Origin of the sequence: Streptomyces sp. NPDC015220 (genome assembly GCF_043079345.1) — a bacterium.
In the GTDB taxonomy this organism is placed as follows: domain Bacteria; phylum Actinomycetota; class Actinomycetes; order Streptomycetales; family Streptomycetaceae; genus Streptomyces.
In genome coordinates, this window is record NZ_JBIBUK010000016.1 from 1 (window position 1) to 57,671 (window position 57,671).

Annotated in this window: 45 protein-coding genes (1 of these 45 running past the window's edge); 23 read left to right on the plus strand and 22 right to left on the minus strand. The window is 73.2% G+C overall.

The window, feature by feature from the left end; all coding sequences use genetic code 11:
• Nucleotides 1-486 precede the first annotated feature (486 nt).
• A complete protein-coding gene (locus tag ACF061_RS26735; RefSeq protein WP_392269517.1) occupies nt 487-870 on the plus strand; it encodes a hypothetical protein in 384 nt (127 codons plus the stop codon).
• A 98-nt stretch (nt 871-968) separates the two neighbouring features.
• Here the strand turns inward: ACF061_RS26735 and ACF061_RS26740 are convergent, their stop codons facing one another.
• The 3 genes from ACF061_RS26740 to ACF061_RS26750 form a co-directional block, all read right to left on the minus strand.
• The gene (locus tag ACF061_RS26740; RefSeq protein WP_392269518.1) at nt 969-1,112 is read right to left on the minus strand and encodes a hypothetical protein; all 144 of its coding nucleotides are present in this window, start codon (nt 1,110-1,112) and stop codon (nt 969-971) included.
• A gap of 532 nt (nt 1,113-1,644) precedes the next feature.
• Nucleotides 1,645-2,064 carry a hypothetical protein gene (locus tag ACF061_RS26745; RefSeq protein WP_392269519.1) on the minus strand — a complete coding sequence of 140 codons (420 nt, stop codon included), beginning with the start codon at nt 2,062-2,064 and terminating at the stop codon, nt 1,645-1,647.
• Nucleotides 2,065-2,366: 302 nt separating this feature from the next.
• Nucleotides 2,367-2,714 (minus strand): VOC family protein, encoded by a 348-nt coding sequence (locus ACF061_RS26750; RefSeq protein ID WP_392269520.1) that lies wholly within the window; start codon nt 2,712-2,714, stop codon nt 2,367-2,369.
• Between the two features lie 447 nt (nt 2,715-3,161).
• Here ACF061_RS26750 and ACF061_RS26755 point away from each other — a divergent pair, with 447 nt between their 5' ends.
• Both ACF061_RS26755 and ACF061_RS26760 read left to right on the plus strand, forming a co-directional pair.
• Nucleotides 3,162-5,879, plus strand: coding sequence for an AAA family ATPase (locus tag ACF061_RS26755; RefSeq protein WP_392269521.1), 2,718 nt, complete (start codon nt 3,162-3,164; stop codon nt 5,877-5,879).
• A 277-nt stretch (nt 5,880-6,156) separates the two neighbouring features.
• A complete protein-coding gene (locus ACF061_RS26760; protein WP_392269522.1) occupies nt 6,157-6,726 on the plus strand; it encodes a GNAT family N-acetyltransferase in 570 nt (189 codons plus the stop codon).
• Between the two features lie 850 nt (nt 6,727-7,576).
• Here ACF061_RS26760 and ACF061_RS26765 read toward each other — a convergent pair.
• A complete protein-coding gene (locus tag ACF061_RS26765) occupies nt 7,577-7,951 on the minus strand; it encodes a hypothetical protein (protein ID WP_392269523.1) in 375 nt (124 codons plus the stop codon).
• 101 nt (nt 7,952-8,052) lie between these two features.
• Between ACF061_RS26765 and sigJ the strand changes: the two genes are divergently transcribed.
• A complete protein-coding gene (sigJ, locus tag ACF061_RS26770; protein ID WP_392269524.1) occupies nt 8,053-8,964 on the plus strand; it encodes an RNA polymerase sigma factor SigJ in 912 nt (303 codons plus the stop codon).
• A gap of 377 nt (nt 8,965-9,341) precedes the next feature.
• Here sigJ and ACF061_RS26775 read toward each other — a convergent pair whose 3' ends face one another.
• The 3 genes from ACF061_RS26775 to ACF061_RS26785 form a co-directional block, all read right to left on the minus strand.
• On the minus strand, nt 9,342-10,520 hold the full coding sequence (locus ACF061_RS26775) for a glycoside hydrolase family 6 protein (RefSeq protein WP_392269525.1): 1,179 nt from the start codon (nt 10,518-10,520) through the stop codon (nt 9,342-9,344).
• Between the two features lie 360 nt (nt 10,521-10,880).
• Nucleotides 10,881-12,548 carry a protein kinase gene (locus ACF061_RS26780; protein ID WP_392269526.1) on the minus strand — a complete coding sequence of 556 codons (1,668 nt, stop codon included), beginning with the start codon at nt 12,546-12,548 and terminating at the stop codon, nt 10,881-10,883.
• 45 nt (nt 12,549-12,593) lie between these two features.
• Nucleotides 12,594-13,289, minus strand: coding sequence for a TetR/AcrR family transcriptional regulator (locus tag ACF061_RS26785; protein WP_392269527.1), 696 nt, complete (start codon nt 13,287-13,289; stop codon nt 12,594-12,596).
• 111 nt (nt 13,290-13,400) lie between these two features.
• On the opposite strand from ACF061_RS26785, the gene ACF061_RS26790 reads away from it, so the two are divergent.
• From ACF061_RS26790 to ACF061_RS26810, 5 genes are all read left to right on the plus strand, one after another.
• On the plus strand, nt 13,401-14,351 hold the full coding sequence (locus ACF061_RS26790; protein WP_392269528.1) for an alpha/beta fold hydrolase: 951 nt from the start codon (nt 13,401-13,403) through the stop codon (nt 14,349-14,351).
• A gap of 230 nt (nt 14,352-14,581) precedes the next feature.
• Entirely contained in the window at nt 14,582-14,806 is a 225-nt protein-coding gene (locus ACF061_RS26795) for a twin-arginine translocase TatA/TatE family subunit (protein ID WP_392269529.1), read from the plus strand.
• A gap of 229 nt (nt 14,807-15,035) precedes the next feature.
• A complete protein-coding gene (locus ACF061_RS26800) occupies nt 15,036-15,977 on the plus strand; it encodes an ABC transporter ATP-binding protein (protein WP_392269530.1) in 942 nt (313 codons plus the stop codon).
• Nucleotides 15,974-17,332, plus strand: coding sequence for an ABC transporter permease (locus tag ACF061_RS26805; RefSeq protein ID WP_392269531.1), 1,359 nt, complete (start codon nt 15,974-15,976; stop codon nt 17,330-17,332). Before ACF061_RS26800 ends, ACF061_RS26805 begins: the two co-directional genes overlap by 4 nt.
• A gap of 4 nt (nt 17,333-17,336) precedes the next feature.
• Nucleotides 17,337-20,093 (plus strand): alkaline phosphatase family protein, encoded by a 2,757-nt coding sequence (locus tag ACF061_RS26810; RefSeq protein ID WP_392269532.1) that lies wholly within the window; start codon nt 17,337-17,339, stop codon nt 20,091-20,093.
• 176 nt (nt 20,094-20,269) lie between these two features.
• On the opposite strand, the gene ACF061_RS26815 is transcribed toward ACF061_RS26810, so the two are convergent.
• The 4 genes from ACF061_RS26815 to ACF061_RS26830 form a co-directional block, all read right to left on the minus strand.
• On the minus strand, nt 20,270-20,713 hold the full coding sequence (locus tag ACF061_RS26815) for a hypothetical protein (protein WP_392269533.1): 444 nt from the start codon (nt 20,711-20,713) through the stop codon (nt 20,270-20,272).
• A gap of 150 nt (nt 20,714-20,863) precedes the next feature.
• Entirely contained in the window at nt 20,864-22,324 is a 1,461-nt protein-coding gene (locus ACF061_RS26820; RefSeq protein ID WP_392269534.1) for a PHB depolymerase family esterase, read from the minus strand.
• Between the two features lie 659 nt (nt 22,325-22,983).
• On the minus strand, nt 22,984-23,436 hold the full coding sequence (locus ACF061_RS26825) for a cell envelope biogenesis protein OmpA (RefSeq protein WP_392269535.1): 453 nt from the start codon (nt 23,434-23,436) through the stop codon (nt 22,984-22,986).
• A 324-nt stretch (nt 23,437-23,760) separates the two neighbouring features.
• A complete protein-coding gene (locus ACF061_RS26830; protein ID WP_392269536.1) occupies nt 23,761-24,186 on the minus strand; it encodes a pyridoxamine 5'-phosphate oxidase family protein in 426 nt (141 codons plus the stop codon).
• A gap of 421 nt (nt 24,187-24,607) precedes the next feature.
• Here ACF061_RS26830 and ACF061_RS26835 point away from each other — a divergent pair, with 421 nt between their 5' ends.
• On the plus strand, nt 24,608-27,709 hold the full coding sequence (locus tag ACF061_RS26835; RefSeq protein WP_392269537.1) for an NPCBM/NEW2 domain-containing protein: 3,102 nt from the start codon (nt 24,608-24,610) through the stop codon (nt 27,707-27,709).
• Between the two features lie 252 nt (nt 27,710-27,961).
• Entirely contained in the window at nt 27,962-29,746 is a 1,785-nt protein-coding gene (locus tag ACF061_RS26840; RefSeq protein WP_392269674.1) for a glycoside hydrolase family 35 protein, read from the plus strand.
• Between the two features lie 336 nt (nt 29,747-30,082).
• On the opposite strand, the gene ACF061_RS26845 is transcribed toward ACF061_RS26840, so the two are convergent.
• Entirely contained in the window at nt 30,083-30,466 is a 384-nt protein-coding gene (locus ACF061_RS26845) for a thiol-disulfide oxidoreductase DCC family protein (RefSeq protein ID WP_392269538.1), read from the minus strand.
• 107 nt (nt 30,467-30,573) lie between these two features.
• Between ACF061_RS26845 and ACF061_RS26850 the strand changes: the two genes are divergently transcribed.
• A complete protein-coding gene (locus tag ACF061_RS26850; RefSeq protein WP_392269539.1) occupies nt 30,574-31,092 on the plus strand; it encodes a DUF1203 domain-containing protein in 519 nt (172 codons plus the stop codon).
• Nucleotides 31,093-31,166: 74 nt separating this feature from the next.
• A complete protein-coding gene (locus ACF061_RS26855) occupies nt 31,167-34,178 on the plus strand; it encodes a SpoIIE family protein phosphatase (RefSeq protein ID WP_392269540.1) in 3,012 nt (1,003 codons plus the stop codon).
• Nucleotides 34,179-34,281: 103 nt separating this feature from the next.
• On the opposite strand, the gene ACF061_RS26860 is transcribed toward ACF061_RS26855, so the two are convergent.
• Nucleotides 34,282-35,154, minus strand: coding sequence for an SGNH/GDSL hydrolase family protein (locus ACF061_RS26860; RefSeq protein ID WP_392269541.1), 873 nt, complete (start codon nt 35,152-35,154; stop codon nt 34,282-34,284).
• 642 nt (nt 35,155-35,796) lie between these two features.
• Between ACF061_RS26860 and ACF061_RS26865 the strand changes: the two genes are divergently transcribed.
• From ACF061_RS26865 to ACF061_RS26905, 9 genes are all read left to right on the plus strand, one after another.
• Complete coding sequence (locus tag ACF061_RS26865) at nt 35,797-36,321, plus strand: hypothetical protein (RefSeq protein WP_392269542.1); 525 nt, start codon at nt 35,797-35,799, stop codon at nt 36,319-36,321.
• A gap of 383 nt (nt 36,322-36,704) precedes the next feature.
• Nucleotides 36,705-38,837: a hypothetical protein gene (locus ACF061_RS26870; RefSeq protein ID WP_392269543.1), complete on the plus strand. Its 2,133-nt coding sequence runs from the start codon at nt 36,705-36,707 to the stop codon at nt 38,835-38,837.
• Nucleotides 38,838-38,928: 91 nt separating this feature from the next.
• Nucleotides 38,929-40,515 carry a GT4 family glycosyltransferase PelF gene (gene pelF, locus ACF061_RS26875; RefSeq protein WP_392269544.1) on the plus strand — a complete coding sequence of 529 codons (1,587 nt, stop codon included), beginning with the start codon at nt 38,929-38,931 and terminating at the stop codon, nt 40,513-40,515.
• Entirely contained in the window at nt 40,512-41,918 is a 1,407-nt protein-coding gene (locus ACF061_RS26880; RefSeq protein WP_392269545.1) for a hypothetical protein, read from the plus strand. Before pelF ends, ACF061_RS26880 begins: the two co-directional genes overlap by 4 nt.
• Before the next feature lie 166 nt (nt 41,919-42,084).
• Nucleotides 42,085-43,086 (plus strand): GDP-mannose 4,6-dehydratase, encoded by a 1,002-nt coding sequence (locus ACF061_RS26885; protein ID WP_392269546.1) that lies wholly within the window; start codon nt 42,085-42,087, stop codon nt 43,084-43,086.
• Between the two features lie 31 nt (nt 43,087-43,117).
• Nucleotides 43,118-43,831: an NDP-sugar synthase gene (locus ACF061_RS26890; protein WP_392269547.1), complete on the plus strand. Its 714-nt coding sequence runs from the start codon at nt 43,118-43,120 to the stop codon at nt 43,829-43,831.
• 8 nt (nt 43,832-43,839) lie between these two features.
• A complete protein-coding gene (locus ACF061_RS26895; RefSeq protein ID WP_392269548.1) occupies nt 43,840-44,763 on the plus strand; it encodes an NAD-dependent epimerase/dehydratase family protein in 924 nt (307 codons plus the stop codon).
• Nucleotides 44,760-45,422 carry a spherulation-specific family 4 protein gene (locus ACF061_RS26900; RefSeq protein WP_392269549.1) on the plus strand — a complete coding sequence of 221 codons (663 nt, stop codon included), beginning with the start codon at nt 44,760-44,762 and terminating at the stop codon, nt 45,420-45,422. Before ACF061_RS26895 ends, ACF061_RS26900 begins: the two co-directional genes overlap by 4 nt.
• A complete protein-coding gene (locus tag ACF061_RS26905) occupies nt 45,419-46,375 on the plus strand; it encodes an endo alpha-1,4 polygalactosaminidase (RefSeq protein WP_392269550.1) in 957 nt (318 codons plus the stop codon). The genes ACF061_RS26900 and ACF061_RS26905 overlap by 4 nt, the downstream gene beginning before the upstream one ends.
• Nucleotides 46,376-46,624: 249 nt before the next feature.
• Here the strand turns inward: ACF061_RS26905 and ACF061_RS26910 are convergent, their stop codons facing one another.
• From ACF061_RS26910 to ACF061_RS26950, 9 genes are all read right to left on the minus strand, one after another.
• Nucleotides 46,625-47,821 (minus strand): cytochrome P450, encoded by a 1,197-nt coding sequence (locus tag ACF061_RS26910; RefSeq protein ID WP_392269551.1) that lies wholly within the window; start codon nt 47,819-47,821, stop codon nt 46,625-46,627.
• Nucleotides 47,822-47,993: 172 nt separating this feature from the next.
• Nucleotides 47,994-48,923, minus strand: a complete 930-nt coding sequence (locus ACF061_RS26915; RefSeq protein ID WP_392269552.1) for a Rieske 2Fe-2S domain-containing protein — start codon at nt 48,921-48,923, stop codon at nt 47,994-47,996.
• A 146-nt stretch (nt 48,924-49,069) separates the two neighbouring features.
• Entirely contained in the window at nt 49,070-49,273 is a 204-nt protein-coding gene (locus tag ACF061_RS26920; protein WP_392269553.1) for a hypothetical protein, read from the minus strand.
• Between the two features lie 48 nt (nt 49,274-49,321).
• Entirely contained in the window at nt 49,322-50,551 is a 1,230-nt protein-coding gene (locus tag ACF061_RS26925) for a spore photoproduct lyase family protein (RefSeq protein ID WP_392269554.1), read from the minus strand.
• Nucleotides 50,552-50,615: 64 nt separating this feature from the next.
• Complete coding sequence (locus ACF061_RS26930; RefSeq protein ID WP_392269555.1) at nt 50,616-50,849, minus strand: DUF2945 domain-containing protein; 234 nt, start codon at nt 50,847-50,849, stop codon at nt 50,616-50,618.
• A gap of 144 nt (nt 50,850-50,993) precedes the next feature.
• On the minus strand, nt 50,994-52,415 hold the full coding sequence (locus tag ACF061_RS26935; protein WP_392269556.1) for an NAD(P)/FAD-dependent oxidoreductase: 1,422 nt from the start codon (nt 52,413-52,415) through the stop codon (nt 50,994-50,996).
• Nucleotides 52,408-53,595: an MAB_1171c family putative transporter gene (locus tag ACF061_RS26940; RefSeq protein WP_392269557.1), complete on the minus strand. Its 1,188-nt coding sequence runs from the start codon at nt 53,593-53,595 to the stop codon at nt 52,408-52,410. The genes ACF061_RS26935 and ACF061_RS26940 overlap by 8 nt, the downstream gene beginning before the upstream one ends.
• Nucleotides 53,592-54,203, minus strand: coding sequence for a toxin (locus ACF061_RS26945; RefSeq protein WP_392269558.1), 612 nt, complete (start codon nt 54,201-54,203; stop codon nt 53,592-53,594). The genes ACF061_RS26940 and ACF061_RS26945 overlap by 4 nt, the downstream gene beginning before the upstream one ends.
• A 352-nt stretch (nt 54,204-54,555) precedes the next feature.
• A complete protein-coding gene (locus tag ACF061_RS26950; protein ID WP_392269559.1) occupies nt 54,556-57,105 on the minus strand; it encodes a discoidin domain-containing protein in 2,550 nt (849 codons plus the stop codon).
• 282 nt (nt 57,106-57,387) lie between these two features.
• Between ACF061_RS26950 and ACF061_RS26955 the strand changes: the two genes are divergently transcribed.
• On the plus strand, nt 57,388-57,671 hold the 5' end (the start) of the coding sequence (locus ACF061_RS26955) for a hypothetical protein (RefSeq protein ID WP_392269560.1). 289 nt of this gene lie beyond the right edge of the window; only the first 284 of its 573 coding nucleotides appear in the window; it begins with the start codon at nt 57,388-57,390; the stop codon falls past the right edge of the window.

The window sequence follows — 57,671 nt, forward strand, 5'->3', positions numbered from 1 at the left end:
CGCTACCACCCCACCACCCACTTCAACACCCACCCCCACCACGACCACCCCCGAACCGACCGAGAACTCAGCCAAACCCGCTGACCACAACACCAACCGAACAGCACCGCCCGACACACCCGGCACACCACCGCCACCACCAGACCCGGCACCAATGCCACACCCGCCCCACCACGGGGCTTACCGTCGGCAGTGGACAACACACACCGACACGGACAAAAGCCACAGCCGCAGACCAGACAGGCACGGACGCCAACGACAGTCACGGAAACACACGACAGGCACGGACAACGCGCACCGAGACGGACGACGGGCCGTCAACAGCGGCAAGCCACCGTTTCACAGCGCCTCAGCCGGTTGGGAGTGGTCGACATGAAGCTCTGCGAAGGGCCAGGATGCGGGCGGGTCCTCGCCTCGAAGGGCAGCCCGGGCACACGACCCCGACAGTTCTGCTCCGAAGCGTGCCGCACCCGCCACCAACGGCTCATGGCACGCACCGCGGCCCCCCAGACCCGTCCCGAACGCACCACCGAACACCGCCACGAACTGCGCTCGGCCGCCTCCACACTCGCCAACGCCGCCCGCCGCCTGGCCGCCGAACTGGACGCCGAAGCCACCCGCCGGCAGCCCGCAGGACCCCGCACCCCCGCACCACCCACCGGACAGCCCCCGACCGGCCACACCCGCGCCGCCCTGGACATCCTGCACGCGGCCCGCCACCTGGTCATGGCCGCCGTCACCGCCGACCGCACCGCCAGGGACAACCGGACGGCCATCCCGAAAACACTCACCCCCCGACTCGACGCGGCGTCACGCCGATACCGAGGCGCCACGAAGTCCCGTAGCAGCGTGACCGCCTCCACCGACTAGGTTGTTCGCACCTCTCACGGCGCGCGCTCCGTCGTCGCGACGCGCGACGGCAGCGTCCTTCGGGCCCGAGACATCACGCCGAAGAACAAGGTCGCCCTTCACTCGGACGCCGTCTGCTCCGGTGGGTCGGAATCCGCGGTGGGCGGCTCCGACGGAGGGAACAGCAGATCCTCCAGGGCGTCCAGCGCGAAAGACATCAGCATCAGGACGACCGGTACGAACAGGGCTATCAGGGCTACCACGACCTCTGCACCTCCCCACGCAGCAGTGATCATGAATCACCGACGCGCGCTTCGGCTCGGCATCAGTCCGGAAACCAGCATGCGGCCGAATGGGGGATGCCGCACGCCCAGCCGCCTCCCGCCGCGTACGCCGATCGGGTGATGCCCGGTATGCGGATGCCCGTGCGCCCCCATCCGGTGATGAGGAAGGTGCCCCCGTTTCGGGCCCGGCATCACGACGGTGCGTCCATCGTGCACCAGGCAGGACGCGAGCGCGGCCCGGGCAGCCGTGGCGGCCGGACGGCACTGTCCTGACGCGCGCCCTCAGCCGGCCGCCGGCCGACGGCCCACGGAGGTCCGTAGGCGGTGGCCGGCGGCCGGGACGGGACCCTCGCCGATTGCGCCGATGGTCCCTTCCCCGTGCAGGCACGCTGGAGACAGACCAGGGCCCGGACCCTGTGCGGGCACTGGGGACGACTCTGTGCGTGCACCGGGGCGGACGAAGCTCCCGGGCACCCGCCGCCTGCCTCCGTCGCCACCACCGCGGCGTGTCTCAGCGCACCGTCACGACGAAGACCGGCGAGGCCGTGGTGCCGCTGACGATGCGCAGCTCGTTCCGGCCCTTCAGCCCGAGCTTGACGCCGAGCGAGTAGGAGCCGTTCCTCGAGGTGCTCATGGAGGCGGGCAGGGTGACCCACTTGCCACGCTGCTTCTGCTGAAGGGTCACCTTGCTGCCCGGCTCGAGACCGGTGGTCCGGCCGGTGACCCGGAACAACTGCCAGGCGCTGACCGAGGACGTGGACGCCTTGGCGGTGATGCCTGCCTTGACGGGCGCGCCGTCGTGCGCGACGACGGCAGGGGGTGCGGTGGGCGCGGCCGGGGTTGCCGCCATCGCGGTGCCCGCGAGGGCGAGGGAGGCCGCGCCGAGGACACCGACGACGGCTGTGCGCAGCGAGCGCCGTTTCGAGACCATCACAGATTTGCCCCTTCCTGAGGTGGGAACATCCTTTCGCGCCAAAGGGCGCTTACGCACCGATTGGCGCCGTCACTGGAAACGACGGCACAACCGGGACGGACGTTCATCGGGGCTTCGTCGCCGTCTTGTAACAGCCGAACGGAGGCGGGTCGGATGGCGCCGGTGACGCCTGGGACAGCTCGGCGACAAGGTGACCGCGGCCGGCGTCCTCATGTCACCCTCACTTCGGCGCCGGCGACCCGGCCGGCCCTCAGGGCGAGCGGCTGTGAACGGCACCCGCACCGGACGGAAGGCAGACGTCAGCGGTGCCCCAGGACGTTGACCACTCGGCCGTTGGGATCGCGCACGAAGAACCGCCGCACTCCCCACTCCTCGTCCTGCAGCGGATGGACGATCTCCGCACCGCCGGCCTCCATGACCGCGTACGCCGCGTCCACGTCGCTCACCTCGATGCTCAGGTCGGGGGTCACCGGCGCGGTCCTGTCGCCGGTCATGAAGCTGACCTGCGCCGCCGGATCGGACGCGGACGCGAGCGTCATGATCCAGCCATGGTTCATGACCTCCTCCAACCCCAGCAGACCGTAGAAGTCCCGGCTCTCCGGAACGGCCTCGGACTGGATGTTGGGCACAACACGGCGAACGGCCATTGACGACTCCACACGAGAGCGGACAGGTCGGCGGGACTCACAGGAGTGCTGCGAGGTCCGGGCCCCGAGCGTACGCGCACCGGATCGTGGTGCTCCCAGGTCCTCGTTCCGCACGAGCCCGCGTGCGGCTGGGGCGGCCCCGTCGGCAGGGTGGTGGGGCGGCGGTGAACTCCCAGAGCGTGCCGGGCCCCCGCGGGACACACGGGGCCTGCTGCCATCGGGAGCCACGCCCACACATCGACGGCGCGTACCCGTCCGGAAGCGCGGTGGGAGGCGATGGCAGCGCCGGCCACGTGACCCCGAATTCCTCGCAGTCAGTCGATCACAGTTCTCGCCACGGACTGTACAATGTGACCGGTCAGCTTATTTCAGCCGACGACCGCGACACAGCGGGGCAGGTGACTGCCGACTGCGGGTCCGGATGTCCTGAGAAGTGGGTACGTGCACGTGATCGGACGAGAACCGCAGTTCGAACAGTTGATCACTCTCATCGATTCGGCGCGACAGGGACACGGGTCTTCGGCGCTCGTGTACGGCGAAGCGGGTATCGGAAAGAGCAGGCTCGTCTCCGCGGTAGTCGAGGCCGCGTCCGCATCGGGCTTCGAGGTCCTGTCCTGTCACGGCGTCCGCGGCGCGGGCGCGGCCGGTTTCGAGGGCTTGCACGAACTGTTGCTCCCTCTGCTCGACCGCGTCGACGCGCTACCGCCGCGCCAGCGCACGGCCCTCGACGTGGCGTTCGGGGCGGAGGGAGAGCCGGCCGACCGTCTCATCACCGGGCTCGCCGCCTTCGGACTGCTGGAGGAAGCCGCGGCGCGAGGTCCCCTCGTGGTGCTGATCGAGGATCTGCACTGGCTGGACCGGTCAACGGCCGACATCGTCACCTTCCTCGCGGCCCGCATGAGCGTCATGCCGGCGCTGCTCCTGGCCACCAGCCGGGCTGATCGCGTCTACCCCGACCGCAGGCCGCACTTCAAGCACCAGGTGCTGTTGACCCCGCTCAGCCAGGAAGACTCGATGAACCTGGTCGCCCTGCACGCGCCCGCGCTGACGCTGCCGCAACGGCGCCGACTGGTCGAGCGCGCGCTGGGCAACCCGCTCGCTCTGACCGAGTGGTCGACCGGCCCGTCGTGGGTCGAAGGACCGTCTCCTGCCGAGCGCGGCCGTGTCCCGATGGGCAAACGGCTGGAGGACTCCTTCCTGGCCGAGGTCGCCCTGCTGCCCCGAGCGACGCAGCGCGCCCTCCTCGTCGCCGCCGCCGGAGAGGATGCGAGCAGCTACGAAGTGCTCGCGGCGGCCCGCAATCTGGGCCTCGACCAACGCGACTTCGCGCCGGCCGAGAGCTTCGGGCTGATCACACTCATGGGTGGCGCTTACAAGTTCCGCCACCCGTTGGTGGGTTCGGCGGTCTACGACGACGCCGACTCCGATGCCCGGTCCCGCGTGCACACCGAGCTCGCGGCGGTCGTCGTCGATGCCGCGCGTGCCGTCCAGCACCGGGCCGCAGCAGTTGCCGGATGGAACGAGGAGGTCGCCGCCGAGCTCGAGGAAGTCGCCGTGGCGACCGGCCGGCGGGGTGCACGGACCGAAGCGGCCGCCGCCTGGCGACGCGCGGCCGCGCTGACCCCGACCGCGGCGGAGCGGGCGCGGCGCACGGTCATGGCAGCCGAAGCCGCGCGGCAGGCGGGCGCGACGGACGACGCCGCCGCCCTGCTCGCCGAGGCGAAGCCGATCGTCGACGGTGAAGCGTCGGTGGTGCAGTTCGCTCGCACCGAATGGATGATCGCCGGCACCAGCACGACGCTTCCGGGTCGAAGCGGCGACGAACTCGTCACGCTGGCGCGGACACTCAGCGATCCGGCCGACCGCGTCGAGGTCCTCACGTGGGCGGCGGTGCGCAGCTTCCTCGGCCAGGACTCCTCCGCCGAGATCAGGGCAGCCGTGGCCGACGAGCTCCGGCGGCCCGACACCGCCGTCACCGAACCACAACAGGTGCTTCGAAGCATCGGTCTGGCCCTGATCAGTCCGGCGGATCGGATAACGTCCGTCGAGGAGGCGTTGTCGTTCTTCCAGCGGCAGGTACGCGAGACGGACTCGACGCTGCTGAACTGCCTCGCGTTCGCCGTCGAGGACACCCATGACCTCGCCGACGCCGAACGCGTCTGGAGCGCCGAGGCCGACATGTTCCAGCGATCGGCACGGACGAGCGACGAGACGGTGGCCATCTCCGGACGCGGCACGGTACGGGTGACCGCCAACGCGATCGCGGCCGGCCTCGCCGACTCGGAGCACGCGCTGCGGCTCAGTTTCGATCTCGGCCTGTCGGTGGTGGGGGCACTGGCCGCGGCGAACATCGCACGCGCACGCGCATGGCGCGGCGAACCCGAGCTCGCGACCGCCGCCCTCAAGACCTGTGCCGAACTGTCCGGACTGATTCCCGCTGCCAGGGTGGCGGCCATCGCGTCCTGGGCGTCCGCCCAGATGGCGGCGAACGAGCACCGCCCGGAGGAGGCGGTCGCCCACTTGCTGAAGAGCGTCGAGCATCCGCCCATCGGCGTCTGGGCGGGCGGCGACCTTGCCGACGCGGCCGTGCGAACCGGCCGGCCGGAGGTGGTGGAGGGCTGGCTCGACATGGCGACGGCCGCCCTCGCGTCCAGCGACTCCGACCACCTCGCGATGCTCGTCGAACGGTCGCGGGCGCTGTTGGCGACAGGTGACGACGCACGTGCCCACTTCGAACGGGCGATACGACGCGGTGAGCGGAGCACCGCCTTCCTCGACCTGGCCAAGACCCGGTTGTTCTTCGGCGAGTGGCTGCGGCGAGAACGCCGCATCGTGGAGGCACGCGACCACCTCTCCGCGGCACTGCACGTGTTCGAGTCACACCACACGACGCCGTTCGCGCAACGAACGGCACAGGAGCTGCGCGCTGCGGGCAGTGCGCAGCGGACGCAGTCGCCCCAGTCCTTCGACGCCGGGTCCGTGCTCACAGCTCAGGAACTGCACGTCGCCCGGCTGGCCGCCGAGGGGTACACCAACAAGCAGATAGCCGACCAGCTGTATCTCTCGCACCGCACCGTCGGAGGGCATCTGCACCACGCCTACACGAAGTTGGAGATCAACCGGCGATCGCAGCTCGCCACCGCCCTCGCGTCCGCGCTCGACTGACCGGGAGCACGGCCCACAGCGCGCCGCCGAGTCGGCCACTTCGACCGGGGCGCCATGCCCGTCGGAGCCGGCACCGTGGGCCTGCTCGCCCAGTGGCTCGTCGCACGCCACGCCTTGGGTCTTCGCCGCGTCCGTCGCCCTCGCCGCAGTCTCCTTCCCGCGGGTCCTGACGCGTCCCGCTCTCGCGGAGGCGTACGGCAAGCGCGACGCGCCGCGCCTCCGCTCCGGCGGGGCCGGGACGCATCGACTCCGGTCAGGCCGGTCGTAGGTTCGTGCCATGACGACCGTTGATGACATGGGATACGAGTTCCGCACCGCGCGGCCCGAGGACACCGAGGCCATCGGGGCGCTCGACGGATCCTTCACCACTGGCACCGTCCTCCACGTGGCCGTGACCGAGAGGGGGTTCACCCTTCAGGAGATCCCCGTGGACCCGCCCATCCGCAAGGTCTTCCCGGCGGAGGACAGCGATGACGCCGATGTCTCCGCTGCCGAGGACGACGCGAACAGCCGTACCTTCGTCGCCGTCGCGACCGACGGTGGTCTGGCGGGCTTCGTCGCGGTCTCCTACGCTCCGTGGAACCGGCGGCTGGCCATCGAGGACATCGAAGTCGCTCCGGTCCACCGGGGGAAGGGCATCGGCCGCACCCTGATCGGCCACGCCGTCGGATTCGCCCGCGAACGCGGGGCAGTGCACGTCTGGCTCGAGGTCACCAACGTCAACGCCCCGGCGATCCACGCCTACCGGCGGATGGGATTCACCTTCTGCGGACTGGACACGACGCTCTACGACGGCACGCCCTCGTCGGGCGAACAGGCCCTCTACATGAGCATGCCCTGCCCCTGAGCGCCGGGCCCGGCCCCCGGCACTCGGGCGAGGACAGCGCGCCGGAGGCCAGCGCCGAAGTCCGGGCCGACGTGCGGCGAGAACGTGTGTGCTTCAACCACCGCATCCTGGCTGTGAGATGGGCGCGCAGATCCTCACCCGTCCCACCGCGTGTGCACAGGCTCACCCAGCGGCGGGTCCCTCACACGGAAAGAGAAGTCGTCTCCCGTTCAATCTGTCAGCACCGGCTCGTTCGCGGTGTCCGCCTCATCGGCCACCCGCCCTCCACAGCACAGGCGCACCGCGCTTGACCTGCGGCGAAGGTGTCGCCTGGGCTCTCGCCCCGGTGATCGAGATGCAGCCCGCGAGAGGCGATGTCCAGAATCGAACGTGAGAGGCAAAGCCGACCACAGAGAGGTGACGATCATGCGAAGCACGATCACACGCACTCTGGCCGCTACCGTCGCTGCGGGCGTCTTCGCCGGTGGGGCAGCTGTGGCCTCCATGGGCACCGCTGTTGCGGCACCTACGCACTCCACAGTCGCAGCAAGTCATCACGCGGCGCCCAAGCCCGACTCCACGAAGACGCCGAAGCACAAGAAGTGCCCGAAGGGTGAGCACTACACCAAGGTCAACGGCAAGTGGGCCTGCCACAAGAAGTAGCAGCAACGCGGGCACCGCGGAGGCGTTGACCGGCCCACTGCACCCCGGTCGAGCGTCTCTGCGGCGCCCGCCACGACCCGCTCGTCACGAACGAGAGGACTCGTCTCTTCCGTTGGGCGGACACGCACGCGAGGCCCCCGCCGTGGCGGGGGTCTCCTCGTGCGGAAGGGGCCGGCCGGGGTCGTCCCGGCGGTCCGCGTGCCGGACCTCAGCGTCGGGCCAGTGCCAGCACGCTCAGACCGAACATCAGGACGCCCAGGGGGAGATGGACCGACGGGACGTGCGCGATGCCGAGCACGACCTGGACCGAGGCGAGCACGAGGAAACCCGACGCGTGCCAGACCGGCCGGGACGAGCCGCCGCCCGGCTTCCACGCCAGTACCGCCGCGAGCACGTACAGCATCGACGCCCCGTACATCACACGGGCCCCGACGCCGTGCAGGGTCTCTCCGTAGGACGAGGTCAGCAACAGTCCGGCGGAGACCGCCTGGAGGAAGATGGTCAGGGTCTGCAGGGCGATCGCGACCCGCAGGAACGCGGAGCCGCGCGGCACGCTCGCCGTGGTCGTCACCTGAGTGGCCATGTCACAGTCCCCTTTTCCGCCCTCGGGCAGTGGATCGATAAGGTCTCACCAGCCCGACGACGCGGGCCTGCGAAAGGTAAGGCGAGGGGGCGGCCGGAATCATGGGGACTGTCGGGACCGGCACGGAGGAAATAGCCGGCGAGCGACGCCAACTGATCAACATCGCCTACCGGTTGCTCGGTTCGGTGACCGAGGCCGAGGACGCCGTGCAGGACGCCTACACACGCTGGTACGGGTTGCCACCGAGCCGGCAGGAGGAGATCCTCTCCCCCGGCGCCTGGCTGACGACGGTGACCAGCCGCATCTGTCTGGACCTGCTGGGCTCGGCCCGGGCGCGCCGCGAACGCTATGTCGGCGCGTGGCTGCCCGAGCCGCTGCCGGACCGCACCGAGTGGTGCCGCGCGGGCGGCGCCGCTCCCACCGGACCCGCCGACCCCGCCGACCAGATCGTCCAGGACGAGTCGGTGGCCACGGCCTTCCTCGTCGTCCTGGAGTCGATGACGCCCGCCGAGCGGGTGGCGTTCGTCCTGCACGACGTCTTCCGGTACCCGTTCGCCGAGATCGCCGGCGTCCTCGGCCGGACGCCTGCGGCCTGCAAGCAGCTCGCGGCCTCCGCCCGGCGACGGGTGCGCGGCGCGCACGCCCCGGTGACGGCGACCGGCCGGGCCGACGTGGTGAGGCACGTGAAGGAGGCGTGGGAGACCAAGGACATCGCGGCCCTCGTCGCTCTCCTCGACCCGGCCGCCGTGATGACCGCCGACGGCGGCGGCATGGTCGGCGCCGTCCTGCGGCCGGTCGAGGGCGGCGCGCGCATCGCCCAGTACATGGTCGCCATCGCCGACAAGGCTCCGGGTCTCGAACTGCTGGCGCGCTCGGTCAACGGTGTGCCGGGATTGGTGGCCCGGCGCGCCGGAGTCGTCATGACCGTGGCCTCCTTCGACGTCCACGACGGACGCGTCACCCGGGTCTGGGCGGTCCGCAATCCCGAGAAGCTGCGCCCGTGGGCACGGTAGGACCGGGAACTGTCGCGAGACTGGGACTCGGCCTCGGGTGAAGGCCCGTCGATACGGACGGCACTGAGTTCGCGTCAGCGAGGTGGCCGAGTGCGTCGTCGCGTAGGGCCTGGCGACGGGCCGGCCGCCGGTGTGGGCCCGGCGGCAGCCGATCGACGGCGTGCGGCTGCGGACCCGAACCGGGGCGTCCTGGCACGAAGCGGCAAAGACGCCCCGGGCCCCGGGGCCGGGTGTGCGGCCGGCAGCGCCCGGGCTCCCACTCCGGACATCGGCCGACGGGCCGCTCGACCGCCTCACGCCGACCGGGGCGGCGGTGCGCGCGCCCGCACCGCCCGCGCACTCCACCGTCCCGGTGCCCGGAGGCCGTCGCCCCGCGGTCAGCGCCAAGCGGTACCGGCGTTGGCGACGAGTTCCAGCGCCTGCTGCGGGAACCAGTGGCCGGCGGCGGGGTCGGGAGCGCCGCGTTCGGGGTCGTCGGGGCCTGCGGTGCCGCGCAGACAGAGGCCGTCGGACTCACCGGGGATCTTGATCCAGAGCTTGGCGTCCATGAGCGGGTCGCCGGTCCTCGCGGTGGGTCGGGCACCGAGGCCGCGGCCCGGCGGGTTGCACCAGTCCTGGGCGTCGCCGTACTTGCCGGCCGGCGGGGTCCAAGGGCCCTGGCCGTTGCGGCTGGTGTCGATCACGAAGTGCTTCATCTCCGCCGGGTCGGCGGTGACGTGGGTGTCGAGCCATGCCTGGGCGTCGGCACGGGGCCAGTACTGGTTGGGGCAGTCGGCCGGGTCGCCGCCCGCCTGCGCGTAGGCGAGGCAGGAGGAGATCAGGTCGCCGTACCAGGCGTCGGCTTCGTCGGTCTGATAGTTGGAGACGTTGGTGAAGAAGCCCGCCGCGTCGGCCACGCCCGCCTTCAGCAGCCGTGGGACGATCGCTCCGACCGGTTGCCAGGCCGGGTGACCGGTGTCCAGGTAGACGCGGGTGCCGGCCAGGGACGACAGCGTCCGGACGGCGGAGGAGATCTCGTCGTACCGGGCCGCGGTCTTCGTGCCGGCGGCGTCGTCCTGGCCGCAGTCGGAGGGGAGCAGGGCCAGCGAGTCGGGCTCCAGGATCACGACCGCCCGCCGGTTGCCGATCCCCGCGGCGACGCCGTCGATCCAGGAGGAGTACTCGGCGCTCGTCGTGGCACCGCCCGCCGAGTAGTTGGCGCAGTCGCGTCCCGGGACGTCGTACAGCGTGAGCACGGGCACGGTGTGCTTCGCGGCGGCGGCGCGGGTGACCCCGGCGACCGCCGAGCGGACCTCGTCCGGCTCCTCGTCTCCGTACCAGACCGCCTGTGGCGTGGTGATCATACGCAGGACGCCGGCCGCCTCCCTCAGCCGGCCGGCGCGGGTGAGGTCGGCGACTTGGCGTACCGCGTCCGGGTTGGGCGCCGGGGTGTAGAAACGGGTGGCGGGCCCGGTCACGGCGGCTCCGCCGGCTGCGGAGGCGTTCGGCGCGAGGGCCGCCGCCGCGGCGGTGACCAGGGCGAGAACGGCGTTGCGGACGACGGCTCTTCGTTTCATGGGGTGGACCCCTCCACGTCGGCGAACGAATGCGGGAGCGCTCCCATAATCAGAGGGCGTAAGTCATGCCCTCGTCAAGACCATGTGCGGGACGCCGATCCGGCGCGCGGGTCGACGGCGCGCGACACCCGTCCCCGCCGGTGCGTCCTCCACCGCGAGCCGGGACAGGCAGGCGGCGTCGAGCCGGGCACGGCGGCCGGTGGCCGCGCCCGTCGCCGACGCATTCTGCCCGGACGCCCCGATCGCGCCGCGGTCGGTGTGCGCCGCGGTGCGCGGGAACGCGGAGCCGCGTCGGCCGGCGCGCGCCGGAGCGGGCGTCCGTCGGACGGACCGCACCGGGTACCACCCCTTGCGCACCGTCTAGGCCGCGCCCCGCCAGAGCGTCAGGTCTCCCTGGAGGAAGGCGATGTCCGGCATCGCGGTGGACTTCGTCTGGATCACGAACAGCCCCGTGTTCCCGGAGGAGTCCTTGACGCAGATCTCGGTGCCGTTCGCCGCCCCGGCCAGCGGCAGGCTGTGGCTCGTGTGGTGCTTGAGCAGGAGACGGCACATGTCGAGGGTGCCGTCGCCGGGCTTGCCGTACACCTGGAGGAACACGGCGGTGTCGCTCTCCAGTTCGCAACCGACCATCTTGCAGCCGAAGCGGATGTCACCCTCGCGGTTGTCGAGTTCGGCACCCGGGTTCCTGAGGTTCACCGAGTTGTCCGTCCGCAACGACACCCCGGGGTACGGCTCGGCCCGCGGCTGCGGGGACGAGGCCGAGGAGGACCGTGCGGCCCCGGACGGACCGTCACCGGCTCCGCGAGCCGCGGAGTCCGGGAAGCCCGGCGAGGAAGCCGGGGACCCCGGCGCCGTGGCCGACGAGGTCGCCGAGGTTCGTACGGTCGGTCCGGTGGCGGACGCCGTGGAACCGGTCCCGTCACGGTGACCGGGCCGGTCCCCGGCGTCCATGACCGACCAGGCCAGGGCCGTCACCAGCAGCGCGCCTCCCACCACCCCGGCGACCGGGACCAGCGCCCTGCGCCGTCCACGGACCGTGCGCTCCGCCGGCGTCGGCAGCGGCGACCGGGCCCGCGGTCGCGGCGCCCCGGCCGGCGGCTGCGGGAGCACGGGGGTGGGGTCGGGCACCGGAGCCGGAACCATGGGTTCCGGCCCGGCGATGTCCCGCCACACCGACGGTCCCCCGCCCGCGTCGGCGTCTCCGCCCAGCCGTCGTCGGCACCACTCGACGATCTCCGCCGGGGTGGGCCGCTCCGCCGGATCGGCGGCCAGGCACCGGGCGAGCAGCGGCCGGAGCTGCGGGGGCAGCGGGGACAGGTCGGGTTCGGAGTGCACGATCCGGTAGAGCACGCCGACGGCCGAACCGTCCCCGTAGAGCGGTCGGCCGAGCGCCGCGAACGCCGCCGTCTGGCCGAGCGCGAAGACATCGGTCGCCGCCGTGACCTCGCCCCCGGACGCCTGCTCGGGAGCCATGAAGGAGGGCGTGCCGATGGCGGCTCCGGTGGCGGTGTGCGCGGTGCCGTCGGCGGCCAGCGAGATGCCGAAGTCGATGACGCGCGGCCCGTCGGCGGCCAGCAGCACGTTCGACGGCTTCAGGTCCCGGTGGACGATGCCCTCGCTGTGGATGGCCCGCAGCGCCTCCGCCACCCCCGCCGTCAGCCACAACAGCGCCGGCACCGGCAGCGGTCCGCCCCGGGCGACGGCGTCCGTGAGGGAGGGGCCGGGCACGTACAGCGTGGCCAGCCAGGGCGGTGCGCCGTCGGCGTCGGCGTCTATCAGCTCGGCGGTGTACGCGCCCCGGACCCGCCGGGCCGCCTTGATCTCCCGCCCGAACCGGCGCCGGAAGCCGGGATCGTCGGCCAGCTCCGGTCGCACCACCTTGATCGCCACCGGCCGGCCGCCCCGCGTGTGCGACAGGTAGACCCGGCCCATGCCACCCGCGCCGAGCCGTGCGGCGAGGCGGTAACCGGCCACCACGGGTGGATCGTCCGCCTGCAGAGGCTGGAAGACGTCTGTCGTTCGGTTCATCGGCCCACTGACCCCCGCCGCATTGAGTTGACCAACGGCCAAAGCCTAAGGGGACCTCAAGACACTCCGTGCGGTCCCTCCCCCGCGGCCGGCACCGTCGGCTTCCCGGCCGTCACCAGCCCTCTTCCCCCCGGGCGGTCGGGGCAGGAAGATCCGGTCCAGGTGGTAGGAGAGCACCCCGGCGGCGGACCGCGGACTGCGTTGCCCCACCAGGATGCTGGTGCCCAGCCCCGCCGACATGGCCAGCAGGCCGACCGCCTCCGCCCGCGCGTCCACCCCGGCCCGCAGCAACCCTTCCGTCGCCGCCCGCGCGAGCAGTTCGGCCACGGTGGCCTCGGCGGCGTCGGGGTCCTTGATGAACGGCTGGGCCGCGAGCGTCTCGTCGGTGACGGCCAGGATCGCGTACGAGGTGTAGAGGTGGTGGAAGACGCGGCTCTCCTCGTCGGTGGGGAGGGCCGCCATCAGGAGGGCCTCGATGACGGCGCGCGGCCCCGCCTCGGCCCCGGCGGCCCGGACCCGGGCGGTCACCCGTTCGCCGAACTTGCCCACGAGGTGCCGCAGACCGAAGAGGAGCAGCTTCTCCTTGGACTCGAAGTAGTACTGCACCAGCCGCAGGGACACCCCCGCCTCCGCGGCCACGTCACGCATCCCCACCGCGTGCAGCCCGGTCCGGCCGGCGGCGCGGACCAGTGCCTCCGCGATCGCGGTCCGTCGCTCCGCGTGGTCCACGTGTCTGGGCATCGTCCAGCTCTCCGCTCCGTCGGCCGGCCCCCGCTTCACCTTGATGATACAGCCGTACCATGTTCGTGATACGTTCGTATCACGAAGACCGACCCCCTTCCGGAGGTGGCCGTGCCCGAGTCCGCAGCAACCCGTCCCCAGGCCGACGTCGGCCGCTACGTCAGTGACGCCTGGCGCGAGCGCTACTTCGTGGCGTGCGACGCGCTCTACGCCCTCGGCGCCCCCGCGTCCCGGGAGCAGGACGTGGAGACCTCCTACGGGACCACCCACGTCTACCGCTACGACCCCGCCGACCCGGCCGCCCGCGACCGCACCCCCGTCGTCCTCGTGCACGGCGCGGGCTCCTGCTCCGCCATGTGGTACCCGAACACTCCGGCGCTCAGCGCCGAGCGCCCCGTCTACGCGCTCGACACCCCGGGCGACCCCGGCCGCAGCGTGCAGCGCGCCCCGATCCACGAGCCGCAGCGCGCCGCGCAGTGGCTGGACGAGAGCCTGGCCGGGCTCGGTCTCGACCGGGTGCACCTCGTCGGCTCCTCCTACGGCGGCTGGCTCGCGCTGAACCAGGCTCACCGCCGGCCCGACCGCCTGGCCTCGGTCACCCTGCTCGACCCCGGGGGCCTGGAGAAGGTGGGGCTGCGCTTCTTCGTCTGGATCTTCGCCAGCCTCTTCGCCACGTTCGCCCCCAAGGCGCTGCGCCCCCGGCTCGCGGCCTGGCTGGAGCAGCCCGTCCTGGTCGTACCGGAACTGCGCACGATGATCCGGACCGGTGTACGGGCCTACCGCATACGCCGCCCGGCGCCGCTGCCGCTCTCCGATGACGAACTGGCGGGCATCCGCACCCCGTTGTACCTGGTGCTGGGCAGGCGCAGCCTCCTGGTGCATCCGCAGCGGCAGGTCGAACGCGTTCCCCGACTGGTCCCGGGCGCCCGCGCCGAGATCGTCGCCGACACCGGCCACGGGCCGCAGATCGACCACGCCGAGGAGACCAACCGTCGGATGCTCGAGTTCATGGACTCCGCCGAACGGGATCCGGCGGGGACCGGCGCCGGACGAAAGCTCTAGGCTCCCGCGGCTCTTCGAGGAACGATCGGCCGCCGGCGAACCCGCCGCCCCCTTCCTCCGGCTGCGGCGCACCGACGCGTCCGCCGGCTCGAGCACGAGCACCCGGCGGTCATGTCCGGTGGATCGGGAGGCCGGTCGAGCGGAGAGCGCCGCGCGACCGGCGTGACGCCGCCACGCGACCGGGGGATACTTCTACAACACTGTAGATTGGGAGTCGGAGGGCGTACCTGATGTTCGGCTTGAGTGAACTGGCCGTGATCCTCCTCGTCGTCGTCGTGGTCCTCGGGATCAAGAAGCTGCCCGAGTTGACGCGGTCGGCCGGCAAGGCCGCACGGATCTTCAAGAGCGAGGCGAAGGCGCTGAAGGAGCAGGGCGCGCCCGAGGCGGCGCCCGGTCCGGGCCGCGTGGTCTCCGGGACGGTGGTGAACCGGGACGAATCCTCGCCGCGGGCCTGAGGGAAGAAGCGCGCCCGACAACTCCGGTGCGCGCCGGTCAGGTTCGCCCCCTCCTCCCCGGACGGCGGCGTCGCGCAGCGAAGCCCCTGAGCCATGCGGCTCGGGGGCTTTTCGGCTATCGGCGCGGCGGATTCCGGTCGTCTTCCGTTCCGTGTTCGTTCAACCGGCAGTCGCCGCACGTGTCGTGTGCCATCCCTAGGGTCCTCAAAGGTTTCGAAGGAAGGGGCTCATGGACACACTCCCCGCGATCCGGGCTCGCGCGATCACCAAGTGTTTCGGCGACGTCGTCGCGCTCGACGGCATCGATCTGGATGTGACGCAGGGGCAGATCCACGGCCTGGTCGGACCGAACGGCGCCGGCAAGACGACCCTGCTCGGCCTGCTGCTGGGCCTGGCCGTCGCCGACAGCGGCCGTCTGGAGATCCTGGGCACGCCGGTCGGGCGGGCGCTCGCGGCACCCGACGGTGTCGCCGGCTTCGTGGACGGACCCGGTCTCTACCCCTCGCTCACCGCCAGGCAGAACCTCGCCGCGCTGGCCGCGCTCCGCGGCCACGACGCGCGGACGGCGGCGATCGACGACGTGCTCGACCAGGTCGGGCTCACCGATGTCGCCGACGACCGGACCCGAGGCTTCTCCCTCGGCATGCGCCAGCGGCTCGGGCTCGCCGCCGCCCTGCTCACCGAGCCGAGGCTGCTCGTGCTCGACGAGCCCGCCAACGGCCTCGACCCGGCCGGGAAGAAGCACGTGCACGGCGTCCTCGCCCGGCTCGCGGCGGACGGGACCGCCGTCGTGCTGTCGAGCCACCGCATGGACGACCTCGAGGCACTGTGCTCCGAGGTCACCATCATCGCCACCGGCCGGGTCGTCTTCTCCGGACCGCTGGGCAAGCTGGCCGCCGAGAACCGTGCACTCGACTACCGGCTGCTCACCTCCGACCCGCACAGCGCCCGCCGGCTGGCCGCCGGGACGGCCGGGATCCGGGTCGTCGACGACGCCGGTGCACGGCGCGACGCCGAAGTGCTTGTCGTACACGCGCTGGTGCCGGCGCTGGACGAACTGGTGGTCCGGCTCGTCCGCGCGGGGATCGCGCTGCGCGAGCTCGCACCCGTGGTGTCGCCGCTGGAGGCCGCGTTCCTCGCACTCACCGAGCAGCCGGAGGCCGGCCGATGACCGCCGCCGTCGCCCACGACCGGGCGGTCGTCGCCCGCCGCGTCCCGCTGGCGCGCGGCTACCGCTTCGAACTGGTCAAGCTGGTCTCGCAATGGCGGATCCGGCTGCTCGTCCTCGCCTGCTGGGTCGCGCCGGCGCTCTTCGTCGCCGCGGTGAGCCGGCAGAGCTCTCTCCCCGTCGACACCCTGTTCGGTCGCTGGATGCACGCCACGGGGTGGGCCGGGCCGCTCGTGGTGCTGGGGTTCGCCGGCACCTGGGCGCTGCCGCTGCTGACCTCGATGGTCGCCGGCGATGTGTTCGCCGCCGAGGACCGGCTCGGCACCTGGCGGCACCTGCTCGTGGCGGTCCGGTCGCCTCGGCGCATCTTCGCGGCCAAGGCGCTGGCCGGCCTCACCGTCATCCTGCTGCTGGTGACCGGGCTGGCCTGTTCCAGCGCGGCCGGGGGGCTCGTGACGGTCGGCAACCGGCCGCTGGCCGGCCTCGACGGCCACCTGCTGGCCCCGGCGGACGCCGCCGTGGGCGTACTGCTCGCCTGGCTCAGCGTGCTCGCCCCGACGTTGGCGCTGGCCGCGATAGGGCTGCTCGGGTCCGTCGTGCTGGGGCGGTCCCCGATGGGCCTGCTGCTGCCCGCGCTGGTCGCGCTCGCCATGCAGCTCGCCCAGATGCTGCCGCTTCCCCTCGCGGTGCGCCTCGCCCTGCCCGGCTACGCCTTCATCGCCTGGAACGGTCTGTTCACCAGCCCGGCACAGCTCGGTCCGCTGGTGATCGGCGTCGTGGTCGGCCTGGTGTGGGCCGTGACCGCGACGGCGCTGGCCTACGCGCTCTTCGTGCGACGCGACTTCACCAATCCGACCGACGACGGCTCGGGGCGCCGCGCGGTCGTAGCCGGGGTGCTGCCGCTCGCCGGGCTGCTCGCCGCGAGTGTCGGGGTCGTCGCCGCGGCGACCTCGGCGACGGGCTCCGGTATCGAGCAGGACAAGGTGCAGCGCTCCCTCGCCACGGCCTTCGCCCACCTCTACCGGATGCAGACCGAGCAGCTCAACCGCCCCGACGTCACCGAGGCGCAGCTGAAGGCGACCGCGGCGTGCACCAAGGGCGGCGTCGGGGTCGCGGCCGCCGGGCCGGGCAACGACTGGCGCTGTGTCGTCTCCTGGCATCTGCCCGGCGTCGAGGCCACGGGGACGGCCGTGTACCAGCTCGACGTCACCGCGGACGGGCGGTTCGTGGCCGATGGCGACGGACCGAAGGAAGTGAACGGCTACTTCCTGGTGCGGACCCCGACCGGGGACGCACCGAACCCGCTCTGGCAGTTCGACGGGAACGTCGAACTGCTTCCCGACACCCCGAAGGGATGACTCCATGCAGGTAACGCGCCGCCGTCGGCGTGCCGACAAGGGCCGGTCCGGCTCTCCCGGAAGACGCTTCGGCCGCCGCACGCCCCTGGTGACGGCGTGCATCACCGCCCTCGCCGTGGCCGCCGCCGGCACCGCCTTCGCCCAGACGCGCCAGTTCGGCACGGACCAGGTCGGCCAGACCACCCGTCAGGGTCAGGTCGTCTCCGACGACCAGTACATCGCCCCGTACGGTGACCGCCTCGTCATCGACAACGGCAAGATCATGTCGTCCTCGGTCAGTCCGGACGGCACCCACCTCGCGGCCTCGGTCACCGACGGTGGCAGCGCGCTGGCCGTCGTCGACCTGAAGAGCTGGAAGGTGCAGCAGCTCGTCGGCACCGCCACGTCGTCCAGCCCGCGCATCGGCAGCAACTCCGTGGGCCAGGAGGGTCCCACGTACTCGCCGGACGGCAAGCAGCTCTGGCTGGGCCAGACCGACGGCTACACCAGGTTCACCGTGAACCCCGACGGCAGCGTCGCCGACCCGGTCTCCGTCGCCGTCCCGGCGGACGGGGCCAAGCACGCCCTGGTGGGCGAGGCGGTGTTCTCGCCCGACGGCACCACCGTGTACTCCGCGGTCAACGGCCAGAACCGGGTGGTCGCCATCGACGCGGCGACCGGTGCCGTCCGGCAGAGCTGGGCCGTGGGCAACGCCCCGCGCGACATGGTCCAGGTCGGCTCCAGGCTCTACGTCAGCAACGAGGGCGGACGTCCGGCGAAGCCCGGCGACACCACCATGAACTCCTACGGCACCCAGGTCCCGGCCGACCCGGTCACCGCGGCCACCACCACCGGCACGGTCAGCGTCATCGACCTGGCGAATCCCGACGCCGCCGTCGGGAGCATCGACGTCGGTCTGCATCCCACAGCCCTGTACGCGAAGAACAAGGCGCTGTTCGTCACCAACACCGCCACCAACGACGTGTCGGTCATCGACACCGCCAGGAACAAGGTCGTGCAGACCATCGCCACCCGGCCGTGGCCCGAGGCGTCGGTGGGGTACGAGCCCGACGCGGTGGCGCTCACCCACGACGGTCACCTGCTGGTGACCCTCGGCCGGGCCAACGCCGTCGCCGTCTACCGCTACACGACCCCGCAGGACCCGGTCAGCTACGTCGGCCTGCTCCCGACGGACTACTTCCCCTCGGAGATCGCCACCACCGGCGACGAGGTGCTGGTCAGCAACACCCGCGGCATCGACGCGCGCCGTCCCACCGACAAGTCCGGTCACGCCACCCACGACACGACGTCGAGCGTGCAGCGGTTCACGCTGCCCAGCGACCGTGTCATCAGGTCCGAGACGGCGAAGGTCTTCCAGCAGAACGGCTGGAGCCGTGGCGCCGTCACCCTGGCCAAGGGCGGCCACCGGGCGAAGCCGGTTCCGGTCCCGCAGCGGCTCGGCGACCCGTCGACGATCAAGCACGTCTTCCTGATCGTCAAGGAGAACCGGACCTACGACCAGGTCCTCGGTGACGTCGCGGAGGGCAACGGCGATCCGTCCCTCGCGGAGTTCGGCGAGAACGTGACCCCGAACCAGCACGCGCTGGCCCGGCAGTTCGGGCTGTACGACAACACGTACGACATCGGCACGAACTCCGCCGAGGGGCACAACTGGCTGATGCAGGCCGACGACCCGGAGTACACCGAGTCCTCGGCCGGCGAGTACCAGCGCAGCTACGACACCGAGGACGACGCCCTCGGACATCAGCGGACCGGCTTCCTGTGGACCGGCGCGCAGGCGGCCGGCAAGTCCGTGCGGGACTTCGGCGAGTTCCAGCAGTTCCTGACCAAGCCGTCGGGCGCGAGCTGGCAGAACCTGTACTGCGACGCCAAGAACATGGCGGCGACCGGGCAGAGCACCGCCTACCCGATGGTGTCGTCCTCGCCGATCCCGTCGCTCAACGACGTCTCGGTGCACGGCTTCCCGAAGTTCGACACCAGCGTCCCGGACGTCTACCGGTACGAGATCTGGAGGCGTGACTTCGAGCGGAACGGTCCGGCGAACCTGAACATGTTCTGGCTCTCCAGCGACCACACCGGCGGGCCGGCGAACGCGGCCGCCCAGGTCGCGGACAACGACCTGGCGACCGGCAGGATCGTCGACGAGATCTCGCACAGCCCGTACTGGAAGGACTCGGCGATCTTCGTGGTCGAGGACGACTCCCAGGCCGGTCTCGACCATGTCGACGGCCACCGCGCACCCGTCCAGATCATCAGCCCCTGGGCCAGGCACGGTGTCGTCGACAGCCACTACTACTCCCAGATCACGATGATCCGGACCATCGAGCAGATCCTCGGGATCCACCCGATGAACCAGAAGGACAGCGCGGCCACCCCGATGACGGCGGCGTTCACCCCGAAGGCGGACCTCACTCCGTTCAAGGCGCTGCCCAACCGCACCCCGCTGACCGCCGGTCTGAAGACTCCGCCCGCCTGCGGCCTGGACACCCCCGCGCCGCAGGACCCCGGTGCGGCGGCCGCGCCGACGGCCAAGGTGCCGGCGGACAAGCGGCAGCTCGCGGCGGAGTGGGAGCAGTGGAAGTCGCAGCAGCGGCTGACCGGGCCGAACGCCGTGCCCGACTACGCCAACCCCGCGCAGATGAACCACTTCACGTGGTACCAGACGCACGAGTGGACCAAGCCGTACCCCGGTGAGAAGAGGATCTTCGCGCCGAAGGACGTGCCGGGCGCCTACATCCCGTCGGCGGAGTCCGACGGCTGACGCCTGCCGATCACGGCAAGGGGGGAGGGTTTCCCGGTCCGGGAGGCCCTCCCCCGGTCGTACCGGGCCGTCCCGCGGCGCGGCGGTCCGTCTCCCGCTCGACGGCCCGCCGCCGTGTGCCGTACCACGAGCGGCTGCCTGGCCCGCGGGTGCGCTCCGGGGCGGCCGGCGCCGGTTCAGTCGTCCGGCCGGGCGGTGTGGTCGGGGTGCCCGGCGGTACGGCGCTGTTCCTTCAGTTCCGCCTCGTACAGGTGGTCCCGGCCGTCGGCCAGCTCTCCGCGGGCCTGGTTCTCGACGGCCTTGAACGGCTCGTAGTACGTGGCGTTGTAGGCCTCGATGATCTGGAACGTCCAGTGGCCGGGGATCACGTTGCGGCCCAGGATCTCCCGCTGCACCCGGTCGGCCCACGCGTCGTGGCCGGCCTCGCGCAGCAGACTCACCGCCCGGTCCAGCTCGAAGTCGGCGCCACCGGTGAGCTGGTGGAACGTGTACAGGTGGCCCCGGGCCCGCTCGGTCGTCTCCAGCGCCTTCGACAGCGCGCCCAGGGCCTCAACGGTGGTGTCCGAGACGCCGGGCGGGCGCTGGTGGGCACGGTCCGGGCCGTCGTGGTGAGTGCTCATGCCGGGATGAGTGTCCCGCCGGGGCGGCGGCGCACCAGATCGGGCCCACCGGGCGGCGGTCCTCACCCGGGCGGCGGACGGGCCCGCCCCTGCGGCCCCGCTCCGCGTGGGCGGGCTGTGCGGGGCGGCGGGCCGGCCCGGTCGCGTGGGTCAGCAGCCCTGGTCGGCGATGACGAAGTAGTCCTGGGAGGTCTCCTTCAGGGTGTGCATGACGGCCACGTTGTACAGGCCCATGGCCTGGTTGGAGCCGTCGGCGTACACGAGGCCGAGGCTCTGGTGGGCGCGGCCGGCCCTGACCTGGTCGTAGTTGTCGTCCGTGTAGCACCTGGGGGCGGTGCCGGCGGTCGTCGCGGTGACCGGTGACGAGGGGGTGCCGACGGCACCGGCGGAGTCGACCGCCGCGACGGTGTAGCTGTAGGAGGATCCGGCGGACAGTCCGGCGTCGGTGTACGAGGTTCCGGTCGGTGAGGCGACCTTCGTGCCGTCGCGGTAGACGTTGTACGAGGCTGCGCCGCTGACGGCGGCCCAGGACAGCGACGCCCCGGTGTCGGTGGTGCCGGTGACCGTCACCCGGGCCGGTGCGGGCAGGGAGCCGCTGCCGCCGCCTGGTCCGTCCAGGCCCCAGAACCTCGCGGTGTGGTAGCTGGAGCAGACGGTGTCGAGGTAGTAGGCGCCGGTGGCGCCGCACTGGTCGGCGCCCGGTCCGGGGTCGACGGCGAGACCGTGCGCCATGCCGGAGACGGAGAAGAGGGCGACGGCGGGGTTTCCGGCGGAGTCGTCGTAGACGTCCTCGGTGGTGCCGCCGGGCAGGCCGCGGGTGTCGGAGGGGGGCTGGCCGATGCCCCAGACGTCGGTCCACTGGTCGCGCAGCTCGGTGGCGTTGACCGGGGCGACGGTGGTGTCGGAGGTGCCCTGCCAGATCGCGACCCGCGGCCACGGGCCGGTGTACCCGGGATAGGAGTCGCGGACCTTGTCGCCCCACTGCCGCGGGGTGAGTCCCCGGCCGCCGTACTGGCAGCCGGAGGCGGCGCCCTGGGTGGTCGCGCACTGCGCGGGCAGGCCCGAGTCGACGGCGCCGCCGGCGAACACCTCCGGGTAGTCGGCGAGCAGGTCGGCGGTCATGCCGCCGCCCGCGGACAGACCGGTGACGAAGACGCGACCGCGGTCGGAGCGGTACTGCGCCGCCGCGTGGTCGACCATCTGCACGACCGAGGCCGCCTCGCCCCTGCCCCGGGTGTCCTTGGTGGAGTCGAACCAACTGAAGCAGGACAGGCTGTTGTTGGCCGCGCCGGTCTGCGGGTAGACCACGGCGAAGCCCCACTGGTCGGCGAACTTCTGCCAGCCGGAGTGGGCGTGGTAGTCGCTCGCCGACTGGGTGCACCCGTGCAGCGCCACGACCAGCGGCGCGTTCGCGGGAAGACCGGCCGGGGCGTATTCGTACATCGTCAGGTTCCCGGGATTGGACCCGAACCCGGTGACCTGCTGGAGGGTGCCGGCGGCCGCGGCGGCGGGCGCGAGCGGGGCGAGGGCGGTCAGGCCCGCGGCCAGGGCGCCGAGCACGGCGGCCAGGGCGGTGTGCCTGCGGAACCTGCGCGAGGCGGGGAATCTCATGGGGAACTCCCGTGGGTGGTGGGGAGGGTGGGAGGGGAACCGCGGGCGGGTCGGGCCCCGCCACCGGTTCCAGGTGGCGGGGGCCGTCCGGGGCCGGCCGGTGCGAACCGCGGGACGCACCGGCCGCCGGACGCACCGGCTCACTGGAAGCGGACCGTACGACCCGTCGGCGGCCTGCGACACGTGAGGGGCGGCCAGGAAGACGGCGACGGGCATGGCGCCCGCGCCCATGGTGGCGGCCGTGCCGCTGTGGGATGACGGTGCTGCGCACGGCCGGCACCGAGGAGCGTCGGCGGGCCCGGGGCGTGTCTCGGCCCGGCCCGGCTCACGGCCCGGCCCGGCTCACCCACGGGCGTGCCCGGGCGGGCTTCCGGCGAGTCGCGCGGCGCGCCGCACCGCGCCCCGGGGGACGGTCGCCGGCGGCGTCCCCGGTACCTGGCCGAGTGGGCGGGGGGTGACCGGCCGTTCGGGGCGAAGCCGCGCGGGGCGGCGCGGGTCAGGGCGGCCACGGTCATGGGCGGAGCCACGGCGGACGGCGGCGCGTGCGTCGGCGTCCAGGCACGACCGTGTCCCGCGACCAGGGCTCACCGGCCCCGCAGCCCTGGGATCGCGTCGCCGCCGGCCCGATCGGTGCGGTCGGTGCGGTCAGGTGTGGTCGATCAGGCCGCGCGGGCCCATCGTCGTGCCGTCCGGTGGGGCGTGGCCGTGGTCTCGGCCGGCCGGACGCGGTACGTCGTCCTGCTGGGATCGGTGAGGGGTTCGCCGAGAGTTATCCGTCCGGTGTCGCGCAGCAGGTCGCAGTCGGCGGTGTCCAGGGCGACGTAGCAGCCTCCCCTGCCGGTGTGCGGGTCCAGCGGCTGCCAGTAGCCGTATCTGCGGCGGCCGTTGGCGTGCACGATGAGGAAGACCGGGTGGCGGGAGTCGCGGACGACCTGAAGTGCGTCGGCGGCGGAGCGGCTGAGCGGAACGCCGCGGCCGGAGGTCCGCGCCCTGTGCTGGGCGGAGTCCGCGCGGACTCCGCCCACGGCAGGCGACCGCCCGTCGTCGGCCTGCTGTCGGCGGGCGGTCAACGACACCACGGGGGCCTGTGCCTGGCCAGGGACGGACTGCATCAGCGGTGGCCTTCCTGAAGACGGAGACTGAGGATCGCTTACCCGGTACGGGCGATGTTGATCTCGCTTCTTTGTGGACGGCATTGTGCAGCACGGCACTGACACGGCCGGTGCGAGCGGAGGCGGCCCTCGTCGGCCGGGCAGGCGGCGGGCCGTCGTCGGCTCCGGCAGGTCCGCCGGCCGTCGAAGGGCCACGCCGTTTGCGGCCCCAGGCGGTCCAGGAACTCCGGCGGTCGGGGGCTCTCGGAGACCCCGGGCGCGTCCGGTCGGCGTCACGCTACGGCCGTGCGCTCCCGCGCCGTTCCTCCTCGGCGGGGTGTGCGGTCACAGCGATCCGAGGTCGGAGGAGACCCAGCGTTCGGGCCGCATGCGGACGACGACCTGCTCGCCGTGGTTCTTCCAGGCGAAGTCGACATAGGCGTCGACCTTGTCGGCCGGCAGGTAGCGGGTGGACATCTCGCGCAGTCGCTCGATGGTGGCGGGCTCGGTGTCGACGACCGGCCCCTCCACCGACACGTACCTGATGGTGGGTTCGAGCCGGTCGACCATCAGCGAGAACCGGCCCGCCGCACCGATCCGCTGGTTCTTGCGGGAGTGCAGCCCGGTCATGATCCACACGGTGCCGCCCGGCTCGTACTGGTACCAGATCGGCACCGTCAGCGGCGCTCTCCCCGGCCCGCCGTCGACCGCCAGAGCGGCCACGTGCGGCTCGGCGAGGAAACTCTCGCGTTCTTCCCGGGTCAGGGCCATGACGGTGTCCTCCCATGTCTGTGAACGGACCTCGCCGTCATCGTGCCCCGCTACCCGCTCGCCCGAACCGGTCGGGACCGTGCGCCCCCTGACGGACCGGACCGTCACCCGGCCGCCCGGCGCGAGTCGCCCCGCTCGCGGACGGGCCCCGCCAGGTACCGCGCCGTACGGCTCCGGCGCCGCGCGCCGGACCCGTCGGTCCGGCACACGGTCTGGTCAGAGTGACGACTGTGCGCTATACCTTCTTCCCGTGCTTGATTCTGCTTGATTCCGCGCCATAACAAGCATGTTCAATCATCACTGCCAGCGGGGCCGGACCGTTCGGCGCATCCCGGGGCGGCGATGGCAACGGGATGGCGCGGCCGGTCACGTTCGCTGACCCGGCCGGACCGACACCGATCGACGCTGCGAAGGGATCGACATGACCGTTCCACCCCGCAGACGCAAGACCCTGCGTGCCCGAGGGGCGTCCCTGGCCGCCGCGGCCCTCCTCGCGGTGCTCGGGACCGCGGGCGGCCCGGCCGTCCCGGCCGGCGCGGCGCCGGGCACCGCCGCGCGGTCCACCGGCGCCGGAGCTCCGACCGTCATCGGAGCGGTCACCGGATTCTCCCGGTCCGGCGGCTCCTACGTCTTCACGGCGGGCGCCGCGAAGGCCCGGGTCGGTTTCGTCTCGGCGGACACCTTCCGCGTCGAGGTGGCCCCCGACGGGACGTTCACCGATCCCGTCGGCACCGACATCGTGCTGCCGCAGGGCAAGGCGCCCGCCACCCGCTGGGCCGACCGCGGCGACCGCTACGAGCTGTCCACGGACGAGGTGACCCTGCGGGTGTACAAGTCGCCGCTGCGGTTCGCCCTGTACCGGGCCGACGGCACCCGCCTGTGGGAGGAGACCCGCGGCATCAGCTGGGACGGCGCCTCGACCACGCAGACCCTCGCGCGCGGCGCCGACGAGCAGTTCTACGGCACGGGCGAGCAGAACGGCAGCGGAAACACCTCGCACCGCGGCAGGACCCTGAAGGTGGGCGTCGACTACGACTGGAACGAGGGCGGCCACCCCAATTCGGTGCCGTTCTACCTCTCCTCGGCCGGCTACGGCGTCTACCGCAACACCTACGCCCCCGGCACCTACGCCTTCACCGACCCGGTCACCACCACCGAGCAGGAGAACCGGTTCGACGCCTACTACTTCGCGGGCGACTCCGCCAAGGACGTGATCGGCGAGTACACCGAGCTCACCGGCCGCCCCATGCTCCCGCCGATCTACGGCCTGGAGATCGGCGACTCCGACTGCTACCTGCACAACGCCAACCGCGGCGAGCGGCACACCCTGGACGCCCTGAAGGTCGCCGACGAATACGCGAAGAACGACATGCCGCTCGGCTGGATGCTCGTCAACGACGGCTACGGCTGCGGCTACGAGAACCTCGCCGAGACCGCCGAGGGCCTGAACGACCGCGGGACCCGGATGGGTCTGTGGACCCAGGACGGCCTGGCCGAGCTGGCCGACCAGGTGAAGGCGGGTCAGTGGGTGGCCAAGCTGGACGTGGCCTGGGTGGGCGACGGCTACAAGTTCGCCCTCGACGGCTGCAAGGCCGCCTACCGCGGCATCGAGGACAACAGCGACGCGCGCGGCTTCACCTGGGCCCCGGAGAGCTGGTCGGGCGCGCAGCGCTGCGGCGTGCAGTGGAGCGGCGACCAGTCGGGCGGCTGGGACTACATCCGCTGGCAGATCCCCACCTACGCCGGCGCGACCATGTCCGGTCTCGCCTACACCACGGGCGACGTGGACGGCATATTCGGCGGCAGCGCCAAGACCTACACCCGCGACCTGCAGTGGAAGGCGTTCCTGCCGGCCGTGATGACCATGGACGGCTGGGCCGCCCAGGACAAGCAGCCGTACCGGTACGGAGAGCCGTACACCGGCATCAACCGCAAGTACCTCAAGCTCAAGGAAGCCCTGCTGCCGTACATGTACACCTACGCGGCCGAGGCCCACCGCACCGGCGTCGGCCCCGTGCGGCCGCTGGCGCTCGAGTACCCGGACGACCCGCAGGCGGCGGGCGACGCCGCCAAGTACGAGTTCCTGACCGGCGAGGACTTCCTGGTGGCCCCGGTCTACCGCGACTCCTCGGTCCGTGACGGCATCTACCTGCCGAAGGGCGACTGGGTCGACTACTGGTCCGGGCGCACCTACCACGGTCCCACCACCGTCGACGGCTACCAGGCCCCTCTGGACACCCTGCCGCTGTTCGTCAGGGCGGGCGCGTCCGTCCCGATGTGGCCGGGCGCCGGCTCCTACCGGGACCGCACCGCCGACTCTCCCCTGGCCTGGGACGTCTACCCGCAGGGCCGGACCTCCTTCACCCTGTACGAGGACGACGGCGTCACCCGCCGGCACCGGGCCGGACAGTACGCCGAGCAGCCGGTGACGGTGACCGCTCCGCACAGTGGCGCGGGGCGGGTGCGCATCGCGGTCGGCGCAGAGAAGGGCGACTTCGCGGGCAAGCAGACGGCGCGTCCGTACCGGTTCACCGTGCACACCGGTTCCGCTCCGCGGCACGTCAGCCTGGACGGCCGCACGCTGACCCGGCTCACCTCGAAGGCAGCCTTCGACGCCGCCGGCCAGGGCTGGTGGTACGACGCCTCGGACCGGGCCGGAGTCGTCCACGTCAAGACGCACGGCATCAGCACCGCCCGGGCCTTCCGGATCGACCTGGACGGAGCGAGCGCGGTGGGCGGCGAGGCGCCCGCGGCGACCGGCACGGTCTCGGTCTCCCCGCCCGAGGAGATCGGCGCCGGAGTGTCCGGCAGGGTCACGGTGGGCTTCACCGCCGGCCGGAACGGCGCCGACGGCGCCGAGCTGTCCCTGGCCGCGCCCGAGGGCTGGACCGTGTCACCGGCGCGCACCGTCGGCCGGGTCCGGCCGGGGCAGCAGGTGGAGGCCGAGTTCGAGGTGACCGCGCCGGCCGACGCCCGGGCGGGCGAGGCCGTGCTCACCGGCACCGCCCGCTACCGGTCGGCGGGCGAGGAGAGGGTGACCGCACAGCGGGCGGCGCTGCGGACCATGCCGGCCCCTCCGAAGGACGACAGCTGGGCCGGCGACCTGCCCTGGCTGAGCGCCGCCAACGGCTACGGACCGCCCGAACGCGACCGCAGCAACGGGGAGTCGGCCGCCGACGACGGCCACCCGCTCTCCCTGGGCGGCACCACCTACGCCAAGGGCATCGGCGCGCACGCCGACTCCGACATCGAGTTCTGGCTCGGCGGCCGGTGCTCCTCCCTCACCGCGACCGTCGGCATCGACGACGAGATCGACGGCTACGGCGGCGTCTCCTTCTCGGTCGTCGCCGACGGCAGGACGCTGTGGTCCTCCCCCACCCTCAGCGGCAGGTCCGACCCGCTGCCCGTCGACGTACCGCTGACCGGAGCCCGCCACGTCCACCTCGTGGTCACCGACACGGACGGCACGAAGTCCGGCGACCACGGGGACTGGGCGCAGGCGAAGTTCCACTGCGCCGCCTGACCCATCCGCCGCGCCGCCGCCCCGGCCCCCTCGGCGGGCGGCGGCGCCCGACCCACCGGGACCACCGGTGCCCGCGCCCAGCGGCCGTCCGGCCGCGGCCGCGGCTCCGGTGCGTCCGTCATCGCACCTCTGATCACCTCCCGCGCCCCGGTGGTTTTGGGGCACGGGCCGGACCGCCGGAGCCCACACGTGCACCTCTCCACCCCCGACCGCACACCGCCGGCCGCCCCCGGGCGACGGCCCGCGGCCGCCCTGACCTTCGCCGACGGCACCCTGCTGCGCGACGGCCGCCCCTACCGTGTCCTGGCCGGTTCGCTGCACTACTTCCGCGTCCATCCCGAGCAATGGGCCGACCGGCTCCGGCGGCTGGCGGCGCTCGGCCTCAACACCGTGGACACCTACGTCCCGTGGAACTTCCACGAGCGCAGACCCGGCGACGTCCGCTTCGACGGCGGCCGCGACCTGGAGCGGTTCGTACGACTGGCGCAGCGGGCCGGACTGGACGTCGTCGTACGTCCGGGGCCGTACATCTGCGCCGAGTGGGACAACGGCGGCCTGCCCGCCTGGCTGACCGGCACCCCGGGGATGCGTCTGCGCACCTCCCACCGCCCGTTCCTGGACGCGGTCGGGCGCTGGTTCGACGAGCTGGTCCCCCGGGTCGCCGGCCTCCAGGCCGGACGGGGCGGCCCGGTGGTGGCCGTGCAGATCGAGAACGAGTACGGCAGTTACGGCGACGACCGGGCCTACGTCCGCTGGGTGCGCGACGCCCTCGTCGAGCGGGGCGTCACCGAACTGCTCTACACGGCCGACGGGCCGACCCCGCTGATGCAGGACGGCGGCAGCCTGCCCGGACAGCTCGCGGCCGCGACGTTGGGCTCGGGCCCTGACGAGGCGGCCGCGCTGCTGCGCTCGCGCCGTCCGGGCGAGCCGTTCTTCTGCGCCGAGTTCTGGAACGGCTGGTTCGACCACTGGGGCGAGCGGCATCACGTCCGGTCCGCCGACGGCGCCGCCGAGACCGTGGGCCAGATCCTCGACGCGGGCGGCTCGGTGAGCCTCTACATGGCGCACGGTGGCACCAACTTCGGGCTGTGGGCCGGTGCCAACCACGACGGCGAGCGACTGCAGCCCACCGTGACCAGCTACGACTCGGACGCGCCGATCGCCGAACACGGCGCGCTGACCCCGAAGTTCTTCGCCCTGCGGGAACGGCTGGCGACGATCGGCCGGTCATCGGCGGCCGGGCCGGCGGACCCCGCGCCGCCCGCCGATCCGCCACTGCTGGCGCCCCGTGCCCTGGAGGTCACCCGACGGGCGGCCCTGCTGCCGGCACTGCGGTCGGTGAGCAAACCGGTCCGGGCGCCGCTGCCGCTGAGCTTCGAGGAGCTGGGGCAGGCGTCCGGCCTGGTGCTGTACGCGGCCGAGCCACTGCTGCCGCCGGGCCGCCACCAGCTGACCGTCACCGGTCTGCACGACCGCGCCCAGGTGTTCGTCGACGGCGCCCCGGTGGCCGTACTGGACCGCGAGACCGGGTCGTTCGCCGTGCGGGGCGACGGTGCGCGCATCCGGCTGGAGCTGCTGGTGGAGAACCAGGGCCGGATCAACTACGGGCCGCTGCTCGGGCAGGGCAAGGGCATCCTCGGCGGGGTGCGCGTGGCGGGCCGGCTGGTGCACGGCTGGACCATGTACCGGCTGCCGCTGGACGAGTGGGCGCCGGGAGAGACCGCTCGCGCCGTCTCGGCGGCACCCGCCGGCGGCAGCGGCGGATTCGCCACCGCCCGGCTGGCGGTGACCGAGCCCGCCGACACCTTCCTCGGCCTGCCCGGGTTCGGCAAGGGTTTCGTGTGGGTCAACGACACGCTGCTGGGCCGTTATTGGGAGATCGGTCCGCAGACCACCCTCTACGTGCCCCGCCCACTGCTGCGCGCCGGAGAGAACACGATCACCGTGCTGGAGCTCGAGAGGTTCGGCGACCGCCTCACCCTGCACGACCGGCCCGAGCTGGGTCCGGCCGAGGAGTACGTGGAGACCTTCGACTGACGGCGGCGGGCTCGGCCGGAGGGAACGCCGGCCGTTGCCGTGCCCCGACGGCACGGCGACCGCACCGGCCGTGCGTCGCAAGCACCGACGGCACGTCGGTCACCGGCCGACCGGCCACGGACGGCGGACGGCGGACGGCGGACGGCGGACGGCGGACGGTTGGCACGGGCCGGAACGATCCGGAACCAGAGCGATCCGGAGCCGGTGCGCCGGTGCCGGGCGGCACGGCGTACCCGGCCGCGGCACGTCGTGCCGCCCTCACATGTGTCGATCACACACGTGTGAGAGCGGCGTCCGTGACCGGGCCGTGTCCGCCGCGTGGTGGGCCCAGCCCGGTCACGACTTCGTCGCGCCGGGCAGCGCGCAGGCGGGGGTGCCGCCCGGCAGCCGGTGCCGGTTGTCTGCGACGAGCCGGTAGACACGGTGGGCGAGAGGTCGTACCGGCGGGAGCCGGAGGACCGTTCCCAGGGCGGACCAGGCGCCGCCCGCGCCGCGCAGCAGCTCCGCGACGGCCCGCGCGCCGCCGAGCACCATGCCGTCGGGTGCCACCCACAGCACCTCGTGCCGGGCCCGCTCCTCGGTGACACCGGCGGCGCGCAGATCGGTGAACTGCCACGGCTCGGCGTCGCAGTCGGGCCGGATCCGTCGCCTCAACAAGGCCACCGCACGGGTGCAGAAGCCACAGTCGCCGTCGTAGATGAGCAGTGCGCGTGTCCGCATGGATCCATGATGCCTCCCCGTCATGTTCGAACGTGTGTCCGACAAAGGAGGGGCACCGCGTCCGAATTCCGCCAGCGTGTCCGCGGCCGCCCGACGAGGCTTGGGCCATGACCGAGTACACAGCCCTTCCCATCCCGCCCGACGCCCTCGCCGAGCTGCGTGACACCGACGACTCGGGACGGCCCACGAGGCCGTACGTCGCGCGCGAGGACGGCGTCCCACTCGCCTGCGTGGGCAGTCCGCTGCGCTGCTGCCTGCGCGCCGTCGAGCCCGGCGAGCGGGTCGCACTGGTGTCCTACGCGCCCCTGCGGCGCTGGGCGGCGGCGACCGGGGCCAGTCCCGGGGCGTACGACGAGACGGGGCCGGTGTTCATCCACGCCGACCCGTGCGAGGGACCGCGGGCCGCCGAGGGTTATCCCTTCGCGCGGCCGGGAGCGCTGCGCACCATCCGCCGCTACGACACCGGGGGGCGGATCGTCGGCGGAAGTCTGTTCGAGATCCCCGAGGACACCGGCGCCGGGTTCGAGCGGGCCCTCACCCAGGCCTTCGCCGCGCCGGAGGTCGCGCTGGTGCACGTGAGGGCCTTGGAGTACGGCTGCTTCCACTTCGAGGTGCGGCGGCCGTAGGCCGCTCACCGTCACCGCCACGGCCCGGTCGATCACACCCGGCGCACGCCACCGGGTCCGCTTACCCTGGCTTCGTGGAGTCGTACCCAGCTGCTCCGCGCGGTCACGGCGGCCCCGAGCCGCCGGTCGTCGCCGTCCGCCCGGAGATCCTTGCCTCCTGGCAGCGCTCGCACCTCCTCGGCATCGACCAGGAGGGCGCGGTCCTGCCGGTCGAGTCCGACCTGAATCCCGACTCCCGGCTGCTCAGGGCTGCCGCGCCGGTGCTGGACCGGCTGCGCGAACGGTTCTCGGGCCTGCCGGTGACCGTGACGCTGGCGGACTCGCGCGCGCACATCGTGGACCGCCGGGGCGACCCGGCGGGGCTGGACCTGATGGACGCCGCGTCCCTGGTGCCGGGAGCCAACGTCGACGAGCGGTTCATGGGGACCAGCAGCGTCAGCATGGTGCTGAGCACCAGGGCGCCGTTCGTGGTCGTCGGCCAGGAACACTTCCTGCACAACCTCAAGGAACTGACCTGCATGGCCGCGCCGGTGCGCGACCCCGTCGGCGGTGCCGTGCAAGGCGCGGTCAACCTCTCGGTGCCCATGGCGCTGGGCGATCCCGGCATGGCGCTGGTGCTTCAGGAAGCCACCGAACGCATCGGGGAACGTCTGCTGGAGCTGAGCACCGCCCGCGAACGCGAGCTGATGCGCTCCTTCCGCCGGGCCGGGCGGACCGGCGGACGTCTCCAGCTGGACATCGCCTCGGGGGAACTCCTCCGGCCCGGCGGGCCGGCCCCGCCCCGGTTGTCGCCCCAGGAGCGGATGGTACTGCTGGAGCGAGCGATCGAACTGATCTCCTTCAACGGTGAGGCGTACGCCGAGGTGCCGCTGGCCGGCGGCCGCCTCGCCCTGCTGCGCCGACGGGAGCTGCGGCACGGCGAGGCGGGGGGCGCGGCGGTCGAGGTCGGTTTCACCGACCCCCGCGGTACGCGGACGCCGGGCCCCGTCACCGCGACCGCACCGGACGGCCGGCAAGTCCCGCTTCTGAACCTGGCCGGCCTGGCGGCGGGCGCGGCCGGGCGGGTGCCACCTGACACGGGCGCCGCCGCCGGGCCGGCTGCGACGGAACGTGCCGCCGCCGGGCCGCGACCGCACACCGCCGGGCGGGACCCGGCAGGGCCGCGCGGCGAGGAGTCCGGCGCGCCAGGACCGCGCACCGGCGAGCCGGACGGGACGTGGCCGGGCGCCGATCAGCCCGGCGTCGACACAGACGCCGCCGAGCCGCCCGACGCGTGGCTGCTGATGGTGGGCGAGCCGGGTGTCGGCCGGCTCGCCGCCGAGGCACGCGGTCGGCTGTCCCTGCTGACCGAGGCGGGCACCCGTCTCGGTACCACCCTGGACATGCGGTGCACGGCCGAGGAACTGGCGAGGATCGCCGTGCCGGGCTTCGCCGACCTGGTCGTCGTCGACCTCGTCGAGAGCGCTCTGGCGGGCGAGGAGCCACCGCTCGGCCGGCCCTGTCCCGGGACCGCGCTGCGCCGCGTGGCCGTCTGGGCGGGCGAGGAGAACGCGGGCGAGCCGGCCGGCGGCGTGGGCGAGCCCGTCGACTACCCGGCCGGCACACCCCAGGCCCGTTGCCTGGAGACCGAGCGGCCGGTCACCGACTCGGTGCTGACGGCCGTGCTCGCCGGAGACCGGGCACAGCGCGTGCACCCCGTCGCCCCGCTCGGCGAAGGGGCGCACCACTACCTGGGCGCCCCGCTGTCCGCCCGAGGCTGTGTCCTGGGCCTGGCGGGCTTCTACCGGCGAGGCGGTGCGCGGCCGTACGAGGAGGACGACCTGACGCTGGCGGGCGAGTTGGCCGCCCGTGCCGCGATCAGCGTGGACAACGCACGCCACTACCGCCGCGAGCACCAGTCCTCCCTCACCCTGCAGCGCAGTCTGCTGCCGCGCGCCCTGCCCCGGGTCAGCGCCGTCGACCTCGCCTCCCGCTACCTGCCCGCGGACGCCCGGACGGGCGTGGGCGGAGACTGGTTCGACGCGATCCCGTTGTCCGGGATGCGCGTGGCGCTGGTCGTCGGGGACGTGCCCGGCAACGGGCTCCAGGCGGCGGCGACCATGGGCCGTCTGCGCACGGCGGTGCGGACGCTGGCCGGGCAGGACCTGTTGCCGGAGGAGGTGCTCACGCACCTGGACGACCTGGTCGGCACCGCCTTGGACGATCCGGCCGACGGCCCGGCCGGGGACGAGGACCAGGACCCGGCGATTGGGGCGACCTTGCTGTACGCCGTGTACGACCCGGTGACCTGCCGCTGCACGGCCGCCCTGGCCGGTCATCCGCCGCCCGCGCTGCTGGCCCCGGACGGCCGGGCGCGGCTGGTCGATCTGCCCGTCGGCCCGCCGCTCGGGCTCGGCGGGATCCAGCCGTACGAGTCCGCCACCGTCGACGTGCCCGCCGAGAGTCTGCTGGCCCTGTACACCGACGGCCTGCTCAAGGAGAACCGCGGCTACGGGGACACCGACGCGCGCATCGCGGACCTGCTGACCGCGCTGAACGGGGCCGGGCCGGTGCTGGAGGACGCCTGCGACCGGGTCACCCGGACCCTGGTGCCCGGCGGTCCCCACGACGACGTGGCGCTGTTGCTGGCCCGTGTCCACGCGCTGCCCGAGGACCGCGTGGCGTCCTGGGAGTTCCCGTCCGACCCGTCGGTGGTGGCCCGTGCCAGGGCCCTCACCTCCGCCCAGCTCGCCGCCTGGGGCATGTCGGAACTGGAGGCGACCACCGGTCTGGTGGTCAGCGAACTCGTCACCAACGCCGTGCGCTACGGCGGTCAGGGGCCGGTCTGGCTGCGGTTGCTGCGCGGTGACTCCCTGATCTGCGAGGTGTCCGACCGCAGCAACACCTCGCCGCGCATCCGGCGGGCGGCCACGACCGAGGAGGGCGGGCGCGGGCTGTTCCTGGTCGCGCAGTTCACCAAGAACTGGGGCGCGCGCTACATGCGGCAGGGCAAGACGGTCTGGGCCGAGCAGGTCCCGCGGGCGGAGCAGCCCGTGCCGGAGGTGGACGAGCAGGCGCTGCTGGACATGTTCGAAGACCGCGGCTGACCGCCGGCCGCCGCCGTGGAGCGAGCGCGACGGCCCGGCCGGCCGGGGCGGGGCGTGGCGCACGCCGGCACCGGGTGCCGGCGTGCGCGTGCCGGCCGCCGGTTCAGCCGAGGCCGAGGACGCTCATGGCCCGTTCGGCCATGCGCCGCTCGCCCAGGGCGTTGGGGTGGACCGGCACGAGGTTGTCGCCGAAGAGCAGCGGTTCGATCCACCGGGTGCCCTCGGCCTTGCAGGCGTCGTGGCCCTCGGACGCCTGGCTGAAGTCGACGTAGGTCGCGCCGGTCTCCTCGGCGGCGCGCTGGACGACCGCGTTGAGGTGGGCCTGTATGCCGCGCAGGTAGGGCACGTCGCCGGAGGCGATCGGCAGCTTCACGAAGCAGGCCGGGTCGGCGGCCGCCGGTGTGATCCACGGGTACCCGAGGACGGCCACGCGGGCGTTGGGCGCCGCGGCCCGGACACTGCGCAGCGCGGCCTTGAGCGCGGGATAGGTGTTCGCCTCGATCTGGTCGTCGAAGGAGGAGCCGTTCTTGTCCTTGCAGGGGCTGCCCGTCCCGCCGCTGAGGACGCCCGCGCTGCCGCAGGCCGTGATGGCGTTGATGAAGGTTCCGTTGTCGTTGCCGCCGATGGTGAGCGTCACCAGGTCGGTGCCCGTGCCGAGCGCCCGCGCCTGCGGGGGCACTCCCGGGTACTGCGCCTCGGTGAAGTCCTTGGTCTGGGCCGCGCCGCAGGTCACGTCCTTCAGGTGGGCGCCCGTCCTGGCGGCGAGGACGTGGGGGTAGTTCGCTGTGGAGCGCAGACACAGCAGGTTGGTGGCGTCCACCGGCAGGACGCCCGAGCCCGCGCTGTAGCTGTCGCCGAGTGCGACGTAGTCGAGGGTCGTGGTGGCCTGTGCGGTGGCTCCGGTGAGGCCGAGGGCCAAGGCGGCCACCGCCGTCACCGTCATGGTCATGACACGATGCAGGGCGTGCTTCGGCATGTGCTCTCTCTTCTCGGGAGGCGGGACGCCGGGAGACGGGCACGGCTCGTGCCCGCGCGGCGTACTGGTGTACGAGAGTGCGGCGGCTCGAACGAGGATGCGCCGGCTTCCGCGCCATGGGCCGAAGACGCCCACGCGACGCCGTGGCGTTACCCGACGCGGGGTTACCGTTTGGTTCTACCGATAGGTAATGTGCAGGCGCCGCAGGGCCGGGTCAACAACCCTGACCGAAGTTCTTGAAACGCTTACGAGCGATGCCCGGCCCACGCGTGGCGCGGTGCGCGTCCGACTCCCCCGTCCGCGTCGGGCCGCCGCGGGGCCGTTCCCGGACACGCCCTGCGAGCGCCGCCGCTCGGACCGGTGCCGACGGGTACGGCGAGGGCGGCCGGGACCCCGGAGGTGTTGGTTACGCGCCAAAGTGCGCTCGGGCGGACCAGCGGATTCCGGGGATCGGAGCGGGACCGGCCACCATACCGAGCCATCCGTCACCGTGCCGATACACTGCGTGTTCGCCTGTCGCGTGCATGACCTCACGGTTCCCTCACGCGCCCTTCACCTGACACTCACCTTCGGCCAGTGCGGGTGACAGGCGGTTCCCGAGGGGCAGACGGGACGCCAGCCGCCTATCTAGCCTCCCGGGCCATGCGATCACCTCTGATGCGGCGCTTCGGCCTCGCCACCTTCCTCGGTCTCCTCCTCGCCGTCTTCGGCCTGGCCCCCAGCGCGAGCGCGGACCCCGCGCCGGCCACCCTGACGTTCTCCACCGACACCGCCACCACCACTCCCGGCGGCACGGTCCAGCTGTCCATGACGCTGACCAACAACAAGACCTACGACATCTGGTTCGTCTACCAGACGATCGACCCGACCTGGCTGACCACCCAGCGGCCCGACCTCAAGTACAGCTTCACCGGGTGCACCCTGGCCACGGCCACCGGCAGCACCCCGTGTTCGGGCACCGGTCCGGCCAACCTCGGCGGCAACTACGGCGCGACCGTCCCGCCCGGTCAGAGCCGCACCGTCACCCTGACCCTTCAGGTCGCCGCCGACTCGGGCTGCAACGGCAACATCGGCTTCTACTCGTACTACTACGCCGAGTTCAGCGACAGCACGAGCGTCAACGGCGGCCCCGTCTACACGCCGGAGACCCGTGTCGCCTGCGCCTGACGGCCCGGCACCGTCCGACGTGACCTGAATTCGGTCCAGGGCCGAGCAGGTGGCACGGCCGGCGCCGACAGCACTCCCACCGGCGGGCCCGACCGGTCCGCCGGTGCACCGCACAGGTCCGGACCTGCGCAAGCGGCCGGCCGACCGCCGGGGCGCCGCACACCTCGGCAGACGACGGGAACCGACAGGCGGCCCTGTGGTCACCTGCGTTTTTCCGTCAGGACTCGCAACGCGGCCGCACAAGTCACACAAAGCCATCACCATATGACGCGACGGAAGCGTCGACGACCGGCTTCGAGGGGATGCCGGCGTCACGCAAGGGGGGTGCGTCCGCTCCACTGGAGCCGTACTCACCCCTGTCCGGGGGGAGAGGACTCACCGCAATGAAGCGGACCATTCGCACCACCGCGCTCACGGTGGGCGCGCTCGTCGCCGCACTCGGATCGCCCGCGGGAGCGGCGCGCGCCGACGATCCCGCGCCCCGCGTCGACCTGCGGACGCTGATCGTCAGCGACGGCGGCCCGGCCACCGACGCCATCGCGGCCGAACTGGACACCGAGGGAATGCCCTACACCAAGGTGGACCTGACCCAGTCCGGCAGACCCGTGATCAACGCCGGCTTCCTCGCGGACACGGTGGACGGCCGACCACGGGCCAAGTACCAGGCCGTCGTCCTGCCCAACGACAATCCGTTCGCGGCGGGCTCGGCCGAGATGGCGGCGCTCACCGCCTACGAGCGGACCTACGGCGTTCCGCAGGTCGACGCCTACACCTACGCCCGCCCCGAGGCGGGCCTGCAGTACCCGGTCTACGGCGGTTACTCCGGCAGCGTCGACGGCGTCCAGGCCCAGGTCACCGCGGCGGGCAAGGCGGGGCCCTTCGGCTACCTGGACAAAGCCGTGCCGTTCGAGGACAACTCCCCCACCGTGGGCGAGAGCTACGCCTACCTCTCGCAGCCGGCGGCGGGCGCCGACTTCACCCCGTATGTCGACGCCCCGATCCCGGGGCGCTCCACGCGCGGGTCGCTGGTCGGCGAGTACCGGCACGACGGGCGGCGCGAACTCGTCGTCACCTTCGTCTACAACCAGTACCAGCAGCAGTTCCGCCTGCTGGCCCGGGGCATCGTCCAGTGGATGACCGGCGGCGTCCACCTGGGCGCCTCCCGCAACTACTTCGCCGTGCACGTCGACGACGTGTTCGCCGCCGACGACCGCTGGGACAGCCGGCTCAACTGCACGCCCGGCGACGTCGACTGCGCCAACGCCGACGGCACACCCGACCCGATCCGCATGACCCCCGCCGACGTCGACTACGCCACCGCCTGGCAGCGCAACAACGACTTCACCCTCGACCTGGTCTACAACGGCGCCGGCAGCGTCGACCAGCGCGAGGACAACAACGGCGTCGACGCGCTCGCCGACAAACTGATCGCCGACCGGAACCAGTTCCGCTGGGTCAACCACACCTACACGCACGCCTTCCTCGGCTGCCAGCAGGACGTCACGGTGGTGCCCTGGCGCTGCGAAACCAACGCCGACGGCAGCACCAAGTGGGTCAGCCGCAAGGACGTCTCCGACGAGATCGCCCTCAACCGGGTCTGGGGCCAGGCGGCGGGACTGCCTTTGCAGAACGACGAGTTGGTCACCGGTGAGCACTCCGGGCTGAGGATCCTGCCGCAACAGCCGGACGACAACCCCAACCTGGGACCCGCGCTCGCCGACAACGGCGTCACCTGGCTCGCCTCGGACAACTCCCGTGACCCCGTGCAACGCCAGGTCGGCCCCGCCACCACCATCTCCCGGTACCCGATGAACGTGTTCTACAACGCGGGACGGGCGAGCGAGCAGGTGGACGAGTACAACTGGATCTACACCAGCCGCGCCCAGGGCGGCAGCGGCATCTGCGAGGACAACCCGGCCACCACCACCTGCCTGCCGGCCCCGCTGGACACCGCCACCGGGTACGCCGACCACATCGTGCCGCTGGAGACCCGCATCGCCCTCGGCCACGTGCTCGCGGGCGACCCCAAGCCGCACTTCGTCCACCAGTCCAACTTCGCCGAGGACCGCCTCGCCTACCCGATCCTCGACGGCGTGCTGAACGGCTACCGCGCGCTGTTCACCGACGACACCCCCCTGGTGAACCTGCGGATGAAGGACATCGGCGCCGAGCTGCAGCGACGCGCCGCCTGGCAGTCGGCCGTGCGCGCCGGCCAGGTCACCGCCTACCGGATCGGCGACACGGTCACGGTGTCGGCGCCGGGCGGCCTGGCGGTCACCGCCACCATGCCCGCCGGCACCGCCCTGGGCGGCCAGGCGTTCGGCACGGCGTACGCGGGTGCGGTGTCCGGCTGGACCCCCTCGGCCGGACAGCCGCTGACGCTCACCGTGCCGTCGGCCGCCGCGGCCCCCGCGGCCACGGCCAAGGCCACCCCCGGTCCGGTCACCGCCCCCGCCCCGGGCACCCGGGTCCCCGCGGGTGTGAGCGAGCCGGCCGCCCGGAGTACCGGGAGCTGAACGGCCCGCCGAACACCCGACCGGTCCCGGCCGCGCCCTCGCGGCCGGGACCGGCACGACCCACCCCACACCTCGGCCGTGGAGCACCTCCATGCACGTTCACCGCGGCGCGCGACACACTGACCCGACGCGCGTCACCCTGCTCACCGAAGGCACCTATCCGCACAGTCACGGCGGCGTCAGCGTCTGGTGCGACCAGCTCGTCCAGGGCATGCCCGACCTGGAGTTCGACGTCCTCGCCGTCACCGGCACCGGCCGCGAGCCCGTCGTGTGGGAGCTGCCCGGGCACGTGTCCCAGGTGGTGTCCGTGCCGATGTGGGGCACCCCGCCGGACGGCCGCCCGCCGCGCGGACGCGCGCGCAACCGGCTCACCGGCGCCTACGAGCAGTTCCTGACCTCCCTGCTCGATCCGCGCGCCGAGGCCGGCTTCGCGCCCGCGCTGCACACCATGGCGCGGGCCGCCGCCGACGGCGCCCTGAGCCCCTTCCTGCGCGGTGACCGGGCCGTCTCCGTGCTGAGCGCCGTGTGGAACCGTCCGGGTCTGGTGGTGCGCGAGGCCCGGCCGACCCTGCACGACGCGCTCACCGCCACAGGCCTGCTCGAACACGCGCTCCGGCCGCTGGCCGCGGCGCCGCCGCGCACCGGGGTGGCCCACGCGGTCAGCGGCGGAGTCGCCGTGCTGCCGGGACTGGCCGCGCTCGAACAGCACGGCGTGCCGTTGCTGCTGACCGAGCACGGCGTCTATCTGCGCGAGCGCTATCTCGGTTACCGCACCGCGCCCTACCGCTGGCCGGTGAAGGCGGTCGTCCTGGGCTTCTTCCGGCTGCTGGCCGAGGAGAGCTACCGCAGGGCGGCGCTGATCACCCCGGGCAACCGCTACAACCGGCTGTGGGAGGAGGAGGGCGGCGCCGACCCGGAGGCCATCCGCACCGTCTACAACGGCGTGGACCCGGCCGCGTTCCCGCCGGCCGGGCCCGAGCCGGAGGTGCCCACCCTCAGCTGGGCGGGCCGGGTCGACCCGATCAAGGACCTGGAGACCCTGATCCGCGCCTTCGCCCTGGTACGGGCCGAACTGCCCGAGGCCCGGCTGCGGCTGTTCGGCGGCACGCCGCGCGGCGGCGAGGGGTACCGGGAGCGCTGCGAGGCCCTGGCCGCCGAACTGGGGCAGGCGGACGCCGTCAGGTTCGAGGGCCGCGTCGAGGACATCAAGGACGCCTACGCCGCCGGCAACGTGGTGATGCTGTCCAGCATCAGCGAGGGGTTCCCCTTCACGCTGATCGAGGCCATGTCGTGCGGGCGGGCCACCGTCTCCACCGACGTCGGCGGAGTGCGGGAGGCCGTCGGCGAGGCCGGTCTCGTGGTTCCGCCGCGGGACCCGGCCGCCATGGCCGCCGCCGCGTTGCGGCTGCTGGGCGATCCCGGACGCCGCCTGGCGATGGGCGAGGCGGCCCGGCTGCGGGTGATCGAGCAGTTCACCCTGCGCCGGACCATCGACACCTTCCGTTCCATCTACCTGGAACTGGCGGCGGGACAGGGACCGCGGGCGGAGCTCCGGACGGTCGGCGGCACCGCCGCGGCCCCGGCCGACGGGCCCGCCCTGGTCACCACCCCCGCCGGGCCCGGCCACGGCGCGCCGGCCGGCCCGGTCGCCTCGGCCACGGGGAGCGTCGCCATATGAGCGGACCGATGGCTCTCGAACCGGGCGGGGCCGAACAGGACACGCTCGCGCTCCGGCTCGCCGGCACCCGGCCGGGCCGTCCGCGCCGCACCGACGACAGCACCCTCGCGCTGCGGGCGGCGCGGCAGGGGCCCGACGAGGACGAGGTGAGCCGGCTGGCCGCCGAACTGGCCGACCGCATCGGACCGGCGGTCCACCCCTACGAGGTGGCGGCGCTGCTGGAGGCGGACGGGCTGTCGGCCGACGTCATCCGGCACCGGTACGGACACCCGAACCTGTTCTCCCTGGCCTCGGCGCTCTACGAGCGGGTGCCCCGGAGCTTTCCCGAGCCGGCGCCGACGCGCGATCCCTGGCGCCCGGACCACGTGCGCTGTCTGCTGCGCGGGATCCTGTTCGCGCTGCCGGGGCTGGCGTATCTGCTCGCCGCGCCGCTGTGGCACCCCGGGCGGCACGCGCCGGCCCTCGTCGTGGCGGGCATCGTCTCCTGGGCCTGGGGGCAGGCGCTCGGCCACCGCGCCCATCTGCGGATGGTCGCGGGACGCCGGGAGGCCGGGCGCACGCTGCTGGCCGGGGCGCCGCTGGGCGCGTCGCTGGCCACGGCCGCCGCGGCCCCGCTCACCGGCGGCGGCCCGGTCCTGTGGGTGGCGGCCGCGCAGTCGGCGTACCTGGCCGCGGCCGGTGTACTGCTGGTGCTCGCCCGGGAGCGGTGGCTGCTGGCGGCGCTCAGCCCGCTGGTCGCGGGCGCCGCGGTGCTGCCGTGGTGGGAGCCCGGGCCGTGGCCCCGGGCCGGCCTGCCGCTGCTCGCGCTGCTGGCCACGTTCGCGGCCACGGCCCTGGCCCTGCGGGCCGACCTCGCCGTCCCGGCCGCCGCCGACGGCCCGCGCCCGCGCCTGGTCGCCTCCCTCCCCTACGGTCTGTTCGGTCTGGCCGCGGCGGTCCTGGTGCTGCTGGAGGGCCGGCGGCACCCGTACGCGGTGATCGTGCTGACCGTGAGCATGGGGCCGGCCGAGTGGCTGCTTTACCGCTACCGCGGCTGGTCGATCGCCGCGCTGCGCCGGACCGCGACACCCGCGGGCTTCCTGCTGCGCTCGGCCCTCATCCTCGGCGGGTGCCTGCTGGCCTACCTCGCGCCGCTGCTGCCCGCGGCACCGCTCACCGGGGCCGGTCCGGCCGAACTGCTGCTCCTGGCGGCCACGTTGTGGACCGCGCTGCTGCTCCAGGCGTTCGGGGCGGCCTGGCCGCCGGCCGGCGTCTGTCTCCTGGCGGCGGGCTGCGCCGGCGCCGTCACGGTGCTGCGGACGCCACCCGGGCCGGCCGTGCTGCCGCTGTGCTGCGGCGCGGCCGCGCTGTGTCTCTCGGCGTGTGTGCTGCGGTTGCTCGGCCGGCCGGCCCCGCACCTGTGACCGGCCGGGCCGTACGGAGCACACCCCCAGGGCGCAGCGAGCGCGCCGGACACGCCACCGCCCCGCACGACTTCCCGGCACGAGCACCCCAACGGCCCTCCACGGGGCTCCCCGACCCGCTCCACCCGCTCCACGCCCCCGAAGACACCTCCGAAAGGACCAAGAGTTGACATCCGCACCGCTCGCCGCCGTCACCGGAGCCGAGGGCTTCATCGGCTCACACCTCACCGAGGCGCTCGTCGCCTCCGGGCACCGGGTCAGGGCCATGGCCCAGTACAACTCCTTCTCCTCCTACGGCTGGCTGGAGACCCTGCCCGCCGACGTCCTCGACCAGGTGGAGATCGTCCTCGGCGACGTCCGCGACCCGGGCTCCGTCCGCGGGCTGCTCGAAGGGGCCGACTGCGCCTACCACCTGGCGGCCCTCATCGCGATCCCGTACTCCTACCAGGCGCCGCACAGTTACGTGGACACCAACGTCACCGGCACGCTCAACGTGCTGGAGGCGGTGCGCGCCCTCGGCACTCCGCGGCTGGTGCACACCTCCACCAGCGAGACGTACGGCACCGCGCGGACCGTGCCGATCACCGAGGACCACCCCATCAACACACAGTCGCCGTACGCCGCTTCGAAGGCGGGCGGAGACCGGCTCGCCGACAGCTACCACGCCAGCTTCGGCACCCCGGTGGTGACGCTGCGGCCGTTCAACACCTTCGGGCCGCGCCAGTCGATGCGCGCGGTGATCCCCACCGTCATCGGCCAGGTCGCCGCCGGGCAGCGCACCATCACCCTCGGCGACCTGCGTCCCACCCGGGACTTCACCTACGTCAAGGACACCGCGCGGGCGTTCCTCGCGGTGGGCACGGCCGAGGCCGAGCGGGTGGTGGGGCGCACCTTCAACGCCGGGACGGGCGGTGAGATCTCGGTCGGCGACCTCGTCGCGCTGATCGGCAAGGTGATGGACACCGCGCTGGACGTGCGCGAGGACGCCTCGCGGCTGCGGCCGGCGAACTCCGAGGTGATGCGGCTGGTCGCGGACGCGACGCGGCTGGCCGAGGCGACCGGCTGGCAGCCCACGCACAGTCTGGAACAGGGGCTCGCGCACACCGTGGAGTTCTTCCGCGACCCGGCGAACCTGGGCCGCTACAAGACCGGCATCTACAACATCTGACCCGTACGGCACGTCCACGAAGGAGAGGCCCATGCACGCAGTGATACTGGCCGGAGGCAAGGGCGTCCGGCTGCGGCCCTACACCACGGCGCTGCCCAAGCCGCTCGTGCCCATCGGCGACCAGCACGCCATCCTGGAGATCGTGCTGCGCCAGCTCTCCGCGGCCGGCTTCACCAGCTGCACCATCGCCATCGGCCACCTGGGCCAGATCATCCGCGCCTACGTCGGCAACGGCTCACAGTGGGGCATGAGCGTCGACTACTCCACCGAGGAGAGCCCCCTGGGCACCATGGGGCCGCTGCTGACCATGCGCGACCGCCTGCCCGAGACGTTCCTGGTGATGAACGGCGACGTCCTCACCGATCTCGACTACGCCGACGTCCTGCGCCGGCACCGGAGTTCGGGCGCGCCGCTGACCATCGCCACGTACGCCCGCCAGGTGCACATCGACTTCGGGGTGCTGACCACCGACGCCAGCAAGGTCGTCGCCTTCACCGAGAAACCCAGCATGGACTACCGCGTCTCGATGGGTGTCTACGGCCTGTCCCGTGCCACGCTCGACGGCTACACGCCCGGCCTGCCGCTGGGCTTCGACGAACTCGTCCTGGACCTGCTCGGGGACGGACGGCCGCCGCACGCCTACGAGTTCGACGGATACTGGCTGGACATCGGCCGCCCCGACGACTACGACCGGGCCAACGCCGAGTTCACCACCCGCAAGTCGCTTCTGCTCAAGGGAGCCTGAACCCCGATATGCGCATTCTCGTCCTCGGCGTCACCGGTTACCTGGGACGCCACGTCGCCGGACACCTGCGTTCCCTGCCCCAAGCGCGGGTGTTCGGCGCCGGACGCTCCCCCGGCGCCGGCATCGGCGTCGACCTCGGCAGCGACTCGCCGCGGCGGCTGGCCGAGACCCTGGCGACGGTCGGGCCGGACGCCGTCGTCAACTGCGCGGGCGCGACCGGCGGCGACGCCGTCACCCTCGCGGAGGTCAACGCCCGCGGTCCCGCCGTGCTCGCCGCCGCGCTGCGCGAGGCGGCCCCGGCCGCCCGGCTGGTGCACCTCGGCTCGGCCGCCGAGTACGGTCCCGGCCGGCCGGGGACGAAGGCGAAGGAGTCGGCGGCCACCTGCCCGCTCGGCCCGTACGGCGCCACCAAACTCGCGGGCACGGCCGCGGTGACCGCCTCCGGTCTGGACGCGGTGGTGCTGCGGGTGGGCAACCCGGTGGGCCCCGGGGCGCCCGCCACCGGGCTGCCCGGCCGGATGGCCGCGCTGCTGCGCGCGGCCGGCCCGGACCCGGCGGCGGAGCTGCGGCTCGGCGACCTGTCCGCGTACCGCGACTTCGTCGACGTACGGGACGTCGCCCGGGCGGCGGCGCTCGCGGTCACGGCCACCGGGCCGCTGCCGCCGGTGCTCAACATCGGCGGTGGCGAGGCCGTCCGGGTGCGCGAGCTGGTGCGGCGGCTGGCCGACGCGGCCGGTTTCCGGGGACGGATCCTGGAGGAGGGGGACGGCTCGGCACGCTCGGCGGAGGTGTCCTGGCAGTGCTCCGACGTCTCCGCGGCCGCCACCGCCCTGGGCTGGCGGCCGTCCCGCACCCTCGACGAGTCGCTGGCCGCGCTGTGGGCGGCCACGGAGGCGGATCCGGGCTCTCCGGGAGGCGACGGCACGCCATGAGTCTGCTGATCCCGCTGTACGTCCACCCGGCCGAGGACCCGGGCGCATGGCACCGGCTGATCACGGCGGCGGCCGGCACCTACGCGGTCGTGCTGAACCCGGCCAGCGGACCGGGCGCGGCCCCCGATCCGGCGTTCGCCGCGGTGGCCGGCGCGCTCCGGGAGGCCGGCGCCCGGCTGCTCGGCTACGTGGACACCGACTACGGGGCGCGTGATCCGGCCGAGGTCGCCGACGACGTGCGCCGGCACCGGCAGTGGTACGCGGCCGACGGCGCCTTCCTGGACCGGGTGACCGCGGCGCCGGACGGGCTGGCCGCCTGCCGCAGGCTGGTCCGGTCGGTCCGCCGGCTCGGCGCCGGGACGGTGGTGCTCAACCCGGGCGTCCATCCCGCGCCCGGTTACGCCCGCCTGGCCGATCTGACGATCACCTTCGAGGGGCACTGGTCGACCTATGTGTCGGCGTTCAGCCGCCCGGCCTGGGCGGCCCGGCTCCAGCCCGAACGGCTGTGCCACCTCGTCTACGGAGTTCCGGAGGCGCTCGTGCCGCTGGCCGTGCGGACCGCGCGCGAGCGCGGTGCGGCGGTGTGCGGACCGGTGACGGCGGAACCACCCAATCCGTGGGTCGAGTTGACCCCGGCCCTGACCGGGACGGAGCGATGAGGAAGACGGTACTGACGTGCGCGGCCCTGCTGGCCGCGCTGACGGCCTCCGCGCTGGCCGGGTGCTCCGGCACGGACCGGGACAGGGGCGCCGGCCGGCCGCCCGGCACGCCCGGCACACATGGCACGACGCCCGGCACGCCCGGCGCGCCCCGCACGACGCCCGGACCCGGGCCGGACCGGCCGACGGCCCCCCGCACGACGCGACCGCCCACGGCCGGGGGCAGCGCCTCACCGTCCGGTGGCCCGCACAAGGCGCTGTGGCGGCCGCGTCCGGGCCTGGCCTGGCAGTGGCAGCTCGACGGGAAGGTCGACCCGTCGGCCGACGTGCCCGTCTACGACATCGACGGTTTCGAGAACTCCGCGGCGGACGTGGCCCGCCTGCACCGTGCCGGCCGCAAGGTGATCTGCTACGTCAACGTCGGGGCCTGGGAGGACTTCCGGCCCGACAAGGACGCCTTCCCCCGGTCGGTGCTCGGCGCGGTCAACGGGTGGCGGGGCGAGCGCTGGCTGGACATCCGCCGGGTCCGAGTACTGCGTCCGATCATGGAGCGGCGGTTCGACATGTGCCGGGACAAGGGCTTCGACGCGGTGGAACCCGATCTGGTGGAGGGCTACGGCAACCGCACCGGCTTCCCGCTCACGGCGGACGACCAGTTGCGCTACAACCGCGTGATCGCCGACATCGCGCACGAACGGGGCCTGGCGGTGGGCCTGAAGAACGACCTGCCGCAGATTCCGCAGCTCGTGGCCGACTTCGACTTCGCCGTCAACGAGGAGTGCGCGCAGTACGACGAGTGCGCACGCCTGACCCCGTTCGTCGAGGCCGGCAAGGCGGTCTTCCACGTGGAGTACGAGGAGCCGACCAGCGACTTCTGTCCCGAGTCCCGGAAACTGAACCTGTCCTCGATGCTGAAGAAGCCGGAACTCGGGGTGTGGCGCGAGCCTTGCTGACCTGCCGCCCCGGCCTGCCCCGGGAGCCGGGCCGGCGTCCGCGCGGGCACGTCGCCACCGGACCACCGGGCCACGCCACCGGACCACCGGCCCCGCGGACCACCGGCCACCGGACCACCGGACCACCGGCCACCGGGCCACCGGGCCACCGGGCCACCAGGCCACCAGGCCACCAGGCCACCAGGCCACCAGGCCACCAGGCCACCAGGCCACCAGGCCACCAGGCCACCAGGCCACCCGGCCACCGGGCTACCGGGTGAACCGTACGGGCAGGCTGCGCGGGCCGCGGATCATCATGCCCGGACGCCAGGTGATCGCCGCCGGATGGATGTCCAGGGCCAGGTCGGGACAGCGCTCCAGCAGCGTCCGGAGGGCGATCCGACCCTCCAGGCGGGCCAGCGGGGCACCCAGGCAGTGGTGGATGCCGTGGCCGAAGGACACATGGCCGCGCGCGTCCCGGGAGATGTCGAAGCGATGGGGCTCGGTGAAGCGCGCCGGATCCCGGTTGGCGTCCGCGATGGCGACGAGGACGACTTCGCCGCCGCCGGGGACGACGGTGCCGCCGATGGTCACCGGGTCGGTGGTGAAACGGAAGGTGGGGGTCTCCAGGGGGCCTTCGTAGCGCAGCGTCTCCTCGACGGCGGCGTCCACGAGCGAGAGGTCCGCGCGCAGGGCGGCCAGTTGTTCGGGGTGGGTCAGCAGGGCGAGGACCGCGTTGGAGACGAGGTTCACGGTGGTCTCGTGGCCCGCGACCAGCAGCAGCCAGGCCATGCCGACCAGTTCGTCGTGGGAGAGGCCGTCACCGTCCTCGTCCACGCCGTGGATGAGCGCGCTCAGCAGGTCCTCGCCGGGCCGTCGGCGCTTGCCGGCGACCAGTTCCCCCACGTACCGCGCCATGGAGACCGACGCGGCGCGGCGGTCCGCGGGATCGGTGGCTCCGATCGCGTCGTTCGACCAGGTCCTGAAGGACTCGCGGTCCAGGTCCGGGACGCCGAGGAGTTCGCAGATCACCGAGATCGGCAGCGGGAAGGACAGCGCCTCGACGAGGTCGGCGCGTCCGTCGGGCGCGGTGAGCATCGTGTCCAGGAGCGCGTCGGTGATCTTCTGGACGCGCGGGCCGAGTTCGTCCACCCGGCGGGGGGTGAACTCGCGGGAGACCAGTCTGCGCAGTCTCGTGTGGTCCGGCGGGTCGGCCCTGAGCATGTGGAAGCCGGAGGAGACGGAGCCCACGGGCAGTGAGGGGGACGCCTTGCTCCAGTCCTTGGAGAGTCTGGGGTCCGCGAGTGCGGCGCGCCCGGCCTCGTATCCGACGACGAGCCAGGCCTCCGCCCCGCCTTCGGGCATCCGGATGCGGTGCACCGGCCCCTCGGCCCGTAACCGGGCGTAGACCGGGTAGGGGTCGCGGGTGAACGACTCGCCGAGCGCGGCGAGGTCGACGATGCGCACGGGCCACCACCTCACTGGTCGGGACGTGGGTACGGTCGGCGCACCACGGACGCGTCGGCGTCCGACCGTCCACCGACTGTAGCCCGCGCGGCCGTCCGGTGGACCCCGTCCTGCGGCGATCGTCACGGGCGCACCCCGCCCCGTGTGGGCGGGGTGCGGGCGGTGCGGCCGGTCAGCGGGTGCGCAGCCGGGCCTCGACACGGCTGTCGACGATGCGGGTGTCGAAGGCGGGCTGGGGCGCGGTGGCCGGGCCCTCGACGTTCCAGCCGTCGGACAGGCGGAAGACGCTGCCGTGCCAGGGACAGCGCAGACAGCCCTGTTCCACCGTGCCCTCCGAGAGGGGCCCGGCCATGTGGCTGCACCGTTCGGCCAGCACGTACACCGTCCGGGGGCCCTGCCGGACCACGACCACGGCGATGCCGTCGATCTCGCGCTGCACGGGCCGGCCGTCGGGCAGGTCGGCGACGTCGGCGACCGGGTGCCAGCCCGGCGAGACCAGGTGCGGCACGTGTTCGGCGTGGTTGGCGCCGGACGCCTGCCGGTAGGCCAGGTGCCCGCCCAGCGCGCCGCCCGCACCGACCGCGCCCAGTCCGGCCAGTCCCAGCAGCTTTCCGAGTCCCTCCCGGCCGCGCAGGCGCGCCGTGAGGGATCCGGTGTACAGGGCGATGGCCGTGGCGTTGGCGGCGGCGTGCACGGCCCCGACGCGCATCTGCTGGCGGTGCAGCTCCGCCCAGTCCACCCAGCCCGCCACGGCGGCCGGTACGGCGGTCAGCAACCCGGTGGCGATCAGCGTGCGCACGGCACGGCGTTGCCCCGGGATCACGTCGAGGACGGCCGCCGACAGCCAGCTGCCGATCGGCAGCTGCACCATGACCGGATGGACGGGGTGGCCCAGCCACCGCCCGTGCAGCCCGTCCCTGGCCCTGCCGAGGGGCACGCCTCGGACGGCGTCGCGGATCGTGTCGAGCATCCGGTCGGCTCCGGCGAAGCGCTCGAGCCGGTCGAGACCGCGCAGGATGCGGCCGGGGCCGGCTTCGTCGGGCAGAAACCGGCCGGCTGCCGTCGCTGCGCGGTGGGTACGGGAACGGGTGTTGTGTGTCATGGGTGCCGAGTAGCCCGATGTGCCCGGGGGCAATCGGCTGCCGGGCACGCTCACCGCCCGGCCCCGGCGGGCCCTGCCGGGGCGGCGTCAGGCCCGTGCCGGCCCAGCGCACGGGCCCGTGCCGGCACCAGCGCGTGAGACCGCGCTCAGGGGCTCGGGAACGCGGCCTCCTGGAGGCCGCCGCGGCCCCCGCCGACGGCCGCCGGACCCTCCTCACCCTGATTGACCGGGGCCGTCGCGCCGTCCACCACCGAGCCGCCCAGTCCGCCGAGCAGGCCGTCGCCGCGGCGCTGTCCGATCCCGGGCAGGCCCGGCGGGTCGTGGGCCTGCTGGACGAGCTCGCCTGCCATCTGCTCCCCTGACCGGTCTGGCGGCGGCCGGCACGCCGGGCCGGGCGCTCAGAAGGCGTAGCGCAGGGTGAGCCAGGGGGCGTGGGCCGCGATCAGCTCGCGCAGCCGCCGCACCGCGGGCCCCTTCACCCCGGTGCGATAGCGCACGTTGCTCCCGCCGTTCTGCGACTGCTTGGCCTGCTGCACGTCGGGGCGCCACAGCAGCTCCTCGGCGCGCGGGTGCCAGCCCAGGTTGACCTCGTGCAGCCCGCGGTTGTGGGTGAGCAGGATGACCTCGGCGGCGGCCTGCGCCTTCACGGCCGGTGGCAGCACGTCGTCCATGTGCCGCAGAAGCTCGGTCCAGGCCGCCTCCCAGCCGGGCCGCAGCACCACCGGCGACAGGTTGAAGTGCACCTCGTACCCGGCTTCCAGGAAGTCCCCGGCGGCGGCGATCCGCTCGGCGACCGGGCTGCAGCGGATGTCCAGCAGCCTGGAGTCCTCCGGCGGCATCACCGAGAACCGGACACGGGTGCGTCCGCGCGGATCGAGGCGGAGCAGGTCACGGTTGACGAACTTGGTGGCGAAGCTGGCCTTGGCGGTCGGCCAGGACCGGAAGGCGTGGATCAGATCGGCGGTGTTGTCGCAGATCAGCGCATCGACGGAGCAGTCGCCGTTCTCGCCGACGTCGTAGACCCAGGCGTCGGGGTCGCACTGGTTGGGCTCGGGCTTGGACCCCTGGCCGGCGATGTGACGGTCCAGGTGGGCGACGATCCGGTCGATGTTGGTGAAGACGGTGATCGGGTTGGCGTAGCCCTTGCGGCGCGGCACGTAGCAGTAGGCGCAGGCCATGGCGCAGCCGTTGGAGGCGCCGGGGGCGATCCAGTCGGCGGAGCGGCCGTTGGGCCGGGTGGTGAGCGTCTTGCGGACTCCCAGGACCAGGGTCTCGGTCTTCACCCGTACCCACCGCTCGACGTTGCCCTCGTTGCCGTGCAGGTGCGGAACGCGCCAGTGGGAGTCCACCTCGACCAGGCGGGCCCGCGGGAAGCGTGCCAGGACCTGCCGGCCGCGCGGCGAGGCCGCCGCCTCGGGTTCCGCGTGGATCTCGCGGACGTCGAGCAGCCGGGCGGCCGCCGGGCCCGGGGCGGTGCGCCCGGACCCGGGTTCGCGCGCCGGTGCGCCGGACCAGGGGCCGGGTGCGGGCCCGGGCTCGTGGCCGGGCCCGGATGCGGGCTCGTTCAGGAGATCGCCGAGGGAGAAGAGGCTGTCCTGCCGCGAGCCGGCGTGGTCGGAGGGGGGCATGCGCGTTCCGGGGTGGGGGTGGAAGGTGCGGGGCAGCGTCCATTGTCCCCCGCCCGGCCCCGTACTACTTCTTCCTCTTCTTCAGGGCCGACGGCTTGTGCACCGCCGAGCGGCCGGACTTGTCGCTGCGCACCTCGTACTGGGGGTCGTCGGGCGAGGCGGCCACGGTGCGGCCCGCCGCCTCCGTCCTCTCGGTGATCTTCTTCTCCACCGTGCCCGTGGTCTCGCTGCCGTGACTGCGCCAGGCGACCTTGTCGCCCTTGGCCGGATCCTTCTTCCGGGAGGTGTCCTTCGCCATGGTCGTGCTCCTCACCGACGCGGTGGGACCGCGTCCGCGTTCCACCCTGCTCGCCCGCGCCGCTGCCCGCACATCGGCGAGCGCCGCTCGGCGTGGCGGGCGGCAGGCCGGCGGTGCCTCCCCGCGGGGGCGGCGCCGCCGTGGTCAGGCCCGCACGTCCCGGCGCACGGCGCCGGCCGCCCCCCGTTCCGCCGCGGTCAGCGGCGGCTGCTGGAGGTGGTGACGCTTCGGACCCAGCAGCATGGGCAGGAGCATGTCGGCGGAGAAGAGCCGGGTGGCCGGCTTCTCCAGGCTCATCACGTCCAGCAGGGCGCCGAGCGCGCGCGGGTTGCGCGCCCCGGTGGCCACGGCCCGGTCGACGAACCGGGCGAGGAGCCGCTCCACGGCGGTGGGCGGTGTGTCGGTGGCGCCCGGGTAGAACGCGTCCTGCCCGACGGCGAGGTCCCAGGCGCCGGCCACCGGACGGGACGCGGCCCGCTGGAGGCGGCGCGCGGTGCCGGGGGCGGTGACGGCGGTGGTGCGCAGGACGTCCCGCAGGGCGAGGGCGCACTGGGCGGCGACGGTCAGGCCGTGCCCGTAGACGGGGTTGTACGCGGCGACTGCGTCGCCGACGACGACGAAGCCCTCGGGCCAGTGCTTCATCTTCTCGTAGTAGCGGCGGTGGTTGGCCGTGCTGCGGCTGATGGCGACGTCCTCGAGCGGCTCGGCGTCCTTGAGCAGGGTGCCGATGACGGGGTCGTCGAGTCCGAGGGCGAAGTCCACGAACGCGTCCGGGTCACCGGTCGGTTCGGCGCCGCGGGTGCCGGCGAGGGTGACGATCCACCGGTCGCCCTCGATCGGCAGGATGATGCCGCCCCGGCCCGGCGCCTTGGCCGGGTTGGCCTGCACGTTGACCAGGGGGAAGTCGATGCCCGCGGTGCTGCCGGGGGCGCGGTGCAGGCGCGTGGCGTAGGTGACCCCGGCGTCGACCTTCCGTTCCGGTACGCGGGGCAGGCCGAGGGCTTGGAGCCACTGCGGGGAGCGGGAGCCGCGGCCGGAGGCGTCGACGACCAGGTCGGCGGCGAGGGTGAGCTCGTCGCCGCCGGCGCGCACCCGCAGTCCGGTGACGCGGCCGGCGTCGCCCGTGGGCCCGAGGGCCGTGGTGCCCTGGCGGAGCGTGACGCGCTCGTGGGCGAGGACGCGGTCACGCAGTACGAAGTCGAGGAGGTCCCGGGAACTGACGAGGTTGCGGTGCCGGGTGGACAGGAAACGTCTGAACCAGACCTCGTTCGGGGCCCTGGAGACCATGTCGCCCATGATGTGGACCAGTCGGCCGCCGTTGGCCACGACATCCCCGACCACGCCGGGCAGCAGTTCGTCGAAGGCCCGTACGCCGCCGCTCCAGACGAGGTGGGCGTGCCGGGCCTGGGGCACGCCCCGACGCGACTCGACCCGGTCGGGGAGGACGTCGCGCTCCACGACCGTGACGTCGGCGAACTCGGTGAGCGCGGCGGCGGCGAAGAGACCGGCGGCGCTCGCGCCAATGACGACGGCGGTGGGCCGGCCGGTGGTGGCTCTGTCAGGCATGGACGTTCAGGCTTTCTGTGCTGGTCGCCCGCCGGCGGACGCCGTCGACGGTGCGGGGGTGGCGGAGGGCGAGTGAGACGGCGTCGATCCGGTCGCTCAGGTCGGCGCCGGTCCGCGACGGCCGGGCGCCGGGGGCCGGGGCCCCGCCACGACAGGCGTCGACGGCCGCCAGGACGGCGACGGCCCCGGCGAGGCCGTGCGCCTTGGACTCGCCGTGCGTGGCCGCCGCCGCCCGGTGGGCCCGTTCGTACAGGCCGTGGTCGAGGTGGGGGGCGAGCAGTCGCAGCGCGTCGTGGATGCGCTGCCGACGTTGCAGCAGGCGCAGGTCCAGCGGCGACCAGAAGCCGATGCGGGCCCTCGCCGCGGCGGGCGCGAGGACCCGGAGCGTACGGCACAGCGGCCGCAGGCGCCGGTATTCGGCCCCGTCGCGCACCCAGTTCGTCAGGGCGGGTCCGGCCTGCGGCACGATGAATCCGAGGGCCATCAGCGTCGCCTGCGCCAGCGCGAAGGGGGGCGCCGTGCGGGTGCTCAGGACGTCCCAGTCCGTGCCCGACCACCGGGCGGCCACGGCGGTCAGCTTCGTGCCGTCGAAGACCAGGCCGGAGGCGAATCCGAGCTGGAGGAGGACGACTCCGGTTCTCAGCCAGGGGTTCGCGATCTGCGGGAACCACTTCCACAGCAGGCGGGTGGAGACCAGGCAGGAGACCAGGTGCGCCAGCAGGTAGAGCAGGATGTGCTCGCGCATCCAGGGTGTGCCGGCGTAGTAGGTGTCCAGGTCGTAGATCCGGGGCACGGGTGTCCTGGCGAGCAGGAACGTGGTCCACAGACCGACGACGACGGCGGCGTACGCCCAGTAGAGGCGGCGGATCGTGCGCCGCCGCCGTTCGGAGGGCGCCTCCCGCCAGCGGATGATCATGGCAAGGCCGGTGGCGCACGACGCGGTGAGGAACGAGTACGCCCAGGGCGACGCGATGTTGGGCACGCCGGTCAGCCGGTTGAGCCGGTCGATGTTGACGGGTGTGATGACGACGAGGACGGCCGTGGCCCACAGCAGCAGCAGGGTGGTCGCCCGCACCTCGGCGTCGCGCCAGGCGCGGACGAAGGTCGGCACTTTGACGAACAGGGCGACCGCCAGGAGGACGGTCGGGACCGCGTAGGGGATGTGGAAGTGGGAGTTCATCCCAGGATGCGTCCTCCGCGGTTGAGGAGCGACAGGTTGATGCGGCCCTCCACGGTCGCCGGGCTGACGGGGCCCTCGGCGTAGCGGCCGGTCATCCAGGTGCGGACCTCGCGGCCGAAGAGCAGGCCGAAGGTCTCGGCCTCCGCCTCGTGGTCATCGGCCGAGTCGGCCCGCGCGGCCGCCGCCACCAGGGCTTCGCGGGGTACTTCCGCGGCGGCCAGGATCCGCTCCGCGGCCCGGCGCAGCACCTCGGGCGACTGGCGGGCCGTGAGCGGCCGGGCGGCCGCCTGCGGCCCGGACTCGTGGAGTCCGCAGTGGCCGTACTCCTCGTGCCACAGCTCGTGTCCGAGAATGACCAGTTGCGCCTCGGGCACGGTGTCGTCCTCGACGACGATGAGCGACCGGTCCCCGCAGTCCAGACGCATGCCCGACACGGGGATGTCCGGCGGGAAGGTGCGGAAGGCGAGCTGGACGGGCCGGCCCGCGCGGACGCTCATGGCCCGGCAGAACTCCCGCATGACGTCCTTGGGTTCGGCCGGACGCCGGACGGACCTGGACGCTTCCCCGGCCAGGGCGGTGAGCAGCGACTTCATCGCCTTGGTGGTCATCGGCCGGTGTCTCCCTCCTGAGGCGGCACCGACCTCGGAGCTCACGCCGTATCGGCTCGTCGGGAACGCATCTCGCACCTTACGTGTTCCGTGCGGCGCCCAGCGACCGTTTCCCGGCCAAAACGATCGCGCGCCGCGGGGCCCCGCCCGTCGCCCGCCGTGCCCGGGCGGAAGCCGGCCGGTTCCCCGGTCCGGCCACCGCCCGGCCGGGCGCCCGGAAGGCCGCGCGGGAGGTGGGCGTGTGTGCCGGGCGGGACCGCACCGGTCCTGCCCGGCGCGGTGTGCGACGGGTCCGGGGTGGCCGGCTCGCCGCACACCGTCGTGCCCGCGGGCGCGGGCCGGGTGCTCCCGGTCAGGGGAACAGGGTCACCTTGGAGGGCACGGTGTCCGTGCCCGAGGTGGGTGCGCCGGTGGCGTTGACGACGTGGGCGTACTGGCCCTTGCCGCCGAGCGAGATCACCAGCAGGTCGTGCATCTTGACGCCCTGCTTGACCGGCACCTGGAAGCCGTGCGCCTGCACGATCGTCGGATCGGCCGTGTAATTGCAGTAGCTGCCCAGGCCCCATGCCTCGTGCGTGTTCACCGAGTCGGCGACCTTGTAGGCCGCGTAGCCGACGATGCCGTCGTGGGTGATGGCGGCCGCGTTCGGCGCGTCGTAGGCCTTCTCGTTCTGGAAGAAGATCGTCCGGCCGCGCTCCCCGCTCCAGTAGACGTCGTACTTGTTGAAGTGTTCGACGAACAGACCGGTGGCGAGTACGTCGTCGCCGTTGACGCGCAGACCGTAGTCGGCGCGGTTGGTGTCCCAGCCGACGCCGCTGCCGTGGTCGGCGCGCCAGAGCCAGGTGTGGTCGATGATCACGTCGTCGCTGTTGACCACGACCGAGTTGGTGGCCAGGCCGGGTCCGGCGCCGCCGATGCGGACGAAGACGTCCTGCATGGTGGTGGGGTCGGCGGAGTGGTCGGCGGAGGAGCCGGGCTCGCCGATCCTCAGCAGTGTGTCGGAGTTGACGGGGCCCGCGTCGATGAGGAACCCGGCGAGCCGGACACCGTCGACGTCGGCCACGTGCATGGCGTCGACCCCGTTGTCCGGCACCAGGGTGGCCAGGCCCAGGCCGAGCACCACGGTGTCGGCCCGGGTGACCTCGACGGGCCGGTCGAGGTGGTAGACGCCCGGGGTGAACAGCAGGTTGAGGCCCTGCGCCAGCGCCTGGTTGATCGTGGCGGCCGTGGCGCCCGGCTTGACGACGTAGAACCGGTCGAGCGGGAGGGAGGTCCCCGCGTTCGCCGGCCACGACACCCCGCGCGCGTCGGTGCGCTTGGCGGGCACGAACACCTTGTAGGCGCCGCCGTCCAGGTAGAGGAACGGCTTCTCGCGGGAGACGGGTGTGGTGTCGAGCGTGGTGTACGGTCCGGAGTCGAAGTTGGTCGCCGGGGCGCCCTGGACGCCGGTGAACGTCATGTTCCACACGCCGTTGGTCCAGCCGCCGACCGAGCTGTCGCGGGTGTACCACTGCTGCTGGGAGTACGGGCCGACCGTCCCGTCGATCTTCGAGTCGGCGATGTAGCCGCCGGAGGCCCAGCCGTAGCCGTTCGGGGCGAGGTTGAGGCCGCCCTGGACGTGGATCCGGCGGAACGGCGCGGCCTGCGCGACGGCCCACCGGTCGGTGCCGTTGACCGGCTTGACGGCGAGGTTCTCCGCCGAACGCCAGAAGTTCTGGGTGGCGTTGCCGTTGAACCAGCCCGCGTCGACGGTGATGTCACCGTTGATCTGCGTGTCGTCCGGGTTGAGCCCCAGCCCGGATATCGAGGTGTAGAAGCCGAGTTGGGCGTTGATCCCGTTGTACGTGCCCGGCTTGAGCAGGAACTGGTAGCGGCCGGTGCCGAACTGGTTCGACTCCTGCTGGGCGAAGACCTGGTCGAACTTCTGCTGGAGGTTCGGCGTGGAGGGGTCGACCACGATCACGTTGGGGCCGAGGTCGCCACCGCCCTGGACCGGCCCGCTCCCGCCGGACGAACCCGTGTGAACGGCGACCTCCCACAGTGAGTAGCCGTAGCCCGTGGCGCGGGTCGTGCCGTACACACGCAGGTACCGGCCCGAACCGCTCACGTCGTAGGAGGCGGTGCCGCCGGTCGCGCCGGTGATGCTCCTCAGCGTGGTCCAGTCCCGGCCGTCCGCCGATGCCTGGATCTGGAAGTCCTTGGCGTAGGCGGCCTCCCAGGTCAGGTCGACCTTGCACAGGTCCTGGGCCGAGCCCAGGTCGACCTGCACCCACTGCGGGTCCGAGGCCGCGCTGGACCAGCGGGTGCCCGGGTCGCCGTCGAAGGCGGCGGAGGCGGGGGTGCCGGCGTTCTCCGTCGAGGAGGCCGAGGCGGGCCTGCCCTTGGCGGCGTTCGCGGTGCCGCAGGAGGCGGGGGCGGAGCCGCCGCCGGCGGTGCCGAAGACCTGGAACTCCCAGAGGGAGTAGCCCCACTGGGTGGCCCGGTGGACGCCGTACATCCGGACGTAGCGGCCCTGGCCCGTGACATCGAGGGTGTCGACACCGCCGTCTCCGCCGGTCACGGACTTCAGGTCGGTCCAGCTGGTGCCGTCCGAAGAGATCTGGATCTTGTAGTCCTTGCCGTACGCCGCCTCCCAGTCGAGGACCACGCGGGTCACCGAGGCCGTGGCGCCGAGATCGACCTGGAGCCACTGGGCGTCCGTGGCGGCCGAGGACCAGCGGGTGCCGGTGTTCCCGTCGACGGCGTAGGCGGCCGGGGTACCGCCGTTCTCGTCGGAGGACGAGGTGACGGACTTGCCCTGGGACAACGGGGTCTCGGCCGCGGCTGCCGCCGGGGCGTGGGCGGGGAGGGTGATGAGCGCTGCCGCTGCGGCGAGCGCGACACCCAAGGATCTGAGTCTCATGGGGGTCCCTGCTGGTGTGTCGGACGAGGGATGTGACGGGCGCGGAGCCGGTGGGGAGCTGCGTGCGACTCGACGACTCACGCCCATCGCTTAGTTCACGTCTTGATTTAACTCATGAGTCCACTGGGGCGGCAAGCCTTGGGACAGAGGAATCTTTCAAGCCTTGACGAGAGCGGGCCCGGGCGGGGCGGCGACGGCGTTCAGAAGGTGACGCGAGCGGCCCGGGCCGACTGAGTCGACGTACTCATGACACCTGCCGCCGCCACCCGGGATGATCGGGTCATGACCAAGATCGGAATGACTGGGGCCGGACGCGGGGTGCTGCCGCTTGCGGTACTGGCTCTGCTGGCGGCGGGGTGCGGGACGCAGCGGCCGGGTGACGACGCCGGCGCCCGCCCCTCCGCGCCGACCGTGAGGGCGACCGCGAGCGCCCTCGCCGACTTCCCGTGCCCCGGCGAGAGCCCCACGCCGACGTCGGCCGCCACCGCCTCCGGCCCCGCCGGAGCACCCACGGACCACTACGCCGAGAACCACGGCTTCAGGGTCCCGATCCCCCTGCACGGCCG

Coding starts and splice junctions, on each gene's coding strand:
- ACF061_RS26735 (WP_392269517.1), top strand. CDS start 487: ATGGCACGCACCGCGGCCCCCCAGACCCGTCCCGAACGCACCACCGAA.
- ACF061_RS26745 (WP_392269519.1), bottom strand. CDS start 2,064: ATGGTCTCGAAACGGCGCTCGCTGCGCACAGCCGTCGTCGGTGTCCTC.
- ACF061_RS26750 (WP_392269520.1), bottom strand. CDS start 2,714: ATGGCCGTTCGCCGTGTTGTGCCCAACATCCAGTCCGAGGCCGTTCCG.
- ACF061_RS26760 (WP_392269522.1), top strand. CDS start 6,157: ATGACGACCGTTGATGACATGGGATACGAGTTCCGCACCGCGCGGCCC.
- ACF061_RS26765 (WP_392269523.1), bottom strand. CDS start 7,951: ATGGCCACTCAGGTGACGACCACGGCGAGCGTGCCGCGCGGCTCCGCG.
- sigJ (WP_392269524.1), top strand. CDS start 8,053: ATGGGGACTGTCGGGACCGGCACGGAGGAAATAGCCGGCGAGCGACGC.
- ACF061_RS26775 (WP_392269525.1), bottom strand. CDS start 10,520: ATGAAACGAAGAGCCGTCGTCCGCAACGCCGTTCTCGCCCTGGTCACC.
- ACF061_RS26780 (WP_392269526.1), bottom strand. CDS start 12,548: ATGAACCGAACGACAGACGTCTTCCAGCCTCTGCAGGCGGACGATCCA.
- ACF061_RS26785 (WP_392269527.1), bottom strand. CDS start 13,289: ATGCCCAGACACGTGGACCACGCGGAGCGACGGACCGCGATCGCGGAG.
- ACF061_RS26795 (WP_392269529.1), top strand. CDS start 14,582: ATGTTCGGCTTGAGTGAACTGGCCGTGATCCTCCTCGTCGTCGTCGTG.
- ACF061_RS26800 (WP_392269530.1), top strand. CDS start 15,036: ATGGACACACTCCCCGCGATCCGGGCTCGCGCGATCACCAAGTGTTTC.
- ACF061_RS26805 (WP_392269531.1), top strand. CDS start 15,974: ATGACCGCCGCCGTCGCCCACGACCGGGCGGTCGTCGCCCGCCGCGTC.
- ACF061_RS26810 (WP_392269532.1), top strand. CDS start 17,337: ATGCAGGTAACGCGCCGCCGTCGGCGTGCCGACAAGGGCCGGTCCGGC.
- ACF061_RS26815 (WP_392269533.1), bottom strand. CDS start 20,713: ATGAGCACTCACCACGACGGCCCGGACCGTGCCCACCAGCGCCCGCCC.
- ACF061_RS26820 (WP_392269534.1), bottom strand. CDS start 22,324: ATGAGATTCCCCGCCTCGCGCAGGTTCCGCAGGCACACCGCCCTGGCC.
- ACF061_RS26825 (WP_392269535.1), bottom strand. CDS start 23,436: ATGCAGTCCGTCCCTGGCCAGGCACAGGCCCCCGTGGTGTCGTTGACC.
- ACF061_RS26830 (WP_392269536.1), bottom strand. CDS start 24,186: ATGGCCCTGACCCGGGAAGAACGCGAGAGTTTCCTCGCCGAGCCGCAC.
- ACF061_RS26835 (WP_392269537.1), top strand. CDS start 24,608: ATGACCGTTCCACCCCGCAGACGCAAGACCCTGCGTGCCCGAGGGGCG.
- ACF061_RS26845 (WP_392269538.1), bottom strand. CDS start 30,466: ATGCGGACACGCGCACTGCTCATCTACGACGGCGACTGTGGCTTCTGC.
- ACF061_RS26850 (WP_392269539.1), top strand. CDS start 30,574: ATGACCGAGTACACAGCCCTTCCCATCCCGCCCGACGCCCTCGCCGAG.
- ACF061_RS26860 (WP_392269541.1), bottom strand. CDS start 35,154: ATGCCGAAGCACGCCCTGCATCGTGTCATGACCATGACGGTGACGGCG.
- ACF061_RS26865 (WP_392269542.1), top strand. CDS start 35,797: ATGCGATCACCTCTGATGCGGCGCTTCGGCCTCGCCACCTTCCTCGGT.
- ACF061_RS26870 (WP_392269543.1), top strand. CDS start 36,705: ATGAAGCGGACCATTCGCACCACCGCGCTCACGGTGGGCGCGCTCGTC.
- pelF (WP_392269544.1), top strand. CDS start 38,929: ATGCACGTTCACCGCGGCGCGCGACACACTGACCCGACGCGCGTCACC.
- ACF061_RS26880 (WP_392269545.1), top strand. CDS start 40,512: ATGAGCGGACCGATGGCTCTCGAACCGGGCGGGGCCGAACAGGACACG.
- ACF061_RS26890 (WP_392269547.1), top strand. CDS start 43,118: ATGCACGCAGTGATACTGGCCGGAGGCAAGGGCGTCCGGCTGCGGCCC.
- ACF061_RS26895 (WP_392269548.1), top strand. CDS start 43,840: ATGCGCATTCTCGTCCTCGGCGTCACCGGTTACCTGGGACGCCACGTC.
- ACF061_RS26900 (WP_392269549.1), top strand. CDS start 44,760: ATGAGTCTGCTGATCCCGCTGTACGTCCACCCGGCCGAGGACCCGGGC.
- ACF061_RS26905 (WP_392269550.1), top strand. CDS start 45,419: ATGAGGAAGACGGTACTGACGTGCGCGGCCCTGCTGGCCGCGCTGACG.
- ACF061_RS26915 (WP_392269552.1), bottom strand. CDS start 48,923: ATGACACACAACACCCGTTCCCGTACCCACCGCGCAGCGACGGCAGCC.
- ACF061_RS26920 (WP_392269553.1), bottom strand. CDS start 49,273: ATGGCAGGCGAGCTCGTCCAGCAGGCCCACGACCCGCCGGGCCTGCCC.
- ACF061_RS26925 (WP_392269554.1), bottom strand. CDS start 50,551: ATGCCCCCCTCCGACCACGCCGGCTCGCGGCAGGACAGCCTCTTCTCC.
- ACF061_RS26930 (WP_392269555.1), bottom strand. CDS start 50,849: ATGGCGAAGGACACCTCCCGGAAGAAGGATCCGGCCAAGGGCGACAAG.
- ACF061_RS26935 (WP_392269556.1), bottom strand. CDS start 52,415: ATGCCTGACAGAGCCACCACCGGCCGGCCCACCGCCGTCGTCATTGGC.
- ACF061_RS26940 (WP_392269557.1), bottom strand. CDS start 53,595: ATGAACTCCCACTTCCACATCCCCTACGCGGTCCCGACCGTCCTCCTG.
- ACF061_RS26945 (WP_392269558.1), bottom strand. CDS start 54,203: ATGACCACCAAGGCGATGAAGTCGCTGCTCACCGCCCTGGCCGGGGAA.
- ACF061_RS26950 (WP_392269559.1), bottom strand. CDS start 57,105: ATGAGACTCAGATCCTTGGGTGTCGCGCTCGCCGCAGCGGCAGCGCTC.